Source organism: Priestia sp. JNUCC 25, from assembly GCF_053667915.1.
The window spans coordinates 57,330-113,908 of record NZ_JBSJYE010000006.1; the positions used below are offsets into that span (position 1 = coordinate 57,330).

63 protein-coding genes, 1 tRNA gene and 2 pseudogenes (1 of these 66 only partly in view) are annotated in these 56,579 nt (G+C 36.1%); 20 read left to right on the forward strand and 46 right to left on the reverse strand.

The window, feature by feature from the left end; genetic code table 11:
• A protein-coding gene (locus tag JNUCC25_RS28205; protein WP_454223540.1) for a Ger(x)C family spore germination protein crosses the window boundary here: on the reverse strand, positions 1–18 show its start. It extends 1,212 nt beyond the left edge of the window; 18 of the gene's 1,230 nt are visible here — the first part of the coding sequence; it begins with the start codon at positions 16–18; its stop codon lies beyond the left edge, outside the window.
• Complete coding sequence (locus JNUCC25_RS28210) at positions 8–1,630, reverse strand: spore germination protein (RefSeq protein ID WP_454223541.1); 1,623 nt, start codon at positions 1,628–1,630, stop codon at positions 8–10. Before JNUCC25_RS28210 ends, JNUCC25_RS28205 begins: the two co-directional genes overlap by 11 nt.
• Before the next feature lie 132 nt (positions 1,631–1,762).
• On the opposite strand from JNUCC25_RS28210, the gene JNUCC25_RS28215 reads away from it, so the two are divergent.
• Positions 1,763–1,987, forward strand: a complete 225-nt coding sequence (locus tag JNUCC25_RS28215) for a hypothetical protein (RefSeq protein ID WP_454223542.1) — start codon at positions 1,763–1,765, stop codon at positions 1,985–1,987.
• Positions 1,988–2,074: 87 nt separating this feature from the next.
• Here the strand turns inward: JNUCC25_RS28215 and JNUCC25_RS28220 are convergent, their stop codons facing one another.
• The gene (locus JNUCC25_RS28220; RefSeq protein ID WP_143256188.1) at positions 2,075–2,851 is read right to left on the reverse strand and encodes a DUF4046 domain-containing protein; all 777 of its coding nucleotides are present in this window, start codon (positions 2,849–2,851) and stop codon (positions 2,075–2,077) included.
• A gap of 652 nt (positions 2,852–3,503) precedes the next feature.
• Here JNUCC25_RS28220 and JNUCC25_RS28225 point away from each other — a divergent pair.
• Complete coding sequence (locus JNUCC25_RS28225; RefSeq protein ID WP_454223543.1) at positions 3,504–3,776, forward strand: HU family DNA-binding protein; 273 nt, start codon at positions 3,504–3,506, stop codon at positions 3,774–3,776.
• Positions 3,777–3,882: 106 nt separating this feature from the next.
• On the opposite strand, the gene JNUCC25_RS28230 is transcribed toward JNUCC25_RS28225, so the two are convergent.
• From JNUCC25_RS28230 to JNUCC25_RS28240, 3 genes are all read right to left on the reverse strand, one after another.
• Positions 3,883–4,164, reverse strand: a complete 282-nt coding sequence (locus tag JNUCC25_RS28230; RefSeq protein ID WP_115653600.1) for an AbrB/MazE/SpoVT family DNA-binding domain-containing protein — start codon at positions 4,162–4,164, stop codon at positions 3,883–3,885.
• Between the two features lie 285 nt (positions 4,165–4,449).
• On the reverse strand, positions 4,450–5,010 hold the full coding sequence (locus tag JNUCC25_RS28235) for a L,D-transpeptidase (RefSeq protein WP_454223544.1): 561 nt from the start codon (positions 5,008–5,010) through the stop codon (positions 4,450–4,452).
• A gap of 215 nt (positions 5,011–5,225) precedes the next feature.
• Entirely contained in the window at positions 5,226–5,792 is a 567-nt protein-coding gene (locus tag JNUCC25_RS28240) for a GNAT family N-acetyltransferase (protein ID WP_454223545.1), read from the reverse strand.
• 152 nt (positions 5,793–5,944) lie between these two features.
• Between JNUCC25_RS28240 and JNUCC25_RS28245 the strand changes: the two genes are divergently transcribed.
• Complete coding sequence (locus tag JNUCC25_RS28245; RefSeq protein ID WP_454223546.1) at positions 5,945–6,859, forward strand: LysR family transcriptional regulator; 915 nt, start codon at positions 5,945–5,947, stop codon at positions 6,857–6,859.
• Between the two features lie 120 nt (positions 6,860–6,979).
• Here JNUCC25_RS28245 and JNUCC25_RS28250 read toward each other — a convergent pair whose 3' ends face one another.
• From JNUCC25_RS28250 to JNUCC25_RS28375, 26 genes and pseudogenes are all read right to left on the reverse strand, one after another.
• A complete protein-coding gene (locus JNUCC25_RS28250) occupies positions 6,980–7,645 on the reverse strand; it encodes a restriction endonuclease (RefSeq protein WP_253352991.1) in 666 nt (221 codons plus the stop codon).
• Positions 7,638–8,591: a toprim domain-containing protein gene (locus JNUCC25_RS28255; protein WP_454223547.1), complete on the reverse strand. Its 954-nt coding sequence runs from the start codon at positions 8,589–8,591 to the stop codon at positions 7,638–7,640. The genes JNUCC25_RS28250 and JNUCC25_RS28255 overlap by 8 nt, the downstream gene beginning before the upstream one ends.
• A gap of 114 nt (positions 8,592–8,705) precedes the next feature.
• Entirely contained in the window at positions 8,706–9,740 is a 1,035-nt protein-coding gene (locus JNUCC25_RS28260; RefSeq protein WP_454223548.1) for a hypothetical protein, read from the reverse strand.
• A gap of 384 nt (positions 9,741–10,124) precedes the next feature.
• A pseudogene (locus JNUCC25_RS28265) lies at positions 10,125–11,150 on the reverse strand (ArdC-like ssDNA-binding domain-containing protein); the annotation flags it as partial.
• A complete protein-coding gene (locus JNUCC25_RS28270; RefSeq protein WP_454223549.1) occupies positions 11,143–11,418 on the reverse strand; it encodes a hypothetical protein in 276 nt (91 codons plus the stop codon). The gene JNUCC25_RS28270 and the pseudogene JNUCC25_RS28265, both read right to left, overlap by 8 nt.
• 50 nt (positions 11,419–11,468) lie before the next feature.
• Positions 11,469–11,903, reverse strand: coding sequence for a hypothetical protein (locus JNUCC25_RS28275; protein ID WP_454223550.1), 435 nt, complete (start codon positions 11,901–11,903; stop codon positions 11,469–11,471).
• Positions 11,903–13,102, reverse strand: a complete 1,200-nt coding sequence (mobP2, locus tag JNUCC25_RS28280) for a MobP2 family relaxase (protein ID WP_454223551.1) — start codon at positions 13,100–13,102, stop codon at positions 11,903–11,905. Before mobP2 ends, JNUCC25_RS28275 begins: the two co-directional genes overlap by 1 nt.
• Positions 13,099–13,452, reverse strand: a complete 354-nt coding sequence (locus tag JNUCC25_RS28285) for a hypothetical protein (RefSeq protein WP_442455732.1) — start codon at positions 13,450–13,452, stop codon at positions 13,099–13,101. Before JNUCC25_RS28285 ends, mobP2 begins: the two co-directional genes overlap by 4 nt.
• On the reverse strand, positions 13,449–13,706 hold the full coding sequence (locus tag JNUCC25_RS28290) for a hypothetical protein (RefSeq protein ID WP_025753531.1): 258 nt from the start codon (positions 13,704–13,706) through the stop codon (positions 13,449–13,451). The genes JNUCC25_RS28285 and JNUCC25_RS28290 overlap by 4 nt, the downstream gene beginning before the upstream one ends.
• Before the next feature lie 259 nt (positions 13,707–13,965).
• Positions 13,966–14,853: a hypothetical protein gene (locus tag JNUCC25_RS28295; RefSeq protein ID WP_454223552.1), complete on the reverse strand. Its 888-nt coding sequence runs from the start codon at positions 14,851–14,853 to the stop codon at positions 13,966–13,968.
• Positions 14,854–14,863: 10 nt separating this feature from the next.
• The gene (locus JNUCC25_RS28300) at positions 14,864–15,445 is read right to left on the reverse strand and encodes a MerR family transcriptional regulator (RefSeq protein WP_454223553.1); all 582 of its coding nucleotides are present in this window, start codon (positions 15,443–15,445) and stop codon (positions 14,864–14,866) included.
• Positions 15,446–15,459: 14 nt separating this feature from the next.
• Complete coding sequence (locus JNUCC25_RS28305) at positions 15,460–16,572, reverse strand: bifunctional lytic transglycosylase/C40 family peptidase (RefSeq protein WP_414184700.1); 1,113 nt, start codon at positions 16,570–16,572, stop codon at positions 15,460–15,462.
• A 3-nt stretch (positions 16,573–16,575) separates the two neighbouring features.
• A pseudogene (locus JNUCC25_RS28310) lies at positions 16,576–18,510 on the reverse strand (VirB4 family type IV secretion system protein).
• Between the two features lie 17 nt (positions 18,511–18,527).
• Positions 18,528–19,256, reverse strand: coding sequence for a hypothetical protein (locus JNUCC25_RS28315; protein ID WP_454223438.1), 729 nt, complete (start codon positions 19,254–19,256; stop codon positions 18,528–18,530).
• Positions 19,257–19,389: 133 nt separating this feature from the next.
• Complete coding sequence (locus JNUCC25_RS28320) at positions 19,390–20,046, reverse strand: hypothetical protein (protein ID WP_454223439.1); 657 nt, start codon at positions 20,044–20,046, stop codon at positions 19,390–19,392.
• 62 nt (positions 20,047–20,108) lie between these two features.
• On the reverse strand, positions 20,109–20,396 hold the full coding sequence (locus JNUCC25_RS28325; protein WP_454223440.1) for a DUF5592 family protein: 288 nt from the start codon (positions 20,394–20,396) through the stop codon (positions 20,109–20,111).
• 39 nt (positions 20,397–20,435) lie between these two features.
• The gene (locus JNUCC25_RS28330) at positions 20,436–23,012 is read right to left on the reverse strand and encodes a pLS20_p028 family conjugation system transmembrane protein (RefSeq protein WP_454223441.1); all 2,577 of its coding nucleotides are present in this window, start codon (positions 23,010–23,012) and stop codon (positions 20,436–20,438) included.
• 23 nt (positions 23,013–23,035) lie between these two features.
• A complete protein-coding gene (locus tag JNUCC25_RS28335) occupies positions 23,036–23,242 on the reverse strand; it encodes a hypothetical protein (protein ID WP_454223442.1) in 207 nt (68 codons plus the stop codon).
• Positions 23,239–25,845 carry a VirD4-like conjugal transfer protein, CD1115 family gene (locus JNUCC25_RS28340; protein WP_454223443.1) on the reverse strand — a complete coding sequence of 869 codons (2,607 nt, stop codon included), beginning with the start codon at positions 25,843–25,845 and terminating at the stop codon, positions 23,239–23,241. Before JNUCC25_RS28340 ends, JNUCC25_RS28335 begins: the two co-directional genes overlap by 4 nt.
• Positions 25,835–26,344, reverse strand: a complete 510-nt coding sequence (locus tag JNUCC25_RS28345) for a hypothetical protein (protein WP_454223444.1) — start codon at positions 26,342–26,344, stop codon at positions 25,835–25,837. Before JNUCC25_RS28345 ends, JNUCC25_RS28340 begins: the two co-directional genes overlap by 11 nt.
• A 15-nt stretch (positions 26,345–26,359) precedes the next feature.
• The gene (locus JNUCC25_RS28350) at positions 26,360–27,484 is read right to left on the reverse strand and encodes a hypothetical protein (RefSeq protein WP_454223445.1); all 1,125 of its coding nucleotides are present in this window, start codon (positions 27,482–27,484) and stop codon (positions 26,360–26,362) included.
• Positions 27,485–27,551: 67 nt separating this feature from the next.
• Positions 27,552–27,857: a hypothetical protein gene (locus tag JNUCC25_RS28355; protein ID WP_454223446.1), complete on the reverse strand. Its 306-nt coding sequence runs from the start codon at positions 27,855–27,857 to the stop codon at positions 27,552–27,554.
• 21 nt (positions 27,858–27,878) lie between these two features.
• Positions 27,879–28,130 carry a hypothetical protein gene (locus JNUCC25_RS28360; protein ID WP_097825489.1) on the reverse strand — a complete coding sequence of 84 codons (252 nt, stop codon included), beginning with the start codon at positions 28,128–28,130 and terminating at the stop codon, positions 27,879–27,881.
• Between the two features lie 28 nt (positions 28,131–28,158).
• The gene (locus JNUCC25_RS28365; RefSeq protein ID WP_454223447.1) at positions 28,159–28,623 is read right to left on the reverse strand and encodes a hypothetical protein; all 465 of its coding nucleotides are present in this window, start codon (positions 28,621–28,623) and stop codon (positions 28,159–28,161) included.
• A 482-nt stretch (positions 28,624–29,105) separates the two neighbouring features.
• Positions 29,106–29,354, reverse strand: coding sequence for a hypothetical protein (locus tag JNUCC25_RS28370; RefSeq protein WP_047933333.1), 249 nt, complete (start codon positions 29,352–29,354; stop codon positions 29,106–29,108).
• A 37-nt stretch (positions 29,355–29,391) separates the two neighbouring features.
• Positions 29,392–29,598 carry a helix-turn-helix transcriptional regulator gene (locus JNUCC25_RS28375; RefSeq protein WP_029325371.1) on the reverse strand — a complete coding sequence of 69 codons (207 nt, stop codon included), beginning with the start codon at positions 29,596–29,598 and terminating at the stop codon, positions 29,392–29,394.
• A gap of 149 nt (positions 29,599–29,747) precedes the next feature.
• Between JNUCC25_RS28375 and JNUCC25_RS28380 the strand changes: the two genes are divergently transcribed.
• Positions 29,748–30,182 carry a helix-turn-helix domain-containing protein gene (locus tag JNUCC25_RS28380; protein WP_454223448.1) on the forward strand — a complete coding sequence of 145 codons (435 nt, stop codon included), beginning with the start codon at positions 29,748–29,750 and terminating at the stop codon, positions 30,180–30,182.
• 155 nt (positions 30,183–30,337) lie between these two features.
• On the opposite strand, the gene JNUCC25_RS28385 is transcribed toward JNUCC25_RS28380, so the two are convergent.
• The 3 genes from JNUCC25_RS28385 to JNUCC25_RS28395 are packed head-to-tail and all read right to left on the reverse strand — an operon-like array spanning position 30,338 to position 32,980.
• Positions 30,338–30,967, reverse strand: a complete 630-nt coding sequence (locus JNUCC25_RS28385; protein WP_280157777.1) for a response regulator transcription factor — start codon at positions 30,965–30,967, stop codon at positions 30,338–30,340.
• A complete protein-coding gene (locus JNUCC25_RS28390; RefSeq protein WP_454223449.1) occupies positions 30,936–32,348 on the reverse strand; it encodes an ATP-binding protein in 1,413 nt (470 codons plus the stop codon). Before JNUCC25_RS28390 ends, JNUCC25_RS28385 begins: the two co-directional genes overlap by 32 nt.
• A complete protein-coding gene (locus tag JNUCC25_RS28395; RefSeq protein ID WP_454223450.1) occupies positions 32,345–32,980 on the reverse strand; it encodes an HAD hydrolase-like protein in 636 nt (211 codons plus the stop codon). The genes JNUCC25_RS28390 and JNUCC25_RS28395 overlap by 4 nt, the downstream gene beginning before the upstream one ends.
• Positions 32,981–34,553: 1,573 nt before the next feature.
• Here JNUCC25_RS28395 and JNUCC25_RS28400 point away from each other — a divergent pair.
• The 5 genes from JNUCC25_RS28400 to JNUCC25_RS28420 all read left to right on the forward strand — a co-directional run bounded on the left by JNUCC25_RS28400 (position 34,554) and on the right by JNUCC25_RS28420 (position 40,335).
• The gene (locus tag JNUCC25_RS28400) at positions 34,554–35,084 is read left to right on the forward strand and encodes a hypothetical protein (RefSeq protein WP_454223451.1); all 531 of its coding nucleotides are present in this window, start codon (positions 34,554–34,556) and stop codon (positions 35,082–35,084) included.
• A 1,128-nt stretch (positions 35,085–36,212) separates the two neighbouring features.
• Entirely contained in the window at positions 36,213–37,514 is a 1,302-nt protein-coding gene (locus JNUCC25_RS28405) for a replication protein (protein ID WP_454223452.1), read from the forward strand.
• Positions 37,515–37,623: 109 nt separating this feature from the next.
• Positions 37,624–38,403 (forward strand): plasmid stabilization protein, encoded by a 780-nt coding sequence (locus JNUCC25_RS28410; RefSeq protein WP_454223453.1) that lies wholly within the window; start codon positions 37,624–37,626, stop codon positions 38,401–38,403.
• A 206-nt stretch (positions 38,404–38,609) separates the two neighbouring features.
• Complete coding sequence (locus JNUCC25_RS28415; protein ID WP_454223454.1) at positions 38,610–39,503, forward strand: sigma-70 family RNA polymerase sigma factor; 894 nt, start codon at positions 38,610–38,612, stop codon at positions 39,501–39,503.
• 607 nt (positions 39,504–40,110) lie between these two features.
• Positions 40,111–40,335: a helix-turn-helix domain-containing protein gene (locus JNUCC25_RS28420; protein ID WP_387572272.1), complete on the forward strand. Its 225-nt coding sequence runs from the start codon at positions 40,111–40,113 to the stop codon at positions 40,333–40,335.
• 242 nt (positions 40,336–40,577) lie between these two features.
• Here the strand turns inward: JNUCC25_RS28420 and JNUCC25_RS28425 are convergent, their stop codons facing one another.
• The 7 genes from JNUCC25_RS28425 to JNUCC25_RS28455 all read right to left on the reverse strand — a co-directional run bounded on the left by JNUCC25_RS28425 (position 40,578) and on the right by JNUCC25_RS28455 (position 44,516).
• On the reverse strand, positions 40,578–40,898 hold the full coding sequence (locus tag JNUCC25_RS28425) for a hypothetical protein (RefSeq protein WP_143256208.1): 321 nt from the start codon (positions 40,896–40,898) through the stop codon (positions 40,578–40,580).
• A 186-nt stretch (positions 40,899–41,084) separates the two neighbouring features.
• Complete coding sequence (locus tag JNUCC25_RS28430; RefSeq protein ID WP_143256209.1) at positions 41,085–41,780, reverse strand: hypothetical protein; 696 nt, start codon at positions 41,778–41,780, stop codon at positions 41,085–41,087.
• Entirely contained in the window at positions 41,777–42,910 is a 1,134-nt protein-coding gene (locus JNUCC25_RS28435) for an FtsK/SpoIIIE domain-containing protein (RefSeq protein ID WP_454223455.1), read from the reverse strand. Before JNUCC25_RS28435 ends, JNUCC25_RS28430 begins: the two co-directional genes overlap by 4 nt.
• 12 nt (positions 42,911–42,922) lie before the next feature.
• A complete protein-coding gene (locus JNUCC25_RS28440) occupies positions 42,923–43,222 on the reverse strand; it encodes a hypothetical protein (protein ID WP_263033280.1) in 300 nt (99 codons plus the stop codon).
• Between the two features lie 433 nt (positions 43,223–43,655).
• Positions 43,656–43,835 carry a small, acid-soluble spore protein, alpha/beta type gene (locus tag JNUCC25_RS28445; RefSeq protein WP_377516823.1) on the reverse strand — a complete coding sequence of 60 codons (180 nt, stop codon included), beginning with the start codon at positions 43,833–43,835 and terminating at the stop codon, positions 43,656–43,658.
• Complete coding sequence (locus tag JNUCC25_RS28450; protein ID WP_454223456.1) at positions 43,801–43,992, reverse strand: hypothetical protein; 192 nt, start codon at positions 43,990–43,992, stop codon at positions 43,801–43,803. Before JNUCC25_RS28450 ends, JNUCC25_RS28445 begins: the two co-directional genes overlap by 35 nt.
• Before the next feature lie 179 nt (positions 43,993–44,171).
• Positions 44,172–44,516, reverse strand: coding sequence for a hypothetical protein (locus tag JNUCC25_RS28455; protein WP_098602926.1), 345 nt, complete (start codon positions 44,514–44,516; stop codon positions 44,172–44,174).
• A gap of 612 nt (positions 44,517–45,128) precedes the next feature.
• Between JNUCC25_RS28455 and JNUCC25_RS28460 the strand changes: the two genes are divergently transcribed.
• The 3 genes from JNUCC25_RS28460 to JNUCC25_RS28470 all read left to right on the forward strand — a co-directional run bounded on the left by JNUCC25_RS28460 (position 45,129) and on the right by JNUCC25_RS28470 (position 47,415).
• Positions 45,129–45,881, forward strand: a complete 753-nt coding sequence (locus JNUCC25_RS28460; protein ID WP_454223554.1) for a ComEC/Rec2 family competence protein — start codon at positions 45,129–45,131, stop codon at positions 45,879–45,881.
• A gap of 2 nt (positions 45,882–45,883) precedes the next feature.
• Positions 45,884–46,105: a DUF3006 domain-containing protein gene (locus JNUCC25_RS28465; protein ID WP_454223457.1), complete on the forward strand. Its 222-nt coding sequence runs from the start codon at positions 45,884–45,886 to the stop codon at positions 46,103–46,105.
• A gap of 230 nt (positions 46,106–46,335) precedes the next feature.
• On the forward strand, positions 46,336–47,415 hold the full coding sequence (locus tag JNUCC25_RS28470) for a lysozyme inhibitor LprI family protein (protein WP_454223458.1): 1,080 nt from the start codon (positions 46,336–46,338) through the stop codon (positions 47,413–47,415).
• Positions 47,416–47,774: 359 nt separating this feature from the next.
• Here the strand turns inward: JNUCC25_RS28470 and JNUCC25_RS28475 are convergent, their stop codons facing one another.
• Positions 47,775–49,004 carry an NAD(P)/FAD-dependent oxidoreductase gene (locus tag JNUCC25_RS28475; RefSeq protein WP_454223459.1) on the reverse strand — a complete coding sequence of 410 codons (1,230 nt, stop codon included), beginning with the start codon at positions 49,002–49,004 and terminating at the stop codon, positions 47,775–47,777.
• 506 nt (positions 49,005–49,510) lie between these two features.
• Here JNUCC25_RS28475 and JNUCC25_RS28480 point away from each other — a divergent pair.
• On the forward strand, positions 49,511–49,693 hold the full coding sequence (locus JNUCC25_RS28480) for a YolD-like family protein (protein ID WP_029324141.1): 183 nt from the start codon (positions 49,511–49,513) through the stop codon (positions 49,691–49,693).
• Positions 49,694–50,091: 398 nt separating this feature from the next.
• On the opposite strand, the gene JNUCC25_RS28485 is transcribed toward JNUCC25_RS28480, so the two are convergent.
• Positions 50,092–50,532 (reverse strand): cell wall hydrolase, encoded by a 441-nt coding sequence (locus JNUCC25_RS28485; RefSeq protein ID WP_454223460.1) that lies wholly within the window; start codon positions 50,530–50,532, stop codon positions 50,092–50,094.
• Between the two features lie 278 nt (positions 50,533–50,810).
• Here JNUCC25_RS28485 and JNUCC25_RS28490 point away from each other — a divergent pair, with 278 nt between their 5' ends.
• The 3 genes from JNUCC25_RS28490 to JNUCC25_RS28500 all read left to right on the forward strand — a co-directional run bounded on the left by JNUCC25_RS28490 (position 50,811) and on the right by JNUCC25_RS28500 (position 52,097).
• Positions 50,811–51,086, forward strand: a complete 276-nt coding sequence (locus JNUCC25_RS28490) for a GlsB/YeaQ/YmgE family stress response membrane protein (protein WP_454223461.1) — start codon at positions 50,811–50,813, stop codon at positions 51,084–51,086.
• Between the two features lie 30 nt (positions 51,087–51,116).
• Positions 51,117–51,242: a hypothetical protein gene (locus JNUCC25_RS28495; RefSeq protein WP_289921601.1), complete on the forward strand. Its 126-nt coding sequence runs from the start codon at positions 51,117–51,119 to the stop codon at positions 51,240–51,242.
• A gap of 375 nt (positions 51,243–51,617) precedes the next feature.
• Positions 51,618–52,097 carry a site-2 protease family protein gene (locus JNUCC25_RS28500; protein WP_137739113.1) on the forward strand — a complete coding sequence of 160 codons (480 nt, stop codon included), beginning with the start codon at positions 51,618–51,620 and terminating at the stop codon, positions 52,095–52,097.
• Between the two features lie 213 nt (positions 52,098–52,310).
• On the opposite strand, the gene JNUCC25_RS28505 is transcribed toward JNUCC25_RS28500, so the two are convergent.
• Positions 52,311–52,382, reverse strand: a tRNA-Gln gene (locus JNUCC25_RS28505).
• A 182-nt stretch (positions 52,383–52,564) separates the two neighbouring features.
• Between JNUCC25_RS28505 and JNUCC25_RS28510 the strand changes: the two genes are divergently transcribed.
• The 4 genes from JNUCC25_RS28510 (at position 52,565) to map (ending at position 55,792) form a co-directional block, all read left to right on the forward strand.
• Positions 52,565–53,401, forward strand: coding sequence for an STAS domain-containing protein (locus JNUCC25_RS28510; protein WP_454223462.1), 837 nt, complete (start codon positions 52,565–52,567; stop codon positions 53,399–53,401).
• A 253-nt stretch (positions 53,402–53,654) separates the two neighbouring features.
• Entirely contained in the window at positions 53,655–54,329 is a 675-nt protein-coding gene (locus JNUCC25_RS28515; protein ID WP_454223463.1) for an SOS response-associated peptidase, read from the forward strand.
• A gap of 237 nt (positions 54,330–54,566) precedes the next feature.
• Positions 54,567–54,809, forward strand: a complete 243-nt coding sequence (locus JNUCC25_RS28520) for a hypothetical protein (protein ID WP_454223464.1) — start codon at positions 54,567–54,569, stop codon at positions 54,807–54,809.
• Between the two features lie 236 nt (positions 54,810–55,045).
• Positions 55,046–55,792, forward strand: a complete 747-nt coding sequence (gene map, locus JNUCC25_RS28525) for a type I methionyl aminopeptidase (protein ID WP_454223465.1) — start codon at positions 55,046–55,048, stop codon at positions 55,790–55,792.
• 537 nt (positions 55,793–56,329) lie between these two features.
• Here map and JNUCC25_RS28530 read toward each other — a convergent pair.
• Complete coding sequence (locus tag JNUCC25_RS28530; RefSeq protein WP_454223466.1) at positions 56,330–56,557, reverse strand: hypothetical protein; 228 nt, start codon at positions 56,555–56,557, stop codon at positions 56,330–56,332.
• Between the last annotated feature and the right edge of the window lie 22 nt (positions 56,558–56,579).

Consider the following 56,579-nt stretch of genomic DNA (forward strand, 5'->3'; position numbering starts at 1 on the left):
AGCTCCTTTACGCTTCATTGTTGTCACCTTCTTCAAGTTCCCGGTTTACCATACCACGAGATGCAGGAGGGTGCGGGTATTGATTTGTTCCTTCTCGAACCGTATTAGCAGTAATTAATCGAGGTCGTTGTCTCAATGTCCACCATGGTAATCTTACAACAGTATCTCCATTATTTACTGGAATGAAGGGAGCAAATGGAGCCATGTAGGGTACCCCAAAGGAACGTAAACTGCATAGATGGACAACCATCATTAAAAGACACAAAATGATGCCGTAGAAACCAAATGTTGCGGCACCAATCATAAACAAAAAACGAATTAAGCGAGCTGAAATCGCCATATCAAAAGATGGTGTGGCAAAACTAGCGATGGCTGTGATTGATACAATGATAACCATTGCTGGTGACACAATACTTGCTTGAACGGCTGCTTGACCAATTACAAGGGCCCCGACAATGGATACGGCTGAACCAATAGCTTTAGGTAAACGTATCCCTGCTTCTCGTAAGATTTCAAAGGTTAGCTCCATAAGAAGGGCTTCCACAAATGCCGGAAAAGGAACAGCTTCCCTCTGTGCCGCAATGGCTACAATGAGCGTGGTTGGTACCATTTCCTGATGGAAGGTTGTTACCGCGACATAGGTAGCAGGCGCGATAAGCGAAATCATGAACATCAAGATACGTAAAAGGCGAATTGAGGTTGCAATGTCAAAACGCGCATAATAATCTTCAGCCGATTGGAAGAATTGCATAAAGACAGCTGGTGCAATAAGTACAAAAGGGGTCCCATCCACAAATATAGCAATTCGCCCCTCTAACAGATTCCCTGCTACAACATCAGGTCTTTCCGTATTGTAGATAGTGGGAAAAGGCGTGAATGTTTGATCCTCTATTAGTTGTTCAATATAACCTGATTCCAAAATGCTATCGATATCAATTCGCTTCAATCGCTGACGAATTTCTTTAACGACTTTATCATTGGCAATGCCATGTATGTACATAAATGTCACATCTGTCTTTGTTACGCGTCCCACTTTTAAAGACTCCATCCATAAATCAGGGGTTTTAATGATGCGGCGTACCATAGCTGTATTGGTCCCAAGAGACTCGGTAAAGGCCCCTTTTGGTCCTCGCACCACCATTTGAGTAGTAGATTCCGCGATGGAACGTTTTTCTCCCCCTTTAGTGCTAGCACTCAGTGCTTGATCTACTCCATCCACTAATATAAGAGTATCTCCTGCCATTAAAGATGCAAATAAATCATCCAAGTTAGTGATGGAAGATATGTTTCCAATTGTCATTATATCTTTAGAAAGCAGGTCTATCGCATTGTACTGATTTAATTCTTCTTTATAATCATCCTTCATCATAGATTGCAGTAAAAACTCTTGAATCGACTGATTGTCTACAATTCCTTCTACATAGACAATCGCTGTTTTTATGTCGGAGTCCCCTCCCATTTTTATCTCACGAATAACGACATCTGAACTATTTCCGGTTTTCTGCTTAATCATGTTAAGGTTGTCTGATAATGAAACTTGTATCCGTTCTATTTGATGATCAGGAGTTTGATTCTCTTCACCCTGTAATCTTTTCTTTTTTGGTTTGCGATCTTTAAAAAACGAAGGCATAGATCTAAGCACCCTTCTTTAAATTTTTATTAATTTAACCATATAGAAACTTTTTATGTAAAAATTAACAATAAATATTTATGTATCATCATAGAAGAAAGGGAAAAACCTATTAAATGGAGCGTGATTGATATGAAAATCATAGGTATTAGCCTTTTAATGATGGGATGCTTAATGGGCTTTTCTTTAGGCATTGATATTCTTCAAGGATTTGATGTTTCTCAGGCGTTGTACAACGCCGTGAGTCCTTTTCGAGTAATGGAAGTTGCCGAATTATTTGTGCTCTTTTTTCTTCTTTTTCTTTTTTTTGCTGAATCTACGTATCTTTTTATTAAGAAGAGAAATCAAAGCAAGTAACTGCATACTTATAAGTCGCTTTTTGAAAAAAAGAAATGGGAATAATAGAGATGTAGTTCAGGCTATTCGTGTCAATCGGTTCTTTTATTAATCAAGATTCACATAAGATAATTTATTGTCTATATTCATTAATTGGTTTTTTATCCATTCCTTCACATTGTTCATTCTGGAATCAAACGCCATTTGAAAGAGACCAGTTAACTGAAAATCGGTGAAATGACTTCCTTTCAATTTGAGAAAAGCCTCCTCATAAGAAGAGAAATGAAGCTGTTTGAATAAAAAATCGACCATTGCCTCTCGAACGTATTCTTCATTTTTCCAACAATTCATGGGAACATGAGCAAATTGCCAAGGTTTAAAGACTCCGGGATAAACAGCCTCTACTACTTGAAAAGGGGATTGGCCGAACAGGGAAAAGACACCTCTCAGGCTATGTTGACTAAAAAAGTGAATATTAACCTGAATAGGAATCTCTTTAAGAGGGATTTTTAGCTTTTCCTCTATTACGTACTTTACTGCTTCAATAGCTCGTTTTTTTCCTTCGTCTCCATCCCAATATTTATCAGGAACCTGTTGAAACTGCCAAGCTTTAAATCTTCCTGGATAGGCGTTATCAATGACTTCGTAATAATTCCATTCATAAAGCATAGCAGGTGGTTTAAGACGATGAGACCATAAAGTGCCTGCCGTTACCTGTAGAGGAATCTCGTGAATAGGAATCGATAATCGTTGCTCAAGTAGATAGCATGTCATATAGCGCATATATTTTTTTCCTTCATTACCTACAAAGAAATAGTTAGGAAAACGTTTTCTTTTCTTTTCTAGAACATCTTGATAAATATCAATGACTTGTTCTCTATTCACTATCGAAAGCCCCTTTTGAGAAAGTATATTTGTTTATTATTATGTATAATAATGGGATTTATATACGGATGGAGATGAATCTGATAAGATACATAATGAAAAGAAAAGCTATTGACAAAGGATCAGTAGCTTTTCTTTTCATTATGTAAATAGGGATAGGGGAATTGATAAAGGAAAAATAATATACGCGTGCATATTGGTTCTTGAAACCAAACTCCAACAAGTCCGCCATCCTTTCTAAGCTACGATTTTTTTGTGTTTAAAACGAAAATGTAATCGTTTTCTACTTTGATTTATTGTAATATAAAAAAGGCATGTTAATTGGAGATTTTTCGAAATGTCATCTTAACTCATTGAACCTCTTCCCACATCACAGCACCAGGGAATAGGTTTTTTTATGCAATTATGGATATATTATTTAAGTTCAAATTTAAAAGGGTAACATTTGTATAAATTCAAAGATAATACAAAATACATTGTCCGTAAAAGTATAACTTTACGAACTATGAATTTTAGTTATTTTACATTAAAATATACTATTTTTTAGAATATAGGAGACATACGAGAACATATGTTTGACTTCCTTGATTAGGCTGTGATATATTTCTTGTCTATACACCACTATACATAGTAGAGAATGAGGTAAGTAGATATGAAAAAAGCTGAATTAATTGATGCTGTCGCGTCGAAATCAGAATTAACAAAACAAGACACAAAGAAAGCCATTGATAGACTATTTGCAACGATTTCTGCCACACTAGCAAACGAAGAGAAAATCCAAATTGCTGGATTTGGTACATTCGAAGTACGTGAACGTGGAGAGCGTACAGGACGTAACCCACAAACGGGTGAACAAATTGTTATTCCAGCTACAAAGGCTCCAGCCTTCAAGCCAGGTAAAGAATTTAAAGAAGCTGTAAAATAAAAAAGACTTACATAAACCCTCCAGAATTTTATTCTGGAGGGTTTTAAATAGATTGAATTATAAAAGATGAACCGTAGACACTGTATGACAGGAACACACGTCTAAATTACGCTTTAATACCAAATCTAAATTCAATTTCATTCTTTAGAATTTCTGCGCCTCTTGGGCTTAACACAATTCCTTTTGCATATTCTCTGTTTTGTGAGGTCACTTCACCGGTAATCATACATTCATTTTGAGCTTTGTATTTCTGAAGAATAATGTAATTTCCATCAACAAAGATTTCTACAGGATCTTTTTCTTTGATAGTAAGAATCTTCCTTAACTCTATGGGGATAACGATACGACCCAACTCGTCTACCTTTCGCACAATACCCGTTGTTTTCATATTTTCCCTAACCTCCAAATGTAAAATAAAGAATATGAACTCTAGATATCTTCTTTTATAGGGTTTAATTTTGGCTGAAACAATTATTTATTCTTATAGAAAAACGAAGGAGCTTTGTTGTCTCTTCTTTTTTGAGAAAGTAATTTAGCACGTGAATAAATAGTTGCACAAATTACTTAATACTCTTCCCCTACATTTCACATACTTCTATGATAAGGTCTATATGGTAAGAACACAAAAAATAAGCAGCACCTCGTGTTTTTATCACGAAATGCTGCTTTTGCTTTAATTATTTTTCAGCTTATAGCCTTTGAATTTATAACCGTATACACTCGTAAGATCGACGAAGCTCTTGTAAGAATACGTAATGGCAACAGGTGTGCCTACTTGGACTTTATCATAAAGCTTTTCGATATCTGCATTATGCATTCTCACGCAACCTTGACTCACGTATTTTCCAATACTACTTTCATTGTTATTACCGTGAATGCCGTATGTATCACCATACGTACCATTTGCATTTAGTCCTAACCAACGTTTTCCTAAAGGATTGCGAGGATCGCCCCCAGGAATATGTCCTGTATAGTAAGGACGGTTTTTAATTTTGTTCACGACTTTAAAAAAGCCAACGGGTGTTTTATCCCATGTTTTACCCGTTGCTACTGGATCAACGATTTCAATATAACCATTATGAAAATATGCAAGCTTGTTGTAGTACTTGTTAATAATAATCAAATCTTGATTCGCTGGCTTACTTGCTGCTTCTGTTTTCTCCTGATTTACTCCACATAATGCGACCATTAGTAAAGTAAAAATGGTCATTGATTTCACAAAGATATTCTTCATAAAACTCTCCTCTTTTTTATATTTTTATAAGAAACAAAAAAAGCACCTTCCAAATGGAAAGATGCTTTCTCGTCACAATCATTTATAAATAAAAACCTATTTAATCGACGATTTTGATATGCAGAGAAACGTTCTCTGACGAAATTAACTTTTGTTTTGCGTATAACCGTATAACCCACTCATTCGATGCAAATTTTAACCGATAGAATCACATTTTATTTCTTCTTTTGACAATATGCATTTATAAACCCGTTAAAGACACTATGACTTAATCTAAAACCATATTTTTCGTAGAGTTTGCCAACAATTTCATTACCATTTGCTACGTATACCCATAAATCATCTACATCTTCATGACTATTAAGCCAATCCATGGTCATGTTAGACAATTTTTTACCTATACTGAAATTTCTATATTCATCGTCTACATAAAGTATTTTAAAAGTTCCAATGGTTTTCGGTACTTCATAGTTTTCCGGATAAAATCCTATGCCATCCAGTTCAGCTGCCCAACCAGGTTTTTCCTTCAAGTTTTCTTCAGTTACATTTTCGATTGTTGCAAAGGCAAAACCTACTGGTCTTTCTTCATCATACGCAACTATCATGTGTTTTCTCAAGGTATTAGCATATTCCGGCTTCAATCTATTATTGTAGTTCATACTTGCCATGATATCAGGACGTATCGTTGCGTGATCTGCTTGAAATCTCATCAACTGATTACATAATTCCTCTAAGAAATCAATGTTATCAGTTGTAATTATTTTGTAATTAATATTTATCATAGTACCTCCTTATAATAGCCTATAATATTGGATTACAACAATTAATTTATTTTTCTCTTTATATCCTCATTTTAATTAAAAATTTGCAAAGTTTAAAATAGTTATTTACAATGGCTATCATAAGTATAGCCTATAATAAAAAGGAGCTAATCATGGAAATTAGAGAAATCTTATATGTAAAAACCGTGGCAGATTTTAAGAATCTGACGAAAGCAGCTGAATATTTGCATATTACTCAACCGAGTTTGTCTCAAAGTATAAAATCCATTGAGGAAAAATTAAATACTCCATTGTTTATAAGAAGTAAAAGAGGAATGGAACTCACACAAGCCGGAATGAAATTTGTAAGAGATTCTACACTCCTTCTAAGTGAATACAATCTTTTCATTTCAAAACTAAAAAATTATTCAAAAGAAGCTTTATCGCACTCCATTGGTCTGTATAAACTTTCATACACAACATCTATCAATGATGCCATTATGAGTTTCATATCCAGTAATAGTAAAGATAATTACATAATTAAAGTGGAGAGCAACGAAAATTTAGAGATGATGTTGCTTGCCAATCAGCTGGATCTTGCTATTATAAAATATCCGCCCATTTCCAAGCGTCCATCGAAATTGTCATATGATGTGTTATTCAAAGAAAAGCTATATGTCTTGATGAGTCAATCCAATCCCCTGGCATCATATGATAAGATTTCTGTGAAAAATTTGGAAGGAAACAAGCTGATAACTAGTGATATAAATGAATATCCCTATATAATGACACATGAAGTTCTAAAGAATGCAGGAATCGATCTTGAAATCCACACATATACTAACTATTCCAATTTGTCGATGATACTGGACCTAGTTGAAAAAGATATGGGTATCGCCTTCGGTACTAAAGATATCTGTACATACTTTGATCGAAAAGGAATTAATTATGTCCCACTTATAGAAGACTACTTTTATGATATTTGTATTGTTCAGAACGAAATAGATAAGAGAAGAGGAAAAAATAATGTATTAATAGATTATTTTTATAATTTCTTAGGGCTTAATTTGGAAACTCGTAATTATTAAAAATGCAGAGAAAGCGTGAGTGCCAGTCTATCAACTTGTAAACTTATTTCCCTTCATACTTTCTATTGGGATGAACTCATAACATCGGCTCCTTTTTAGAGCAAGAAAAAACAGACCTTACTATACTGAAGGTCTGCTCTTACTTACTTCTTTATTAATTTTTTCTGTATGACGACAAGAAGGAAAAGAAGAACAACCAAAAAAGCGAGTGCCATTCCCATCTCGTACGACTAGATCTTGCCCACACTTTGGACATTTACGAGGTTCTGGTGTGATATTTTCAAAGATTTCCCGTGCCTTGAAAACGGGATTGACCTCATTAATAAACTTTTGAAGATCCGCCCGATCCAATAAGGTCACATCACATGCAGCTGCAAGCTCTTTCGCTTGTTTCGTAAAATAACTATTGGTCACAACCCACGCCTGATTCGCTTTATAATACGCTTTTGCCCCATACACTTCTTGTACAGCAGAAATACTGACCCGATTTTTAATTCCATATCGTTTAGCTTGAATGACAATTCTTTCTTTGCCTTTCATCACTAAATCAGCCCCAAAGTCACCAGACTTTTTGGTTACTTGAGGTTTATATCCTAACTGTTGGAAAAGGGCCTGCAAATAAATTTCAAACTGATAACCATCCATTTTATCAATATAGGGCATACCCGATTGGGCTAACTCTTTCATATACCTCCGTTCACGAAGGACACGGTAAGCAAATTGAGAAAGTTTCACTAAAATCATGATAAGAAAGAGGTAAAATACACCTTGAAACACTTTATCCATTCATTGAAAGCTCCTGTTCAGTTTGTTTATTCCGGAGACGTGATGCCACAGGTTGAATGCTTTTTCCATTCTTCTTTAACTCTTCGTTCCAATCTTTCGCTCCCTTTGGAATATCTGCTCTTATTAAATCAGCATTAACGATTTGGTTCATTTTGTCAATAAATTCTTTTCCACCTTGGTCATTATCGACAGCTAACACCATTTCTTTGATGCCCAAGCCTTCTTTTCGAGCCTCAATATAAGACTGAGCAACAGTTTTAGGCTTTAAACCATTCATACTAATAAGGCGTGTATTCTGCAATTGATTTTCCTGTATACTCCAATAAGAAAGAAGATCAATTGGGCTTTCAAAGAAATGAATCTTGTTTGGGCGACCAACATCAACTGAAAAGCCTGTATGTGGGTTATCGTTCGGTAAGACTTGTTTAAAAGAACCTCGTTTATTTTTTATCGAAGCTGTTCCTTGTCGATCTGCCCCAATCACTTTTCCTTTACCTCCATGCTCACGCCATTTAAACACGACATTGTTCCGTTTGTCCTGGGCGATTAAATCTTTTTGAAGAAGCCAATTAACTAACCTAGAATCTATTTTACGTTCTTTTATGAGATAATCTTTTATTTTACTTTGATCCTTTACTTCTAATTCTTTTGGATAGCGAAAAGGTTCTTTTGATGGTGAAACCGACGGTTGCTCATGTGACTGTGAAAGCTCTTTATAATCGCCTTTATTAATATCTAATACAGCTTGTGGAAACGACATCCCATAATACATTTGAGCAAAACTGATCGCTCCATACCCTGTTTCATTCCGGCTATTCCAAGCGTACATATTTCCTTTGATGAGTAAGCTATCATGTTCCGTATGACGATAATACTTTCCTTCTTTTACAAAGGTTTCGCCTTTGGCTTCCAGATACGACAACAAATCAACTTCTCGCGCTTTCATAACCTCCTCCTCCTTGACGTGTTTTCGTTCTCCCACCTAAATCCCTCCTTCACTCCACGATATGAAAAAGGAGAGCTTTTCAGCCCTCCCATTCTGTCTAAACTTTTGCTTTTTTTAACGTTCCATTTCTTGTGGCTCTTTCTGTTTTCTTGAAGAATTTGCTCCATTATTCCGTGCAAAAAACTTCGTAAATCCATTCTGTGATTTCTCTTCTTTTTTCTGCTTGTCATGATCCTTTTTCTCCGTGTCTAAAGCCTTTTCAAGCTTCGTTAATTTCTCACGTTGAGAATCAGTCAAATTGAGTTCTTCTAATTCCTGCAGCACCTCTTTTTTTAATTTGTACACCTTATCAAAGGAATGCTTTTGTTCAAACTCCTTCATTTTGGCCAAACGCTGCTCTTTCTCTTGAGGTGTTTCTTGCTTGAGCTGCTTTTCGACAGGAGTCTTTTCTGATTCAGCTTCCTTTTTCACTCCTTTAGAAGAATCTTTTTCATCTGATATGCCTAATTGGGCTAACAAGCTTTGTTTAAATAGCTGCTTATACTGTGTTTCTTCACTAGGCTGCTGCATAACTTCTAGAACTTCTTGTTTGTAATCGTCTTGATATTTCTCCTTTTCTTGTGCTTGTTTTCGTGCTTGAAACTGATGAGAAAGTTCATTTTCCATTCCTTTCAATTGGTCAAGGGTGAACTGTTTTTCCTTTAAAGAACTTGATTTCAACATCACATAATCGTTTTCTGCATTTACACGGGCTAACATACTATCAATATCTTGAGGCTTTTCTTTTTCATGAGCTTGTAAAAATGTAAGGTAGCTTGTTTTGAGCTGCGTTTCTCGATCTTTCTCTAAAACAGGATTCACATCATGACTTCTCAAAAAATCAATTGTTGTTTCACTTTTATAGGCTTGTTTTTGCCCTTTTTCATCCGTAGAAACAAGTAAAACCTGCGGTTTTTCCTCTCCTAGAGCTGATTGTGTTAAGTAAACAGCACCAGAAGGGATGTCATGCAGCTGTTTCTCACTGATGTTTGCCCAATCTGCCTCAATTTTTTCATTTTGTGGGTGCTTCATAAACTTCTTTAATTCTCGTTTATCGGAAACAAGCGTTTTAAATTGGTCATTTGAAAGAGACGTAATTTTTTTCATCATAAATTCCTCCATTAAAGTAGTATTTGGACAATAAAAAAGAGAGCTTTTTATGCTCCCTTACCTTTCGAGTTCCTGTTCTTCTTTTTTCTTTTTGACGGTGCCTGTACGTTTTTGGAATTGCATTTGACTGCCCACTTCCATACGGTCTTGAAAAGTAAGAGATTGTTCCTGAACTTGACCATTCATGACCCCCTTCTCGTTTTTAGTCATGGTTGAATCAATCTGATGTTCAAGTTTCACGACTTCCTCCTTTGTCATCCATCCATTTTTGATCGCTTGGGTTTTGGTTGAATAATATTTCTCTTCAGCCGTGACACGATCTAAAATACTATCTACATTTTGTGCCGATTCCTGTTGCTGCTTTTGTTTATAATCTTCATATCCTTCTTTCATTTTCTCTTGTACATTTTCAGAAGAAAGAGGATCTGATTGCTGCTGTTTTTCATCGTTTTTTTCTGGTGACTGATTTCTTTCCCGTTCTTTTACTAAGGTATCTTCGATTGTTTCAATAAAGCCAACGGACGTTTCATGTACTTCTTTTAAAAGCTTGGTTTTATCTTCAAAGCTCTTTCCTTTCGTCCAGTGTGACAAGTACCCTAGAGAATATTCACTCGTATCAATGCCAAAATAAGACGAAACCGTATAGGCTGTCATCTCCGCCTGAAATTCTCTTTCCGCATCCGTATAGTTTGCTCGTGATTCAGTCGTATGCAACTTGGCATGAGTCATTTCGTGAAGAAGCGTCTTTACATTTTGACGTTCAGAGTTACGAGGATTTAACGCAACCTCCTTCGTTAATGGATAACACACGCCTTTTGCGCTGCCTAGTTCTTCTTTAGGAGCAATGATGGAAATACCATTCTTTTCAGCAATGGCTTCCATTCCTTTATAAAGTGCCTTGTAATCCTCCACGTTGCCTTCTAACCAACGATTTGGGAATATCTTAGGTAAATCACTTGCTTTCGCATTCGTCTGGCTAATATCAAACGTATGGCCGACTGAAAAATACAGTCGGCCTTGAGTTACTTCTTTTTTCCCTTCTTTAATTAGCTTCTTTTCTTGAGGAGTGGCTTTATTAATCGACTTCCATTTCCCTTTTTCATCCTTGAACTTGGGGACTGTTTTGTTTGGCACAAGAATCTTAATGCCCTTCTCTCCCTTATTGACAGAGAAGCCTTTGTCTTTCCAAAACTTAAATGATCCAACAGCTTGAGCACCCCTAAACTGTTTTTGAATGAGAGCCGTGTTCGACATCGAGTATTGATAAAACTTACCCATAAAAGATAAATAGTCTTTTAGTTCTTCGACAGAATGAAAATGCTGCTCGACCTTCTTTTCCATCCCATTTGTTAACTCTTCAACCTCTTTACGCTTATCTTCGACGGATTTTTTCGCATAGGTTTTACTCATCTTTCCCCTCCTCTTCTTGATAGGAGATCCCCTTAAGCTCTTCTAATTCCTGTTCATGCCAAGGTTCCTCTAAATCCACAAAAAGCTTCTGTGTTTTAATATTCATGGGCACCAACATGTTCTCTTGATGCACCACATATTGATGAAACTCTTTCGCTTCTTCTGGACTTAAATTCACCTCTACCTCTTTGTCTTGATACTGCACAATCGCATGATCCTCTCCTACAGCTTTAATCGAAGCTAACACTAAATCTTTGTTAAAAAACATGAATGATTCCTCCTTTAATTTTTAAAATCTATATTTATATAAAACCATCATTAAGATGGTTGTTTCCCTTTGGACTCTTCCCAATCAATCCGTTTTTGACGTTGATTCGCAATACGCTTCTCAACAGCTTCCTTCGCAACCTTTGTGCTATCTAACTCTTGTAAATCGGTTGTCATTAATCCATCAAAACCGTGATGGAAGAAAAGACCGTTCATATATTCAATTAAAATTTGTGTGTTTTTATCGGCACTGTTTGCTCCAAGACGGATCTTCGTTAATTCATCTTTTAAAGCCTGATGTAAGTTGTTACTAACCACTTCCGAAATATATTGTAATGACCATTCCTTTTCCGTGGTTTCCTGATATTTTTGGCAAATATCCATAATGGCTTCCCCAGGAAAACGAAAATGATGTTCTTCCATATAAGCTTGAATATATTCATCTGTTTTCGTATCTAATGAAATGGTACGTCGATGTTTCTCCATCATTCATAACCCCTTTCAGCGTCTCGATTATGTTCAATATCTTTTTGCAATTGCTCATAATGTTTTTGGTTCTTCCAACTTTCATATTCTGATTTAAACGCTCGTTCCATCTTTTTTAATGCAAAATGCATGGAGACATGTTGATTAAAACTTTCAGGACGCTTTGATTGTTTCCTGCTTTCTACCATTCTTTTAATCTGTTGCTGCTGCTTATCATAATCTTTCATTTCTTTTAAAAAAGCATTCCCCATTCGCTTATAGAGATCGTCTATTTTTGTTTGTTTATAATTCTTATATCGTTTCTCATCAACCTTTCCTTCTCCGTACGCTTTCTTTAATTCCTCTACTTCTTTATCTAACTTTTTAAGTAATTGTTGATATTCATGGCTATGATACTTTTCAATGTATTTTTGACTTAGTACATCAATAAATGGCTTCATTGGCTTTAATGTTCGATAGCTATATTGCCACTGCCTTTTATCTTCTGGAAGATGATTATAAATTTGAAGAAACAGTGGTTGAATGTCACGATTCTTCCACCTTAACGAAGAATCTTGTTTCTTTTTCCCGACCATATCATTTCGAATTAAGTCATTTATTTTCTGATGCTGCTCACCTCGATTTAAAATTTGATTCACGACTGTTGACTTCATCGCATCCAAAGTTTTAGGCTTTCTTTTACCTCGTTCACGAGTAGGTTGTGGTTCCACTGTCGCAATATGAATATGAATGTTCCCTGTATTATAGTGGATGGCAGCTGACCAAACAGCCGACTTATTTAACCTTTCCCTTTTAAGCATTTCCTTCATGGACTGACGGGTAATGTCCATTAACTTTTTCTCATCCACTGTATGAGTATCAGCATCATATAAACCATTTTCTTGGAGCCACGGATTATGAAATGTGATGACATCTTGCCACATGATACTGTTATTTTTTTGTGCTGTTTCAAACAATTTTTTTAATTGTTTTTTTTCTTCTTCATTCAATCGATTTGACTGTTCGGTAAACAACGAAGATGTCTTATCAGGGTTATCCATATAATCTTGATAAAGGGTAAACAGTTTTTCATTTGCTCCCTGTTCTTTTTTTGCTTCCTCACGATCTACATAATCTACATAATCTTGAAAAGCTTTCTTATCAGACGTGATAAATTTTGTTTTGAGCACGACTCCTGGTATAACAGAGGACGACTTCATTTTTTGTACCCCTCTACAATGGCAGCCATCAACTTACCATTTTTTGCGATTCTATAATCCTCAACTTCTTTAAAATTTTTCATGGTTGACCTTTGGATACTTTTTTCTGTACAACACAATGCATTTATAATATGACGACGTTCTCTTTCCAAAAGACTATCTATATTTTGAGTAACACACTTCACCATTCTTTGTATTGAGTCATCATCACGTTTCTGAGCCTCTTTATGCTCTTTACATATTTGAGAAATGGCATCAGCCGGAAAGCGCAAGTGATTTTCTTCCATGTAACTTTGAATATACTGATCTGTTTCAGTATCAAATGAAATTTTACGTCTTTGCTTCATCATTCTTCATCCTCTCCCATCATTTCTTGAATGAATCCATTAACTGTTTCAATTGCAACTGCACATTTTTCCATCATCTTTATATTTTTATAGATGATATTTTCGAGTTCTGCTTCACGATCTTTTTGTTCTTGAAAAACAGCCAGTGTTTCAACCTGTCCTTTTAAGAATTCTTGACGAGAAATCTTTTTTTCTTTTGCAATCTCATCTATTTTTTTTACGGCAGTTGGATCAATATCTCGTAAAAGAATATCCATAACATTCGTTCCTTTCCTGTAAATTGTGGTTCCCCACTACAAAAGAGAGAAGAGCATAAGGGGTTTTTGCTATCACACGGGGTGATAGGCTAGGCAGAGCCTAGCAAAACCGTGATATCACGAAAACCTCTAAAGTGTGAACCTGCTGTTGACCTAAACTCTTCTATGTGAACCTACTGTGAACATAAAAAACTAATGATGTGAACCTACTGTGAACCTCAAAAAAACACATGTTGACCTACTGTTGACATGTGTTTTTTCACTTCATGGCTAAATCTTGTTGCTTTTCATTCAATTTTTGGAGCTTTTCTTGCAAGCTTTTTTGTTCATCTTCATAAAGCTGAATGCTTTCATCACTCGATTGAATGGCATCCTTTTTCATCGCAATTTTTGATTCCGTATCAGCTTTTTCCTCATTCACTTGGTACTTCATATCACGTTGTAACTCGTTCACTTCTTGTTGAGTTTGATGTTTATGTTTGGCTTCTACCGTGATTGCTTTTTCATAGTTTTTCATTTTCTTTTTGACAAACTGTTTCTCTAAATCATTAACCAAAAGCGCATATTCTTGTTTGTTTTTGATTCCTTTTCCTTCTTCACTTTTCGTTTTTCGTTGGTCAGAATAGAGCGTTGTAATTAATGCATGAGCATCTATTTCCTCTGTTGAATCTGTTTCTGAATCACTCGTTACATCATCTACGTTTACCGTTTCTTTTTCTTCATTTTCTTGATACAGATCAAAGGCAAGTGCTTCCCAATTTGGAGATAGATCGCTGATTCTTACCACATAATAGCCATCATCTTCATACAATAACTGAACAGGTAATTTGATGTTTGGATTCGCTTTTTCTTGTGCCACAAAGCTTACTTCTTCTTCATCTGTTTGATCCATTTTGATGACCATATCCAGTGAGCCATTAGCCGGATGATACACACGATTCTCAATGGTTACGGTTCCTGTTATGTTAGAAGAAACTGCCTCATAGGTTTTGGTATGATACAAAGGATCTTCTGTTTTTAAATAGAATTTTGATGTCAGTAAGGATAAAAAACCGATAAAGAAAAAGATCAACATTGCTGTATACTTCCATGACCGATTGCGATTTAAATTAAATCGATAATCTTCAAATTGCTTCTTAAATGCCATCTGCTCCACCTCATTTCATGATTTCCGTTTTCAATTCTTCGATACTATAAACCACCCATTTATTCTCTTCTTTCCGTAGAGAAACTTTAATAATGTCATGCGTTTGATCGTCGACATTCTCATCTTTTATGACAAGGTGATTCGTAAATTCAGCAATGACTTCGACCTCTTCTTGCCCTCCATCATATTGTTGTACATAAAGCTGTACATCGTTTGGAATTGAAGTGTAACTGTCTCCATATACGAACTTTTCAGAAGGATAAAATTGCTCATAAAGCTCTTTGTCCATGATGGATTTTGCAGTCTTTTTACGATCCTCAAATCCATCTTTTTCACGATGATAAGACACATCGATGAATTGATTAACCGTATTCAAGTAATCTCTTTTTTGTTGTTCTTGGGCAGAAGGGCGAACTTCACTTAGTTGTTTTTTTAACTCTTTATTTTCTTCTTGCAAGCTCTCATTCGTGACTTGAATTTGTTTCGAAGCTGTTGTGTTGGAGATATTGTGGTTAAGGTAGATATTGAAAATGGTCACGCCTGCCACCACAACGGCAAGCGCTCCAAATAGTAGTGCTGCTTTATTTTTCATCGCCTTTTCTCCTTTTAAAATCGTTTTACTCTTCCATTGAATCGTTCACCAAAATACGTTCCTTTTGCCATACTTGCGATGGCTACACCTGTTTTTCCTTGGCAGCCTAAAAACTGATTATTTCCAACATATATTCCGACATGGCCGTCTATTTTATAGGTATCAAAAAACACTACATCTCCAGGCTTCATGTCTTTTGGATTGATTGCTTGCCCCTGTGTTTTGAGTGTATCGGTTGTTACGCCCGACATTGGACCAACATTCATTCCTACTTGCTCGAATGCCCATCTAACAAAACTTGAACAATCAAAACGTCCTGCGTTAATATCAGATTGAGAGCGCCCACCACCAAATACATAACGTGTTTTACCAATCAACGTTTTGCCTGCGTCAATTACTTTCACACCTGATTTACCGCCACTTCCACCACTCGCAGGAGCAGCCGGTTTTCCGTCAGCTGTAATCGTTCCCGTGTAATATTTCAAGACCGCATCAACATATTTCGCGTCGCCATAACAGGCGGAATAAGGAACCATTTCAGGACGTACACAGTGATAATTTCCTGTATGTTTTACCTTTTGATATTGCAATTGTGAAAAAGAGATCGCTAGCTCTGGTGTATATTTGCCTCCATTTTTCATGACATAATTGATAAATCCACCGCCAAAATTGTATGACTGAAGGCAAAGTTTCAGATCATAATGAGCCTTTTCTAGTACACTTTTAAAATGTAAAACTCCTTTATCGACCGATAATTCAGGACTAGAAATACATCCAACTGATCCACAAAACGACTCAGAGGATTGCATCGGATCGTTTCCTCTTCCTCCACTTTCTTGCATCATGAGTGCCATCATAATCGGCACATAGGAAGCATCTAATCCATGTTTTTGTGCATACTTTTCAAGCAAGGGTTGATACTTCATGACCTCTGGTGACACATTAGCCGTTCCTACGCCTATGCCTCCACCTTCAATCTCTGTTACCTCACTTTGTTGACTATCTTTTTCAAATTCACCTGTAATGGCTACAATCGTACTCATGACTAAGAGACCCGATAATCCTAACAGGATCAACGTGCCTCCAATCAAATATTTTTTGGGAATGAGCTGTAAGACGATATGCAAGACTTATGCACCTCCACCGTACAGCACTTTTTCTTCCTCATCGATTTCAATATGAAACAGAATGTTTTTTACGGACTTAATACAAAGGAGGACATCTCCTATTGGCAGCTTTGGAATCTCAGCCAATTCACTGTCCGTAATCCCTGTTTTAAAGACTCGTTGAATCGTATCTAAGTTGTTGTCATCTTGCTGCATGATGAATTTATATTGCGTTAAATCAAAAAGCTTTTTAATTTTTTCAATCGCTGTTTGTTCCGATCCATCTGGCACAAAGTCACTAATTAAATGACTTGCATAGATCAAACCTGCAAAGTATTTACGTGCTTCTCGACTAAATTCGGTTAAGAAATCTAAGGCATGTTCATTGCCCCTTTTCGTGTTGACGATGTGATGAGCCTCGTCGATCCACAATTAAGTAACGAATGGCATCTTCAAGGCTAACGTCCCTTTTGTATAGGCAGCTAGTTGAGGTTCACCATTCTGCAGCATGCCATCCCATAATAAACTCATAACGTTGAAAAGCTGTGCTTGTGCAATTTCATCTTTTAATTTGGATAAATGACGGATCGAGAAGAATACCACTTGTTCATCGTTGAAATCTTCAATGGTAGAAATGCCATCAAACAAATGAGCGTATGTTTCAACCAAGTTTTCAATGTTCAGCTCGATTAGCTCAAGTCTACGCTTCCGGTACTCTCCTAAGTTCGGATGGTGCTCTCTTGTTTCCTCATCGGTATATAACTCTTTTCGAATGAGGTGTAGAAACTCACTAAATGTTGGATAGGCTTCTGGTGAAAGCCCTGTAATGTGATTACTTGCGCCTTTTTCATCGTTCCATAACTGCTTTTGAATATAGAGTTTACGAAGTAGCTTTTCATACTCTTTTAATTCATCATCTTTTGCTTCTGGTGCAATAAAACGATAAAAAACAGTTAGTTTGGATAAATGCTGCGTAAAGCTATTAATCTCATGTTCATGTGTTTTAAATACCTGTAAGGGATTAATTTGCCCTTCTGATCCATCTAGCGCAATCTGTTTCCCTCCTAATTCTCTGACGAGACTTTCAAACTCTCCAACGATATCAAAGCCTCGAATCTTGTAGCCTTTAATCGCATTATCCGTGGTGACTTTCTTTAAAAACGTGGATTTACCTGCGCCCATTAGTCCCATTAACACCGCATTATAACTTTTTCGTTGTTGGTCTTTGTGAAACAAATCAAAAATGACACTGCCACCTGTACGAGTTGTCCCTTGATACGTGCCGTATGGATCATCTAAGTGAGTAAAATGAAAAGGAAACCCTCCGGCTAGTGCTAATGCGGGGATTTCCTTTCCTTTTCGCTTATTAGGGTATTTCTTCTGTATGTCAAAATGCGTCACTAATGATTCCCACTCATACTCTTGTTCATTTAAGAAAATGGATCCTCTGAAGTTATGCGTTTCAAGATGATGAATGACTTCTTTTAATCGCTTTTCTAAGTCAGGAATCGTTTTTTCTGCAATATAAATGCGAAGGTGTATTCGTTTGATCACTTCGCCATTTGTGACTTGACGGTATAGCTCTTTCATATCTAAATACTGTTCTTGGGCATCCATACGATCAATGTTTTCTTTGGCATTCACATGCCGTGCATTTTGTTCTGACATATTTTTATTGATCGCTTCTACGACTTGTTTTCGCTCATCGCTTACCACATCTAAGGTTGTAATGGCATTTGGCATATTCATGATCGGTTCCAGCCAAAAATCATTCACGTTCGTTGGGTACTCATAAATATGAATACAAGTCGAATACCCATCCCCGTTTCGAACAAGGTTTTCTTTAAAGCTCACGCCTCCTTGTGGTTGAATCTGTGCCACAAAATAGGGATTGTATCCTTTTTTCTGCTTGATTTCTTGAGGTGTTTTCCCTTTTTTACGAAAAGGTAAAGTTATCATGGTTTTATCATCCTTTCTTATTGTTTATTACCAAGCTTGGCGTTTTGATTGTAGAGTTTGTAAAGAAGATTAATTTGTTTTTCATCCGAAACAGGTAACAGAGGGATAGCCAGTTGAATATCTCGCATAAATTGGTCTTTTCGCTCTTTTACAGCGAGTTCAGTTGGTCCATATAGGAAAAGAAAGTATTCTCGATTGGTTCGCCCCCATTCTAAATATTGAAGCTCTTTTAACTTTTTTCGTAAGAATCGAAGCGATAACGCATTATTGGCCTCTTGAATCTTCTTTTCAAGATACTGTTGTTGCTTTTGTGTTGAAACGGGCAAGTTTAATGAGATGATTTTAAACGGATCTTTGTCGCCCTGGTATGTTTTAGCCAGTGTATAAATATTGCGTCCTGCTTCTTGGTCATGCATGGCATTGATATCTGTACTTTGAAGCTGCCAGATTCCAAAAAAGCCTCCATCATCTTTTAACTGAAATAACCCACTATCTGTTTGATCGATAATGGGAATAATATCAGCCACACTTTTTTTCACCTCCGGTAATTTCTCTTTCTTTTTTTCCTTTTCAGCCTTTGGAAGTTGTAACAGAGAAAAAGGATTCTTTTTCTTTGCACGAGCGATCTGTTTATCCATCTCTTTTTCGTCAAAAAGAAGCGATGTCTTTGCTATCTTCTCTTTAGGAACAGCTGGGATGAAGGTAGAACTCTCTTTTTCTAGTATTCTTTCATCAAATAATGCCATCTTTCTTATCCTCCTTGTGGCCTTTAAATAAGCTTCACTCAAAACATTAGTAACACCTATAGATAATCAAAGAGAAAGGGCATGTTTCGAAAAAAACAAACGAAAACATGCCCTAATTGAATAAAGTAAGGATTTAAATAAAATATGGATTATTCAAATCATTATTGTTAATCACTACATCCGCGCTAAATTGTGGTTGATGTTCATCTAAATAGATTTTTGACGCTGCATGATATCTTTTAATAAACATTTCCTCGGCCTTTTCATAGCTTCCAAAGGCTTGCTCTTCTCGTTTGGCTCCCCTTTTTCTAGCTAATTCAAAGTCAGCACTAACGAATATTTTAAAATCATATAGGTTGCATAATTGCTTTTTAAATAGAAAAGTTCCATCTACAATTAAAATCATATCCTTAGTTGCTAGTTGAATATTGGATTTAACATATTGATCTGTCGCTAAGTCTAAAGAAGCTGCTTGATACTGACAGTTACCCTCAGGTCCTAAAGGAATTAAAAGCTTATGCTTAAATGATTCATAATCATGGGCATCTTGGTAATAGCCAAGAGCTGACTCTTTTCCCTGACGGTAACGAATAGATCTCGGGTTATGAAAATGATCTATACTTGTTCTAATCACATTCTTTCCCCTATTTTGAAGTTCCTCAGTGAGTTCATTAGCAAGTGTTGTCTTTCCTGAGGATGTAATTCCACTAACCCCTACTCGTATGGGGTGTCTTGTCTTTAAGCTCAATACTTTATTAGCTAATTCAGAAATAAGTTTTTTTCTTAACATGTGATCTCCTTTCCAAACACTGATGCCTTTATTTTTCTATCTATAATATGAATAACCTCTTATTATTCATCTCGGTCAATAGCACAATATGTGCTCTTTTTCCTTACCAATGTAAGTAACAGCGCCTCATACATTCGTTTTTTAGGGTTCGTACTTGGTCTAACGATCATCAACACTCCAAATATACTCATGAAGATATAAAAGGGAATTTGGAGCGTAGGATGAATGAAAAACCGTAACATCATCGTGACCATCAGTAAGCCAATAATGAACAACAAATCGAAGAGATAAAGTGATTTATTAATCTTTAATTCCGTCGAGATTTCTTTCGGAATGTTATAGTTTGCCATGATTCTTCTCCTCCCTATAAAAAAGAGAAGTAACGCTTGTTACTTCTCTTCTGGTTTATTTCGTTTCTTTGATCCAAGATTTCGTAAATCTCGCCCTGTATTTCGTCCAATTTGATAAGAACGTTTTGTTTTGTGGATTGTTTGCGAATTATCAATACGTTCTTTTACCTTTCCTACCCCTCCCTTAAAGTTATCTTTTACCACTTGTGCAATATTGCGTGTTTCTATCCGGTTCTGATCTGGCATTGGAATATCGTCTGTTGAAGCAGGAACTGTGTCTTTTTCAATCTGTTGTTTTCCTTGGCGAGGTTCCTGTGTAGCTGCCACTTGGGCTTGGGCTTGATCCATCCCTGTCGGTATGGAAACAGACGGTTCTCTTGTTGGTGTAGGATAACTTCCACTTTCTACAGAAGATCCACCTTCACTTGTACTTCCGCCGTAACCGAAAGTTTGAATTTCTTCATGAACAGGTGTATTCACATTTCCTATAGAGGAGCTGCCTCCATTTGCACCTCCACTATGACCAGAAGCCTGCATTTCACCATGTAGAGGAGTACTTGCCTTTCCTACAGAAGAGCTGCCTCCGTTTGTACTTCCACTATGACCAGAAGCCTGCATTTCACCATGTAGAGGAGTACTTGCCTTCCCTACAGAGGAGCTGCCTCCATTTGTACTTCCACTATGACCGGAAGCCTGCATTTCATCATGTAGAGGAGTACTTGCCTTTCCTACAGAAGAGCTGCCTCCGTTTGTACTTCCACTATGACCGGAAGCCTGCATTTCATCATGTAGAGAAGCACTTCCACTTTCTACAGAAGATCCAGTACCTTCACTTGCACTTTCACCATAACCAGAGGCTTGCATTTCATCATGTAGAGAAGCATTCCCACTTTCTACAGAAGATCCGGTACCTTCATTTGCACTTTCACTATAACCAGAAGCCCCCATTTCATCATGTAGAGAAGCACCTCCACTTTCTACAGAAGATCCAGTACCTTCATTTGCACTTTCACTATAACCAGAAGCCTCCATTTCATCATGTAGAGAAGCACTTCCTCCTTCTACAGAGGAAGTTGATCCTTGGCTATTAGTAGAAACACCTGCTGCTTGCATCTCATCCTGTAAAGAACTGCCTTGACCTTGACCTGCCCCTTTTCCTTCCGAAGAATTCCCTTCAGTATTTTTGCCCCCTTCTTGTTTCTCAGTAGAGGATAATCCCTGTTGTTGAGCCTTTTGCTCATTTCCTGCGTTTTGACCTTTAGAGGCAGCGTTTCCTTTCTCACCTGCCATTCCTGCCTTTTTCATTTCTTCATGCAGAGCTGGTTGTTTTTCTTTATTTCCTTGTGTAGCTAACCCTTTACCAAAACCTCCAACTCCTGCTGCTGTCTGAAGAGCACCACTACCAAGACCTTTTCCTACACCACCAATCCCTTTGGCAAGGTTGGCTCCTCCTTTTGCTGTTCTTCCTATCATATTTATGCCACTTTCAAGTCCTTTTGCCATCGCAAAACCTCCTGCCAGAGCGCCCCAACCACTTTTGAGTCCCGCATCGATGCCAAAGAGACGTTCACACATGATCGGGCCATCTACAACGGCAATACTAAAGGCGATTAATGCGATAAGATACGGAATACCTTCTAGCTTATCGCTAATAAAGACCGTTCCCATTAAATAAACCTTCATGGATATAAAAATCATAATTGTCACTAGAAATGTATTCAGGATATTTTTTAAAACAGCTTTTAACTTCTGCCCATCTGCTACATCGGCAGGCGCAACTAATTGGGCCAGAATCGCATTGAACCCTAGCTCGTAACATAGTTTTGCTAACTTAATAGACGTAAATAATAATGTCATTCCTATCACAAAAAGAGAAATGGCAATCGTCCAAAAATTCCATGACCATCGATAATAAAGTTCCGGAAAGAAATCAAACCATCCATTATCTAATTCAACTAACCCCTCTTTTCCATCTGGTGCAATTGCTGTTTTGCTTTCTAATATCTTCTTACTATCATTACTTAAATCTTTTCCTTTACTAACCTGAAAATCTTTATCAATTTTTTGTGTAATATCAATCATCATAATATTCTTTTGAGGGACTTTGTTCGGTTCTTTTAATTCTGGACTCTTCCATTTTGTGAGATCAAATTGCGCTACATCTGTTATATTACTTTTAATAATTTTTTCACTTACCGTTCCTTTTTCATTTAAATCTACGGCTTCAATGGCTTGATCGGTGAACTTATCAGCTTTTAACATACTCGTGTTTAATAAAAGCAAGACTGCCATTGAGATAAAAATGTTAATCATGATCTGTTCACGATTGACTTTCTTCTGAATAATCAACATGTAGCCGATATACAGAAAGGAAAAGGCCAGTAACACATATAAAAAGGGTTGAAGCTTCGTAATAAAGTCTTGAATGTCAGGTGAATTAAAAAACGATTTAACGCCTAATACACTGTCTGTAATCCCTTCTAGTCCATCCACTAGAAATGAAAGAACTTGAATACATCCCCACCCCAATTTCCGTAATAAATAAGTGAGGATATTTCCAACATCTAAGTACTCTGAGAACTCATGTAGCTTTTTAAGAATTTCTTCATCCTTCATCTGCTCATCTCCTTACGAGGGTATTACATGCCTTGAAATAACGTATCAACCGTTATTTCTAATCGTTCATCCAGAGGAGAAACACGAATTTGTACAGGTGCTTCTCCTTCCTGCCCTTTTTCCAAGTGGATAGTGCCATCTAGTAAGCCAATTAGCACTTGATGTCCTTCCTTCACAATCGGTTCATAGTCCTCTAAAATACGCTCTAATTCCTTTGAAATACTTGTCATTCTTTCTCCCCCTTTTGATAGTAAGCTTCTTGTTCTTCCATCTCATGTTGCAACTTCTTAATGATGGTAGTTATTTTTGTTTGAAGAAGTTGATGGACATTTTTACTTAGTTGGTCACTAACTCCTAGCATATTTAATTCCTCTTCAAACTCACTCATGGACTGTTGCTCAATCTCTTCCACCGTTTTATTCATTGCTTTTGGTAAATGTACTTTTAAAGCAGTAGAAACGTTCTTATCTCCACCGAAGAACTCCTTGACTGTCTTAGTTTTATAGTTCTCATATGTTAGAGGAGTAAACGGATCGTCGGCTAGTTCCTCTTCTTTTTCAACCGATGGAGGTTGTGATTGAAAAGGAAAGAAATTATGGATCACCAAGGATCTTGGATTGACTTGTTCATGTAAAGACGAAATATCAATATCTAGAATCGAACGATCCGTGTCAAAGTCCTCTCCGAGGTATTCCCAACGGTATTTCAACGCTGTTTTTCCAGTATTATAAATCGGATGTGCTTTAATTCTCTGACGTTCTTTATCTTGACGTTTTACCACACGCACAACCACACTTTCTCCTTCTTTAAGTTCCATTAACTCATTGGGTGTTAATAATGGTTTTCCATCCACTCCCTCTGTTTTGCTTTTATCCGTTGATAACCCTTTCCCACTTCGAGAGATAGAATTGATGGTGCCATCCCCTAATTTTTGTGAAATGGTCTTCGATGTTTCATAGTTATTGCTTAAAATATAAATCGTATTCCCACAGTTTCCTTCAATCGTTTCAGCATCATCTCCATATTTATTTTTTAGTTGTGCATAGGCTTGAATCACTAAGTTAAAACGTATATTTCGTCCTAAACAAACCGTGATAATGTTGGACATTCCCTCGATTGCTGGCATGTTGCCAAATTCGTCTAACAACACCACTACTTCTCGATGACACTTGTTTCCTCGTGCCAATGAAGCATTTTTAGAAAGCACATAATATAACTGCCGAACAAAAATGGAGGCTATTACATGGTTACTTGAATCATAATCCGGTGTGACCATAAAAATGGCGATTGGTTTTGTAAAATACGTCACTTCTTTCACATGAATAGTGGGATGTTGCTTCTCCACCGTAAACGTCGTAGCTCCTGTTTCTTTTGTGATCCTATTAATCGATATAACGGTTTCAAGCCTCGATGAAGTAACAATTTTATCACTCAGCTTTTCAGTTAACATAATTTCATCATTCTGCTTTACTTCGCTTGTAAAGTTGACCTCAAATAACCCTTTGGCATCCGTTTTAATCGTTTCTGTTTGACCATCTGGAAAGATGATTTCTAAGCGAGTAAGAGGTGCTGCTTTTCCCTTGATCGTTTTTCCAAAGCCCACACGCTTCAAATCGACGCTGTTTTCAGAGGTCATCTTGGCGATTTCATCAAACGTAAAAATGGATAATCCATTCATCGTTTGGGTGAAGATTCCTCCTCTTGTCGTACCTTTTGAGAAGTTTGAAGTCGCATACTGCATTTTGGCGACACTCTCTGTTGGCAGCCCGTCAAAGTACAAGTCTAACGCATTTTGAGTATCTCCTTTTTTATTAATCACAACCTCTTTCGATCCTAACTCCGACAACATATTCGCCACCGTGTACATCGTGATTTTATTTTCTTCCTTTTCCTTAATACACTTATCTGTTACAGCTAGAATCATGGCATTACATAAACTCATGGCACATTGTTGCCAGAACGGATCTTTGGCATTTGGATTGTAATAAAGCGTATACGATAAAGTGTTACATAACGCTTGAGCTGTTGAATAGTCACCATCCTTATACGTTTCTTTGATCATTTCTAACAGGTTATAACTCATCGATTCTAATGGATTGAGTAAGTTTAAAACTTCAACATGATAGCCTCTTTCCTCTAACGTATTTTTAGAAGCTGCGAGCAGCTCCCCCTTAGGATCGTTGCAGACTAGGGAAGGTTGTTTTTCAGCTCGTGAGTAGATATCAATCGTTGGAAAAACAAAGGTTTCCCCTTTCCCTGATCGTGTAATCCCAATAATCAAATTGTTAACGGGTGTGTCATCAATTAGCATGTAATTTTTCTTCGTAAAGAATCGATGTGTGTGGAGAAGCTTCTGTATTCCCTTTAGAGCTTTGTACTCTTTCCACGTTTGAATCAGGTCATAGGTTTGAATACGGGAAACAGGAACACCACCTCCCCCTTGATAGGTTGTCGTTTTTTCAGGTACTTTTCGATATTGCTTTTTTAATTCACGCCTTGTTGTAAAACGTCCCGACCCTTTTTGATTGTGGTTTAAATCTTTGAAGTTAGATCGAATATTGTAAGCGAATTTTGCCGTTAATAAGGCAGCCACTAGACACATCGTTGCATATAAAGGCGCGTACTGTTGAAGATGAATCTCTGTCAAAAAGGATGTTTCTAGATGAAATGGCTGCGGCTCAAACACATCGCTAAACGTTGTTTGAATCAGGCTTCGCATCATATTAAAAAGAAAGTTCAAGATGAGAAGAATAGATACAAAAAAACAAGCACTTACAGGAATAAGTACTTGTTTTTCAGCGATCACATATTTGATTGACTTATTAGGTTGCATCTCTCATTCCCTCCTGGTCAATCTCTTCAGAAGTAGGAATAACATAATAGGCACTCGATGAAAGAGAGAAGAAGGTCTGATCTCTTGCCTCATATTGATGTTGAAGGTAACGAAAAGCCGTGTTAATGTCCCATTGTACCTCTTTCATATCCTCTTCTGTCACCATATAGGCTTCATTACAAACTAAGTCGTCTTTTTCTTGTTGAGTAAGCTTGGAGATATCTAGGGGTGGCATCGTTGGTTTTGTGCATAATCGAAACTTGAATGCATATTTCAAAAAATCATCTGTAAGTGTGATTGAATCAGCATTTTTAAAGATAATGACAATCTGATGCTCTAAAAGAATGACATTATGAACGCTGTTCGCAATACGTTGAGCATGGAGTTGAGTCGTGTAAAACGTGCCTAATTCGATTTCTAAAAATAAATCTTCTTCATAATACTCAACACCTACCACAAAGGTTTGCTTCTCCTTTTTCATTTTCGCTCGTATATACATCCTATCCATCCTTTCTTATAAATTCTTTAAAGCTTCTTCTTGTTTCTTTTGTTGATCCGTTAACGACTTGATTTTATTTTCATCCTTTTTGTCTTTCTTGTTCTCTTCCTCCACTTGTTTTTTCGTTTCTTCTATCTCCTTTTTCATTTTTTCATAGGTTTCTATTTTTTGATTCAAGTCTTGGCTTTGAATATGTGCTGCTGCTTCTTTGGCCTCCTTTACTTTATCTAGCTTCAGATATCCATAACCCTTCATTTCATATCGTTTATCGGTCATTTCTACTCCTGATTGGCTCATCATATCTTCCCAACGTTGTTCGTGATAGGCAAGATCAAAAGCTCCATTTGGCGAAGGAAACGCTTGTTGAAACTCTTTTAACTCGTTAACATCCCCCTTCTCTGAAATCATGCTTTCCACTACTTCTGGATGGTTCCCCTGAAGATGAACAGCTTCCTCATACTTTTTTTGATCAACGAGAAGGCTCATATAAACGTTTTTCTGTTCTTTCGTAAGGCTTTGTTCACCAATAGAAGAAAGCCGTTTTAAAGCCCCTTGTGAATCCCCTAAGAGCGCCCTTTCATATGTTCCTGTTATTTTTTGTTCCAGTTTGACTTGTTTTTGTAAATCGTGAATTGTTTCAGCTCGATCTTGAGAAGTAGCCACTGTTGAAAAACATGTTGCTGAAAGGATAAGAAGAGATAAAATCCCTCCACTATAGATCAACCTTCGATTACGAGTAGAAAGGACAGGTGTTTGATTCGTTTGCACATCATTTTCTTTTTCTTTAGAGGAAGAAAAAGAACCATCTGTTGTTTTCAGATGGTCCGGTACTTCCTTTTCCAGTTGTTCAAGAAAACTTCTCTTTCGAGCTTCCTGTATATCGTCCATTTTTAAAGAGCTTAACTTTTGCTTAATATGAGCGACTACATGGCGAGCGTGACCCTCCCCAATGGACAATGTTCCGGCATATACTTCTTGATCTTCTTCATCGAGGATAAAAAAATCTGCATGAGCCTTTTTTCTAGTACGTTGATACTGTGTTTCTAATGTTTCTGTGATCTCGCATGCTTCTGGAATTGATAACTTTTGAAATGACTTTAACTCTTTTGTCTCACTTTTTATAAACATGACAGACAGCATGTTTCTCCATTCCTTTCTTCTAAAAATAAGCATAGAAAAAAGCTATACAATCAACTGTATAGCTTTCTTAGCTTCCGAATCGGATATTTGTATTTACACCTTCAGCTAGTGCATAAGCACCCATGACAACTACTAAACCAACTGCGCCTCCAACAAACCATGCAATACATTTATGACGACCTCGTTCTCCACCTAAGATTAAGTGATAACCACCTACACAAAAGGCAAGAGCTGCCGCAACCATTGCAATACGCTGCATCCATTTGATAATAGACTTTCCACTTTCTATGAGGCCATTCATACCGTCAGCCGCCCCAAGGGTTAAATGCGAAGTTAACTGCGTCACATCAACGCTATTTAATAAATTTAACATGTGTTTCACTCCTCTTTTTCGTTAATTTTGAGTTACTGGAATGCTTTGTGGTCTTACAGGAACTTGTTCAGCTACTTTTGGTTCGCTTTTCTCTTCCTCCTCTTCTTCTTGACCTGTAAAGGCACTTAATGCTTGAAGAATTAAATCTTGATTTTCCTCAATAAACTGTTGGTGCTGTTGATGTAACCAGTCGTTGTATTTGTTTCCATTCACTTTCAACAACTTTTCCACGAGGTCTTTCGATTTCTTTAATTCTTTTTGGGAGATCGTCAAGATACCACCACCTTTCAAAGCTTACCTCTTATTTTTCGAAATACAGTTCTTTTGAGGTTTCAATAAAATGAGATAGTTCTGTTTCTAGTTGAGATGAATCATATTCATCTAGTTTATTTTGCTGTTTTAATTTACCATTCTTATAAGCAGCTAAGGTATCCGTTTTTTGAGTTACACCGTAATCACTCTGACTTTTTGTACCATCAAATTGTGGATCATAACTGTTAAGTTCTTTTCCATCTACTTCGTTTTTTTCTAGGGCATTTTTAACTTCGTTCATGTATACACTTCGGTTATTCTTGTCAAAGGAATACATCACGAATCCTGTGCCATCTTCTTTCATAAATTTTTTCATTTCTAGAGGGTGTAATTCTTCTAGTTCACCATTTCCTTTCACTTCACTTGAATTGTAGGAAGAGACAAACGCTGTGCCTATTCCTAGAGACACAACGATTCCTGCAACCGCAGAAATTAACCATTTTTTGTTTTTCATAACCATTCTCCTTTGTTCTTAATATTCAGACATAACAAGCGATTCTGAAACCTACCGAGAGTAATATTTTACCATATGTTTAGCGATCATCTCTGTCTTTTCAAGGCTATGAAAGGAAATATATACCCGTTTCTGGCTGGAAGGGCAAACCCTATATTGGCATGCATAGTTTTCACTAAGCCCAATAATGCACAACGTTTTCGGCATGTACGAAGAACCTCGTGTATCTACCGATTAGAGTGTTGTCGCTTCTTCGGAGTTACCCTCACGCCATCACTCTTCACAGATCATGGATACACCGTCACTGTTTTGGTGCTAGATCACCGATGAGTTTTAGGACGCACTCATCGAACCTTTTCGTTATCGTATACCTTAACCCCCTTGTGATCCGTTTAGGGGAGGCACGCAATATAAGATTGTCAAGGTACCACTTCTCGTGCTCTCGGCACGTTTCAAAATCGCTTGTATGCTGCATCTAAGAACTAGCAGGTCTTTTGTAAAACTTCCTTCAATTCCTCATCTTTTTTTCTTCGCTTGGCGACGATGGTATGTGCCTGATCCATCACTGAGCGTACTTCATAATAAATATCAGCTACACGTTTGACATCGCCTGTGCCTTTTTCTACTGCTATCCCTCCTTTTAACGTATACAACTTTCCATCAAAGGTTTTAGCACTTTTCGCCCGTGCATCTGATATATCATAGAATGCTAGTCGCTTTTGTGCTTCCATGTTCATCGCCCCTTTAAGCTGTTAAGTATTTAAAAACTTAGTTCATATCCTTCTGACCTGGTAAGAAAATATCTTCTAATCTAAGATCCAATGCCTCTGCGATTTTCTTCATATTTTCAAACGTTGGATATTGACGAGTCCCATTTTCGATTTGAGAAATAGTGGGTTGCGGGACTCCTGATAACTGAGCTAAATAAGTTTGGCTCCATTTCTTTTCTAACCTCTTTTCTCGTATGGTCTTTATTTCCAGCACCTCCTTGAACACAGTATATTCTATATAGAATAGTTTAGTCAACAATTTTTATTCGATATAGAATATTTTTTACCAAAAACACTCTTTATTTATTTCTGATATAATAAAATTAAAAAATTTTGCAATTGGTGGATGAATTTATGGATCAATTTAACCTCGAACTTGGAAATAACATTAAAAGCTTTAGAAAGTCTATATTTATGTCGACTACTACATTAGCCGAGCTTTCTAGTACTTCACAAGGTACGATAAGCAAGATCGAAAACGGTCATTCAACTTCCGATATTAAAACGTTAATAAGGATTTGTAAGGCATTAGGAGTTACCCTATATGACGTGCTGCCAGATGATATTTCGAAAGAATTTAAAACAGATAACCCAAGTAAAGCACAATTATTTAACATCCTAAATGACTTGTCACCATCAGAAATCAAAGTCATTTTGACCTTACTTACAACAGACATAATACCTGTATTAACTAACCTATCTCCCGTAATAAAAGCATTTGAACAACTGGGGGAAAAGGAAAGAAAGCTTTTCACAGACCTTCTAGAATCCATGAAAAGTAACTCCTAAATATAGGATATATAAGTTCTGAAAACTTGCATACTGTGATTTTTCATCACCCTATTTTGGAAATGGGGTGATATTTTTTCACCCTTTTTTAGACAAGGGGTGACGAAATATCACCCATTTTGCAAACGAAAAAAGTGACTTGTTAATTTAACAAGTCACTTTAGGCCGCCGGTTTTTACTTTATTTATAAGATCTTTTGTATTAGATACCGATAATTTTTTGAAGATGTTTTTAAAATGTGTTTTCAGTGTATTGTCGGATTTATGTGTCTCTAGCGTAATTTTCTTACGTGAGTATCCTTTTTCAATATATTCAAAAACTTCTCTTTCTGCATTTGTTAAATCTTTAAGCTGCTCCTCAGATTTTAAACGACGAAATTCTTTTAATACAGCTTCGACTGGACTAGATTCATTGTTGTAATTAGAACGAATGATTTCTGGTATGCGATGTACATCCTTCTTCAATATATAATCTGATGCTCCTGCCATAAATGCCTTTTGAATAATGTCTTCCTCTGACATAGACGTTAGCATTATTACCTTTGATTTTTTTTCACGTTTCAATTCTAGAGCTGTATATATGCCATCAAGATTAACCCCTGACAAATTAATATCTACAAGGAAAATGTCTATATTGTTTAAACCATGTGAAAGAGTGATCCCTTCCTCCTGCGTTTGAGCACACCCTACTAGAATCATGTCTTCTTCCTTACCAATTAGGTTTTCCATTATGTTAAGCCAATCTGGATCGTCTTCAATTAGTACTACTCGAATTGGATTTTTCATAAACATCACCCTTTTTTAAATGTATTGGAAAGGTTAATTTGATTGTAGTTCCTTCATCAACCTTACTTTCAACTTTCAAGTCTCCACCAGTGTTAAACATTACTTCAAAACAATGATTTAATCCCAATCCATAATTTAAATCACCTTTTTTCTTAGTACTAAAAAAAGGATCAGTAACATGTTTCAAATTCTCTGATGGAATACCCATTCCATTATCAGAAAAAGTAACGATTATATTTTTACTGTTCTTAGGTGAAATAGTTACCTTTATTACTCCTCCATCGTCAACTGCTTCAATTGAGTTTTTTAATATATTTATGAACACTTCGTAGGTCTGCGTACGATCACAATATACGGTGTTTTTCTCTGATGAATAAAGTTTTTTGACCTTTATATTCTTCTTGTATAAATCCAATTTCAAATCTTCCAGGCTTTCATCTACTAACTTATTCAAGTCATTTTGGCTTTTTATAATCTCTATCTCCTGTGTTTTGCTATGCATACGCTCAATGATCTCTGTCAAATGTTTAGAACTACGATTTATAATTTCAATTGAATTTTGAGAAGATGGATTAAGTTCATCTACGTTTATAGTTTGTAAGCTTGAATTAATTTTATAAATTTGATTCTTTATAGCATGGTTTAATAATGCTGTTCCTTTGTTGATTGCTTCTCTAGTCTTTTTATGAGCCTCTCTCTCGTAACGCAGCTTAATTCCATTAAGAGATCCAGCACCCTTTTTCAGAGCTTTCCATAGAAAAATAAAGAATGCTAATACGAGAAAAACAATCATATAGCGCCAATATTGATGATGATTGTCTATTGCTCTTACAATATAATTTAAAATTAAAGCTGATAACATGACAGGAAATGAAATAGAAATTGTGGTAATGCGTTGCTGTTTCTTGTTGGGATCACTCTCTGTATACCAAGCGTATATATGGACTAAACAGGCAGCAATAATATAAGGAACTGCCCAATATAACATAGAATGAAAATCCGGTATTATATCAGGGTAATACACGGTTGTTTTGAGCATAAAAATAATCGGGATAGGTAAAAGATACTTACAGGTTTGGATAACTCTTTTAGTGAACTTATCACTATAAGTAATGGCCCACATTAGTAAGGCATAAGGAAAAAAGTAAATAGAAATAAAGCCAGTTATAATTCTTAGGTAATATAAAAGCGAATCTAATAAAGCAAAATCCATATTGAATTTATCTAATGTAGGAAGAAAAGTCTCTATGGTAGCTCTAGAGAGTCCTGCAAATGCTGCACAAACTAGTACAAGAACCCCCCATCTTATAGATGGTGATTTAGGATCGTAACGATAGCTAATAATCGCAAATATTGTACTAATTAAAAAGAGAGCAATCATTTAGTATCATTCCGAACTATATCCATGATCTCTAATGGACTTCTAACCAAGAAATCAGGATTACTTTTAGATAAAAGTTCCTCTAAATCATACCCCCAAGTAACAGATATTATTGGAATCTCACTTTTTCTTGCAGCCACAATATCACGATGCTCATCGGCAATAAGGATAATTTCATCTTTTGCTACGTTATGTTTTTTCATGTAACTGTTCATTGTTGTATGTCTTCCAAAAAAGCGATTTGACTGAATAATTTCATCAAAGTATTCCATGTTATTTAATTTCAAAAACTTTTGGATATTTTCTTTAGAGTTAGCTGAAATCATAACAAGCTTAATTCCTAATTCTTTTAGGTTTTTAAGTACCTGTTTCATTTCTTGATTTACTTCTAATGTTGGAATTAATTTTTTGTATCGTTTAACAACATCCATAGTAAGCATAGGAACCTTTAACATGGGCACCTTATACTCTTTGAAACGTTCTTTTACAGTCAATGCTCTAATTCGGTCACTTTCACTTTGAGGGATTTTTTTGTAGTCATACTTATCGGCAAACTCATTAAAGAGATCGAACACAACTTGACCAGAATCTACAATAGTGCCATCAAAATCACAAATTATTGTTTTAAACATCTCTACACTTCCAATTCATTTAACTAATTAACTTTTTATAGAACACTCGTTTCCTTAATCCTATCAAAGTTCTAACCTCTTTCAAATAGAACATAATTACTTTATTTTACATTTAACCCAATTAAATATTTCCTGTATAAATTCTATTTATTGTAATTAAAATACATAATATTCTTGTTAACTACATTTTCCTTTCAATAAAAAGATACATTTTCCCTATATTTACATCCTATTTTTCTTAGAATATTCCCATAGATATTTTCATTAATAATAAAAACATCCCAATTGTAGCTATACAACCTGCTCTCTCTAATAGAATCTGTATCAATGTAATGAAAAAACAGTTTACTAGGTTGTGTTGCCCATCGACACGTTCTTTGTTACCCGGATGTGATGCGGGGCGACATTAAAATTGAGGATTACCAAGTTGTGTTGCCTGTTGACGTGCTCTTTGTTACCCGGATGTGATGCGGGGCGACATTAAAATTGAGGATTACCAAGTTGTGTTGCCTGTCGACGTGCTCTTTGTTACCCGGATGTGATGCGGGGCGACATTAAAATTGAGGATTACCAAGTTGTGTTGCCTGTCGACATGCTCTTTGTTACCCGGACATGATGCAGGGCGACATTAAAATTGAGGATTACCAAGTTGTGTTGCCTGTCGACATGCTCTTTGTTACCCGGATGTGATGCAGGGCGACATTAAAATTGAGGATTACCAAGTTGTGTTGCCTGTCGACATGCTCTTTGTTACCCGGACATGATGCAGGGCGACATTAAAATTGAGGATTACCAAGTTGTGTTGCCTGTCGACATGCTCTTTGTTACCCGGACATGATGCAGGGCGACATTAAAATTGAGGATTACCAAGTTGTGTTGCCTGTCGACATGCTTTTTGTTACCCGGATGTGATGCAGGGCGACATTAAAATTGAGGATTACCAAGTTGTGTTGCCTATCGACATGCTCTTTGCTACCCGGACATGATGCAGGGCGACATTAGAATTAAGGATTACCAAGTTGTGTTGCCTATCGACATGCTCTTTGCTACCCGGACATGATGCAGGGCGACATTAGAATTAAGGATTACCAAGTTGTGTTGCCTATCGACATGCTCTTTGCTACCCGGACATGATGCAGGGCGACATTAGAATTAAGGATTACCAAGTTGTGTTGCCTATCGACATGCTCTTTGCTACCCGGACATGATGCAGGGCGACATTAGAATTAAGGATTACCAAGTTGTGTTGCCTATCGACATGCTTTTTATTACCAGGTAGAATACAAATTGATGTAGAATTAGAATAGGGAAAAACCATGTTATTCTAATCAATATAAGTTTCTCAATTAATGTTACATAGACATACTTTGAAACCCTATTACTATTATCAATAAAAGGTATTTGGTAAAGTACCTTTTATAAAAATGATGTAGCCTTAAAACATTATTACTACTAAAAATCTCTAATTCCCAGTAACTTATTAGTTAGCAAACTATTTTTTCTAAAGGAAATTGGTCTACAAAGGACTTCACTTTACCATATAGAATTCTACATATAAAAGGAGGGTGTCGCTATGGAAAACGACACAACAAGATCTGAAAAAGCATATTGGACAAACGAAGTTGCTAAAAGATTAGACATAGCAGTTACAACAGTACGCAAGTACGCTACTTTGATGGAAAAACATAATTATAAATTTATACGTAATGAGCATGATCAAAGGGCCTTTTTGGAACGTGACATAATTGTTTTAGAAAATATTCAATCCCTAAGTAAATCACCTGGTGTTACATTAGAAGAAGCTGTAAAAACTGTCCTCGAGGATATCCCTAAGACGCCCGTGTCGCCACCCGACATAAAGGAGAATGACCAGTTACAAGCTATAATTAAACAATATGGTAATGAATTTACTACACTAAAAAATGAGAATGCTGAGCTAAAAAATATGATGTTAGAATTACAGGATATGATGAAGGAGCAAAAAGAATATATTGCTGTTTCACTTGAAAAACGTGATAAACAAATTACTGAGTTTTATAAAAAGACTATTGAAGAAAAACAAGAGAGAAAAAAAAGTTGGTTCCAGCGTCTCTTTAATAATTAATTACTATTAACCTGACCTTGAGCTAAAGTAATAGTTCAATCAAAACTGTATCGCCCACCGACATAGTATTTTTCTCTAAGTAAGATATAATTTAGGAATAAAATAGTAGTTAGCTATTCATATGTCGCCCCGCGATACAAAATCATACTACAAGTACAACATAAGTTGAACTTAAAACAATAACTAGCTATTCATATGTCGCCCCGCGATACAAAATCATACTACAAGTACGACATAAGTCGAACTTAAAATAAAAATGAGCATTAATATATCGCCCTGCGATATACGCTCCTCTCCGCAAGTTGAACTGTAGTTCAACTTGCTTTTTTTTGTACAAGCAAGTTTAAAGATTATTTGTCTTGCTAAATGATTTTTAAACCCTAATTATTTAATGTTTAGAGATACTTAAATCTCTAAAATCCATGTTGTATGCCTAGTAGAATACTTTTTAATGTAATATGAAATAAAAATTTAACTTTAATACCAAGAAAAGGGGTTATAAATGTTACAGTCATGAACTTATTTTTTTATAAAAAAATGGATGTAGAAGGGGGTTATAAAAGCTGAGAGGAATAAACAATGTTATTTCTAATAGATAAAGGCTTATATATCTTTCTTTTTTAGGCAGGGTGAGAAAAAATCACCCTACCCAAACTAATCTTTTCGAATTAACATAGAGAGAGTAATGGATCTATTACCCTTGAACAAACCAGGTCTTAAACATTTCATTTTCTAATTAAGTACTTTACTCTGTAATAGATTCATTTCTACGTAGATATGTAGTTAAAAATAATTGTTTTAAGAGATATTATAATTTTTATTGAATTTTGAGACGAGTTAACGCTATAATAAAACTAACAAAAAGGACCGGAATAGAAAAAAGACTTCAACTGTTTAAGAAGTGTTGACCGCACTCTTAAACCGTTCCCCCTAATGACGGTAGGGAAAACACTTGTCGAAGTCTCTTGTTAATAGTTTCATTTTTTCTATAAGATAAAACTTATGTTTTTATTTTATATGAAATAGCTATCTATTTCAAGAGCTTAGTTCATTAAAATCAAGGCATTGTTTTCCTTTTTCCAGGGAAACAGTGTCTTTTTTGTGTTCCTTAAAGGAGACGATGAACAAATGACAAAGATCTTGACCTGTTATTTAAAAGATGTAGATACCTTCAATGGACGGTTCAAATGGTTATGGACCCACAAGTCCACACTTCGTAAAAAGAAAGAAGATTTTTTAGAAAGTCTTCGTGCCCACTTTAAACAACAACAATCTGCTATACATAAAGAATTTCCTAAAAAGAGAATGGAAATGCTCGATCATGTCATCTATAACCTAGTGGCTACGGGCATTCAAGCGATCCGTTCTGAAACACTGATGAAGAAATTTAATGTGTCCAAAAGTACCGTTTCTCGTTTTGTACGCTCGTTAAAAGCGACACCGTTTATCATTGTCGCTCGTTACATTAAAGAGGATGCAACAGGTACTCATCCGGACAGTTATGTATTTATCCTTAAAAGCCATAAAAACTTTCATCACATTTGCGACGAAATCTTTTTTGCCCATGATACAACAGGAATACAAACGCTTCAACAAGAAGAAATGACCACTCCTGTGACACTTCCTGTGACGTCTCCAGAAAGTGCTGAAAACGTTGATACACCAAGCTTAGAGGCCGATAAATCATCTGATGCCTTTATTAACCTTGATTTACCTGTAAATCATATAAATAATCATTTAATATCTGTTTCACAGTCATTCAGCTATATCAAAGGTGTGCCTAAGAAAGTCAATCAAGTCTATGCAGGTAAATATGGGCATCAACTACAAGACTTTTATGCTCGTATCCAAAATGCTGCGAAAGCAGTCAAGCGAGATACAGAGATTATGATTGAAAAAGAGCACATACATGAAATTGCGTATACATCCATTGTGGGATTAGACAAATATGTCCATGAAGCTAATCAACAAGGTAATCCTTTATCCCTACGGGATATGTGTCGATTAATCTATCAAATTGCGAAAAATCAATTCTATGAATGGGTAAACCCTAAAGAACAGGATTATTCGTCAGTATACGCAAACCAACAAGAAGTTATACATAACGAAAGCAAAGAAACAAAATTAGCTACACCAAAACATATTGTCCGTAAAGAGATGGTTCCTGATTGGTTAAACGCTGAACAGCAGCAAGACCAACCTACGCAAGAAGCAGAAGTTACAGTGGACCAACAGCTTGAAATGATCCAGCTAAAGCAAGATTTAGGACAAGATCTCACACCAGAAGAAGAGGACTTGTTGCAAGAGCATAGCTCTACGTATAGTTTGTTGCAGATAGCTCAGGTAAAACAAGACTTAGGACAAGCTTTAACAGCAGAGGAACAAGAATGTTTGCATCAACAGAACCAGTTGAAAGGCACAGCTTCCTAATCAAAAAAAGTAGAAATTCCTTAGAAGCTGATGTTTTAATACACTTTGTTTATTTAGAACTGTGTTCTAAATAAACAATAACTAAGAATCTACGCAGGAGGAGACTATTATGCCACATAAAATTACGTTAACCGGATCAGCCACAGGACCCTTACGTGAATACGATCGCTACGTTGCCTTTGATATGCGTGAAAAAGGGTCACCATCTGCGCCTAAAGGATTAAAGAAGAGTACGTTTATTTCGTATACGGTGTTTGTTGCGAAGAAAGCCTTTAATAAAACAGGGCTTACGAAGAAAAGCATCATGCAGGAAAAGATTTTAATTCAAGGGGAACCAACGCTTGATATTCCGATTGATGAATGTCCTGGTGAAGTAGGGGTGATTTGTTTTCAAATTACCGTTCTCCCGAATAAAAACGATAAAGAAAAGAATCAGTCAGATGCGAAAAACGAACCTAAGCATGAGGCTTCTGCAGCAGCACAGAACAAGGAGCCTAAAAAACAGGAAGAAGAGCAAACACCTGTTTCTCAACCTGTAGCAAAGGAAGAGAAGAAAGAAATAAAACCTATTCAGCCAGAAGTACAACAAGCGCCTACAGAAGAGAAAAAGACGGAGGAAAAAAAGAAAATACTGTCCAACCAACCCAAGGGGACTCAAGATCTATTAAACTTTGATGATATTGTCGTTCCTGAAGAGTTCTTAAAGACACGCCCAAACCCTGAAAAAACGCAAAAGGTGATTGATTTTGTGAAGCGTACGGGGCGTTTAGATGAGCCGTTGACGATCGAAAAAGGGTCAAAGATCTTAAAAGATGGATACCGTCGTTATGTGGTGGCCAAAACAGTCAAAATGAATCAAGTTCCTGTTGTATATGAGTATCAAAAGTAAGAACTCAAAGAAAAAGTAACGATTGTTTATCGTTTCACTGACAAATTAGACAAAAACAGACTAAATAAAGTGATAACCTGTGTCCAATGGATAAAAAGGTAAATGAAACAGGATTTAATCCCTGTTGAGGAAAGATGAACATCTCCACTACTATTCTCTATACGTAGCTTTCTATACATCTAAGTCGCGAATTGGAGGGAGATAGAGTGACTAAAAATCAAAAACTGTGGACGGAGGAAGAAGATTTATTTCTAAAAGAACAATATGGGCGGATGACACTCCAAAAAATTGGTGAATGTTTAAATCGTAGTAAAGAATCGGTTAATAAACGAATCTCACGACTACAACTTCGCAACAACCAGAATGGCATACGCAAAAAATGGTCCCCTGACCAAGATACGTTCTTAAAAGTAAACATTAATAAAATGAACAATCGAGAGATTGGAAAACATTTAGGCAAGAGCCCTTCTTCTGTGGCGAATCGAATTAGGCTATTAAAATTAGTACGAAAAACGTCATTACGTAGATGGACAAAGAAAGAAGATGAATACTTGGTAAAATGGTATGGAGTCAAGTCACTTGACCAAATATCTAGACGCTTACAGCGAAGTACACAAGCACTAGAGTCTAGGTTATATCGTTTAGGTATACGTGGCGTAAGAGCTCATCTGGGAAATGTTACAGTATATGAACTATCAGAGTGCCTGCAAGTTGATGTTCATACCATTTATAACTGGATTCAGAAAAGAGAATTGCCCTATAACATCTTGAGAGCAAACACACGAACATTTTTAGGAATTGACGTAGCAGCCTTTTGGAAATGGGCACAACAGAATAAGGAACTGATTAATTTTTCTAAGGTAGCTCTAAATACTCTGATTCCAGAACCCGAGTGGGTAAAGGAACAAAGAAAATATGATTATTTTAATCGACCTAAATATGAAAATAAAAAGTGGACTGAAGAGGAAGATGCCCGTCTATGGTACATGTTTTATCAAGAAGGTCGTACTCAACAAGAAATTGGCCAACTGATTGGTAGATCAGCCCATGGCATTCAACGGAGATTACACCGACTACGGAAAAAGAAGTTACCTCAATAACTCCTACTTTTTATGATTGTTCTTACTGGTCCCACATACTAGCCCTTTCCATTGCCCATTCATTTTGTGAAACAGCCTTTTTTATAAGAAAGGTAGCTCGATAGAAGCATAGAAATTTAGGTTATGCTTAAAAATGTTATATTTTACACTTTACTATTATTTAGTGCTTTATTCCGTAAAGGAGAGGACTCTATAAGGGGAGATGGGGTTCTCTTTTCTCCTTCACTGAGTAAATTGTGTTTTCTGGCTTGGTAATCTAGGAATTGCTATTGTTAGAGACGTTTTTACGTTCTCTGAGGAAGTCTGTTTTTTATTTTCCATTATACTCAAAATCTATTCATATCTATAACAAAGACCGCCCATTATGTATCAGTGTATAAGGCGGTCTTAACTGTATTCATGCTATATGATTATGACAAAAATATCGACATTATTCTAAAAGGTCCTAAAAAATACGTATTAAATTTATTCGTTGTGCTTATGTAGTATTTTGATGTCTTAATAGATGATATGGTATTGGCTTGTCCACTATGACTTATTTTTAACGTTTTATTTTTAGTGAAATTTGGACATAACTAGAGTAATAACAAGTAAAGGGGTATCTATAATGTTAGGGTTAGGAAAAAGGCGAACTAGACTTGGTAAATGGATTGATAAGAGAAACATTAATCAAGAATGGCTTGTAAGAAAGTCGGGATTAGGTAGAAGTACGATTGGTGATTTAGTAAACAACTCCGAAAGGTTGCCTACACAAAGAACCATGAAAAAGATATTACAAGCATTAAGAAGGATTGATCCTAATATTAAGAGCGAAGATTTTTGGGATATATAAATATGCTTATTACAGTTCTTTTTTATTCCTTTAGAAAGTTTGCTTCTCCAAGTATATAAAAACAGGCTTTAGTAATAGTTTAAAAGCCTGTTTTTAATTCGCCGTTAAAACGGTCCTATTCATCAAATTGCTCCTTTTTACATTCTAGCGTGCTCGAACCATGTCATTAACACATTGAATAGTGATTTCTAGCGATTTATCAGCATTTAAACAAAAAAGCGACCTTATTGGCCGCCGTGATCCTACTCGCTATTTTCGAATAAATTAAAAGAAAGTTGCTCAGATCTTTTCCTATGGTAATAAGCATTTTTAACTCTTTTTACGTGCTCCCTATTTTTAACGTAATAATCTCGGTCGCGAACAGAAACGCAGCCTTTGCAGTATGGTCCAAGTTGACCAAATCCATCACTTTTATGATGATAGTTCTTTGCATGTTTTAATTCGCCGCATTCACGGCAAGTCTTAGCGACAACTTGTCCGTCAGCGTCTGTAAAGTATACGAATCCTCTCGGCTTTTTTCTTTCCTCATATTCCTGCGCCAGTAGTTCTTCCCGTAGACTCATATTCGCTCACCTCCTCGATTGCCTTGGTATTGCTACTTATTCTCTTTCATTATACAAATTAATTCCATCTGATACCAGTACGCAAATCCATTGCCTTCTCCGCGGATGAAAGGTGTATAAACAGGCTACCTCAAAATAATGAAAGGTAGCCTGTTTTTGTGTGATTACAAACACTTTTCTAGCACTCTATGTTAAGTTGATTTTTATTCCTCCAGAAGAGGATGTGGTTCTTGACCTTACTTCTTTTGTTTGTTTGGAAGAACCCTTATATTTCTCCATAAGTTCGTGAATGCTTGCTACTTGTATGATACGGATATGATCCGAAGATACTATATAACGAATAGGTGTAATCAAAATAACGGAAGGGAATATGGCTGATCGATCCTCTGGTTGCCATTGCAACGTTTTCCACTCATCTGAAAAGAAAAACTCCTCATAAAGATTAATTTTCGCTTGTATTTTCTGTTCTGAATACTGGGTTCGTTGAATTTCAACCCAAAAAGGAGATCCTTTAAAGATACAAAAGAGATCAGGTTCAACGCCTCCTTTTCGTCCAGTCGGCTTATCTTCCACAATGACATTCTTAGGCATATCATACGTACGCATTTGCTTATAGACATCTAAGATAGAAAGGAAATGTAGTATTTTTTGAGAGTTCTTTTTGATCTTTGCATCTACAGGTAAATAGACGGTCGGAGAATACTGTTGTGTGCGTTCAATGAGACCTAACCGATATAAACGTACCATCACGCTATTGCACGCATTTATGGATGATTTAAGCTGTTTAAAGAATAGGTCTACTAATGAGTCTCGATCCACAGCCCGAAACTGATTGATAAACGCAATGATGTCTTTATCACGCTGAGATAGTCGAAAGCTCATCGCTGTTCCTCCTTCTCTAACAATCCAAAGATAGACTGTGACACAACCTCCAGTTGAGGTTCAGGATCTTTTACCTTTGTTTTATAAGGAGACAGCAGTTCCTTACAAGCCTCTTCATCTAAAAAATACGCTTGAAACTCTTTAACCTCATCAATCTTAATTTTCATGCGCCCCCTGGCTGCGGCATCAATTTCTTCTGCCCCGAGTACTCCAGCTACTTTCGCATTCGTGGCATCGGCTTGCCTTCCAGAAATCCGCACCCTTAAATTAGCTTTTAACGCAGAGTTTAATAAATCAGCATCCGGACGCTGCATGGCAATAATCGTATGAACACCTAGTGCACGACCTTGGCTGGCAAACTGTTGAATCATCTCTACAAGCTCCGTTTCTCTCTTCACGATGGACATTTCATCAATTACCACAACGATACGAGGCAGCTTAAAAGGTAGCCTGCTGATATGTGTGACGCCATGCTCTAAAAGTAAATCACCTCGTCGATACATTTCAGCTCGTAACAATGCAAAAGGTTTCCTCATGTCTTTCGCTTCAAAGCAAAGCGCATCCACATGGTCAATCCCATGAAATAGGCCCAAATCAGCTCGTTTAAGGTCTACTAATACCAAGCGCAAGTCTTCAGGGGAGGTATGCTTCACCCATGTGGTGAGAATCACACGCATTAAGCTACTTTTTCCTGCCCCAATTTCGCCAGAAATCAGTAACGTTTCTAAATCCGCAAAATCCCATGAAACAGGGTTTCCATAGATATCTTGACCAATGCAGACTGGAAGCTCCATTTTCTCAACATGATGATGAATGACCTCATAACGATAATTGAGCATCTTAGGCAAGCTTTTGTGGTGAACCGTAATACTAAAGTTCTTTAAGCTGCCATTCACTTCAATATTGCTGCCTAATACTTGCCGTAATGCCCACCTTTTTTTCGTTAAAAGCTCAGGATCGATCCCATTCAGTAAGGAAAAGGCGTACCGCGTATAGGTGTGATGATGATCGATTTGATGAATTTTCGGAAACAGATAGGAGGTACGGTCTCCACGTTTCACCGTCCGGTAAATCTCTGCAATACGAAACGCTTTAATTAATTGGCCACGTAATTTGAGCTTCTCAAACATCAACATTCCTCCTCAAAACATAAATGTCGCGAAAAAGTAAATCAAAGCACTATAGAAAGTGACAGGTAAGATAAAGCGCATGACCTTTGCAAACTGATCACCCAGATCAATCACACCCCATCGCTCTAATATCCGTTCGATGAGGGCAATTCCTAAGACAATGCCTCCTATGGTCAAAATAGTGGGGTCAAGCATGGCTAGTGGACTAAAAGGAACAAAGGAATAAGCCTTGAAGGGACGAGGTCTCGCAAGAGATGATTGGAGGGTTAAAGGAAAGGTCTTTCGAAAAGAAAACCTTTGTGTTTTTCTCATGTTGATACCTACTTTCGTTCTTTTTATTTTTTTGCCTTTGATTTATGAATAATTTCAGCTCAACGCATCCGGTCGCCCCCTTCGCCTCTTCGGCTCAGCTCCCTTACAGGTTCCATGAAGGGCTTCACTAGGCGTATACAGCTTGTATTAACGCACTAACGTTACTGAACTAGATACTGATTAGGTAATGAAGTCGTAATTCTTTAGATACTATGTAGCTACTGCAGGAAGCTTGCCTGTCCACTCAAAAAATAAAAAAGAACCCTTACTGCAGTAGGTAAGGGGTAGATGGTTATGTAAGAGGTGCTGGGTTTTTATGTGTTAATGGTTGTCTCAAAGTTCTATTTTTTCATAACATGATGTAGAAAATTATTCATAGAAAAAGGGAGAATGGATTTCCATTCTCCCTTCAGCCATCAATTATAAAGTTGTATTAGAAACGTCCTCCGCCAAGTTGTTGCTCAGCCATTTGTACAAGACGCTTTGTGATTTCGCCACCTACTGATCCGTTTGCACGTGAAGTCGTATCAGCCCCAAGGTTTACACCAAATTCGCTCGCGATTTCGTATTTTAATTGGTCAATTGCTTGTTGAGCACCGTTTACTAATATCAAGTCCTTTTTCAATCATGCCTAAGGCTACTTTTTTTAACGTTTCTTCTTTTCCTTTTTTTTCTCCAAGCGTTTCTGCTCTTTTTAAAGCAGATTTTTCATCCAAAAGAGCTTTTTGTCTTGCTTCACAAGCAAGTAATACTTCTGGATCTTGACTCACAAGCTCCCATTCATCTATTGCTTTCTTTAATACTTGATCTTCTTACAACGCAATCTCCTCCAATGCTTGAGTGATTTCTTCTTCCTATACCACACGCCCTAATTCGATACGCTCATATTGAAGATCTTGTTCTTCCTGTTAGGTACAAGATCTTCTTAATAACCCATTATTGAATATAATTAGATAAATAATAAGAGAGCTTTCTTTTGGTTTAAGTGCTGCAAGACATTAATAAGGTGATCCACGTCATCTTGAGAAATAGGTAAAAGCTGTACTAGAGTATTTTTAATATCTGTTAATATACATAAGTCATGTAATTCATGATCAGTGAAGATAGTTTGAAGGGGGTTCAATCTGAATAGTAATGGGAGATTGTCATATAGGTCAGTTCCACACTTAACAAAAAAAAGTTGTCGCCATAATGGTCCATATTGTGTAATCATCTCGTGTTCGATGATACTTACTATTGTTATTTCAATTTCAAATAGCAACATATAAGACTTAAATATGAGCTCTTTTTCCATGTGCATTCCTCCTTTTATAGGACTTCTAAAATAAGTTAATTTATAGTTGTCCTGCGGTTCACTGTGCCTACCTAGGTGTACATCAAATACATAAATGCGTTTCTTGCTACTTTTCCATCACCACTACTCCTCTCTCTCTATTTGACCATCGTTGATTCCTTATCATCTATTAGTGCAATCATTTGAGAAAGGCAAACAACTCTTTGTTCTGAGTTTCGGTCTCAATATAAAAAAAAGCTAAGAATGACTGTTTGAAACTAATGTTTCTGTATCTTAGAGATAAAAAGATAAGGTCATTTTAAAATGTCAATCTACTATAATTCCTAAAATAGTACATTTCACTACTATTTACCTCCATTTTACTACCGATCCCCATATATAACATGACTTTTTGCACCTTTATAAGTAAAAATATTCAATTTATTTTATATTAACGGGTGGTTTCGTGTAGTAAAATTAATTTTGCTATAAAAGAAGGCTACATATGAAAATATATTTATAAAAGGGGATAAAACAATGAAAAGTCGTGTTATGAAGATTGTTTCTTCGCTAGCTATAGGAATAGGAATTGCTGCAGCTCCAGCTTCCTCATACGCTGCAACGCCTAAAACCATGAAAGTACATTACATTGATGTTGGTCAAGGAGATAGTATCTATATTAAAGCTCCCAATGGTGAGGACATTGTTATTGATGGGGGAAACAAAGGTAAAGGAAATGCAGTTGTAAGTTATTTAAAGAAACAAAAAGTCGATGATATAGAAGTGTTAATTTCTACTCATCCTGATGCTGATCACATTGGTGGGTTAGATGAAGTCATTAATGCATTCAAAGTAGAAAATGTTTATGCACCAAAAGTAAGTAATAACACGCAAGCTTACAAAGACTTTTTAAATGCTGTGAAAAAGAAAAAATTAACGATTAAAACGGCACAAGCAGGCGTAAAGTTACCTGTTAAAGATGTAAATGCTCAAATTGTAGGGCCTACCAAAACCTATGCCAACAGTGATTTAAATGACTGGAGTGCTGTTGTACACATGGCTTATAAGAAGAATACATTTTTATTTACAGGTGATGCTGAAACAAAAGCAGAAGCAGACATGATTAAGGCGAAGAAAACACTACGTGCAGATGTACTGAAAGTAGGCCATCATGGAGCCAAAACGTCTACAAGTAAAAACTTCTTAGACGCTGTAAAGCCTAAGTATGCAGTCATTAGCGTGGGTAAAAATAGTTATGGACACCCTACTTCTCAGGTTGTGAACTTACTAAAAAATTCAAAAGCAAGTATTCTGCGAACAGACCAAAGTGGTACGATTATTATAACAGGCGATGGAACATCTTATTCTGTTAAAAAATCGAGGTAATTATGAAAAAGATAAAAGGTATTATTGATCGGTTTGAAGAGGGATTTGCCGTTGTTGAAATTGAAGGCATAACAAAAGATTATCCAAAAGATATCTTTCCTGAGGATACACAAGTTGGAGATGTTGTTTACATTACAGGAAATAAAGTGACGGTTGATAGGCAAGAAACTAAGAAAAGAGAAAAAGAAATTGAAGAACTGATGAATGAGCTATGGGAAGATTAAAAACTAATTCCTATTTATAAAGTATTCTTGCTCTAGCATAAGGAATAAGATGACAGTCTCTTACTTTGAGACTGTTTTTTACGAATTAATTATTAATAAACTGTTTTGAAAAAATTATAATATTTCACTGCTAAATAATATCCTTACTAAGGAATAAAACGTTGTTATACTATCTTTTAATATTGGTAAAATACACATGAAATTAACAACTTTTAGAGGGGGGAACAGCTATGTATAAAAAAGGTGTTTTTTTATTAATTACGGCAACTTCTTTACTGGTTTCTGGCTGTCAACAAGAAGAAAAGGTTATTTCAAAATCAGGGGAAACTGGGGAGGTTAGTAGCCAGGAGACCAGTGATAATAGTGCTAATAAAGCGAATCAAGATAGTAATAGTGCTACAGAAAATAATACTGGGGAACCTTTAACTATAAAAGGTAGCGATCATGCGAGTGCTGTTCACAAAAATAGTAATCAGCAAAACTCAACTAATTCAAATACAGTCTCCGATGATGCTTTTGTTACTAAGGATACAGCAGCTTTAGTAATGGCTGATTACATAAATGGACTAACAACTGCAATTAATACGGGCCAGTTCAGTAACGTTGCACACGTTTTAAAAGGTTCGTTATACAATGACCAACAATCATTGGTAAGCAACTTATATAAGAAGGGTATTAAAGAGAACTGGGTAGATTATTCTGTAGTGAATTTTACGAAAGCAGGTAACTCTTCTGATGGGCCTCTTTATAACATACAAACTGTAGAGACTGTATCTGTTATACAACCAGATGGATCTCAAAAAACCAATAAATATAATTGGATGTACACAGCAGTGCTTATCAATAATCAATTATACTTAACTGATATAGCTAAAAATGGACCGGTTACTACTGTATCAAAGACTGGCCCAACTACAAGCACTCCGTCAACAAATAGTTCAGCTACAACAATAACTAATAACAAAAAAGCTTATTATTTAGATTTACTAGAACAGACTAGAGCTAGTGAAGTACAACCAGTTAACGATCAGGTTGATGGTGACAGAAGACAAGCTTCAGGGGAAAATTATCAAATGTGGGACAAGATGTTGAATGATATCTATGGTGAGTTAAAAAATCAATTACCTGCATCAGAAATGAACAACTTGAAAATCAAACAACGCCAATGGATTAAAGATAGAGATGCTGCTTCTCAAAAAGAGCTGAAAGAAGCTGGAGGAGGAACTTTAGCTTATGCTGAAGAAGCTCGTATTTTACACGAAATGACGAGAGAACGTTGCTACGAGCTAGTTACTTATTATATGAAATAATGAGAAAGTACTATATTTACATGGTGGAACTTTATGTATTGGCTATCTTCATTGTTATGTGTGTATATGCCATCCTATAAATCACACATATACACATTTGCTCTTGCTATTTCTTGCCGTTATTTTTCTTCCATTTCTATCTGACTATTATTAGCTAACATCATTCCTTGCAGATTCATAAACTTCTCTAATAGTGATGGGAATGATTTAATGTATTCAACGTAACAAGGAGCCACTTGTATGAAATAAGTGGCTTTTTATATTGAGTATGTTTTAGATAAAATGTACTAATCGTAACAGAATAAAATCTTTGTTTTCGATATATCCCTTCCTGCTCTCGGTTTACCTTCCCCTCATTGCTAGATTGATTGCATAATTCTTGTGAGTTCTTTTTCTAAAGCATCGGGCTCGTTTGAGTAATTATAAATCCCTAAAAACTTCTCTATAGCCTCTGGATGAGAACTGATTAGCTTATTGACAGCATTCTGTTGTTCAGAGATGCGTTCATTCTGCGAAATTTGACATCCCATGTGAAACCGAACCATAAACTCGTCTTCTATTGCCTTTTGATATTCTTCAGATATTTGATTTGATTGATTGGATTGTCCCTTATATTTTGAGAGAATATTGGATAATATACGTGCTCCACATATAGCATCATGGATACCTTGTGCCATGCCAGGATCTTTAAAACAAACTGCATCTCCAACCAACGCCCACCCTTTTCCCATTCCTTTATACCAGTAATTATCATATCTCAGAATGCCTTTAATCGGTTCTACTAATTCCGCATTTTTTAAACGCGTCCCTATTGTTGTATTCGGAAAGTTATCTGTTAAGAAATTGCGTAGAGTACTTTCTGGATTTAATTTCAATCGTCCTATCAATTCCTTATTTTCTAATGGGAAAATGCCGGCAATAACAGATAAATTATCATTCGTTGGAAAGAGAATGGCTGTGTTATCTTTTATCTTGTATACTTCAAATTTAGGGACATTGTCATGGCGAAATTCAGAGAAGTACCCGAAATAGATGCCGACTTTTGCCGAAATACTTATTTTGAGTTCACTTTTTACCAGCTTGCGAATAATTGAGGATCGGCCGTCTGCCCCGACTACCAGGCCAGCTAAAAATTCTTGTTTCTCGTTATTGCCATCTAGACCTTCCACCCCTACTACTGTATCGTCAGCATGAATAATATTCATCACACGAAACCTTTCTAGAACGGTTACATTCATTTGTGATTTGGCTTGTTCAAGTAGGATCTGATCGAGATAAGTTCTTCTAATGCAGTAACAACTTTCTTCTCCGTCAATCTTAGGGATGAGTCCTTCTATCGCGGTATCCTCAAATTGAAATTTAATATCTTGTACCGGTGGAGCGTTTGTTTTCAATAATTTGTCCATGACACCGATCTCTCGAAGAAGAGCAACAGTATTATTGAAAAAAGTATGGGTTGATAAAGTATCCTTTGGAAAGGTCGCTTGGTCTACTAACAACACATGGAAACCTGCCTTCCCAAGATAAATAGCAAGGGTAGAGCCGGCAACTCTAGCACCGGTAATGATGACATCATACGTCTTATTCATCGTATCGCTCCGTTTCCAAGTACAATTATTAATTTGCGTATCCATTAGAAGGATTCTAAAACTAATGTTCTTACATGTTAAAGCAATGAGGTAAATTGATAAGGGTATGCTACATACATAAAGTATGGAAGTTAAAACGAATTAAGTACAGGGAATTTTTACCTGTTAAACAATTAAAAAGAATTAGTGCTAAAAATCGGAATGATATTTTAAGCATTAAATAGAAGCTCATTTACAAGAAGGTATAATAGATGGATTGAAACATAGATATAGATTCTAGACATACATTCCTTTTCCTCTTTTATTCTTTGAGCTTTCTTCCTGTTGAAAGTTCACAAAGTTTACACAATGAAATGTAAGCGTTTCCTAATAGTTTGTTGTATACTATATAATATAAAACAATATAACCTTTAACTTGTATGATTTTCTCACAAATTCTGCATGATAATTACTTATTTGAATAACACATTCCTACATTAGTTATTAGGAAGAAAGGGGAACGGAGCATGATATTGAAAGCGTTGAGAAAGAAAGGTGTCATTACCATTAACTATTATCAAAACGGTTTATTACAAACATGTAAGGGACGTGTAAATGATCTTAATCTTCATGATCAAACTCTTTCTCTAGAGGATGAACAACACAATATATTCTCTATTCGTCTATCGGGCATTACTGAAATTCATTAAGTCTATCATCATGTAGTTACATTATTTAATATGCTTATTACAGGGAATATTAATGATAAAGCTATAAAAAAGAGGAAGAGAACCCTCTTCCTCTTTTTTATGATTTATTTACCTTATTAGTACTATTTCTTGTTTCATTTGATTAACTGCTTATGCGAAACAAGGGAACACCTACTAACCAGGAAGTTCCCTTTTTATTTCGCTAGGTAGAATACATCAAAACCAAGATTAAAGAAATAGGCTACAGTGGGGGCAAAGTTTTTTCCAACGGACCACTGTCACATGATCTATAGGGGTTGCATTGAATAAATAGCGCTAGTCACCAGTACTTACGACTAAAATGTTGGATTCGCAGCTCCCCCATACTACTCCAGAATTAATCATAACTCTTTGATAATCTAACCTCTATAAACATTAGCACATGTATCAGGTTTTGGTTCATAATAGCAATGATTTTTAAATTGACCAGATGCAGGTTGACCGTACCATGTTGGAGGGCACGGAGCGTGTGGATTAAAACACCAAAGAGCAAATTTCGCTGGGTGTTGTCTCCAATAATCCAAATTCTGCTTTGCTAATCTTTTTTCAACACCTCTCGCTCTTTGATAAAACACATTGCCTTTTTGAACAGCTTCAAACGAATAATTCCCCCCCTGTACTTGATAAATGACTTGTGAAACGATTCTTAAATTTTTAAAGTCTATACAATTTGCTGCAAGGCGATTAACAATTACATTTCCGACATATAACATACCTAGTCTTCCTTCCCCCTCAGCTTCTGCTCGCATCATCCTTGCCATTAAGTTAATGTCTGCACTTCGGTAACTTACTCTTGCCATATAATCACCCCAAAAATATAGTATAAAAAAAAGCCTATATTGATGTCATTGTTTATAAGATAGCAATTTATACGCTGGGGGTTAGTCTAGTCACTTATATTTTTAAAAAACTGAACGAGACATTAGAAGATGTCCAAAAGAACAAAAATAGTTTGCAAGCAAAGCAATATAATCTTAGTACATAAGACGAAAATTTTGTTGTGGAAAAAAATAACAGGATTAATAGGTTTTAACCCGGGGTAAAGTCAACTAACTATTTCAAAAGGAGAGAATAATGTATGAGTATTCTATGGATGCTAATTGTAGGTGGAATTATCGGTTGGCTTGCCGGTTTACTTACAGGGCGTGACGTTCCTGGAGGCATTATTGGTAATATTATTGCTGGTTTTATTGGTTCTTGGTTAGGTGGTCTGATCTTGGGAAGTTGGGGACCAGTCGTTGGTGGTTTTGCCATCATTCCAGCCATTATTGGAGCAATCATTCTGGTGTTAATTGTAAGCTTTGTTCTAAGAAAAATGGGTCAAAACAAAAATCATGGTAATCATGTAAAATAAAGTGAAAAACATAAATTGGAGGGGCTAAAGATGAGAGAGGAAAGTAAGTCTGTGTTAGATGATTTTGTTGAAGATAATCAATTCGAATTAGAATCTTACCTTACTTATTTATTCGACCAAATTAATCATGAGAGCGAAATTCCGTCAGAAGCTTAATGAGAAGCCAAATGTTTTGTTATAAAGTAAAAGATAAAAAAATAATAAAGCAAAGTATAGCATAAGCGACCTTAGTAACTTGGTTTACGATACATAGGGTCGTTTATTGCTATGGAGAATGTTTAAAAATAAAATGAAGATTTTCTTCATAGTAAAGCTCCAAGATTATTGATACCCTTTACTACTGCTTTAGTAATAACCGATTGGTCCTATACGTTGATTAAATTCCTTTCGAAGTGTCAAACTAAGGGGTGTACATATGATTAAAAAAGGCACATTACCTATTGGAGAAATCTGTTCACTGTCAATAAGAATTTATCTACCTTAATAAACTAACCATTTATTAAATTCTTTCATAATAAAGGAGATGGAAGTGTGTTTGGCTTCAATGATATGCCTAAGTTCTTGTTTTCTTTCTTACTTGTACTACCACTTGTATCTCTTGTTCATCAATTAGGTCATTCTATCATGGCAATTTTTTTCGGAGGGAGAGTGGATTTTACCATTGGAAAAGGAAAAACGATTTTTAAATGGAAGAAAATTAAAATAAAATCCGTTTATTTTTTGGATTCTTTTTGTGTATATGAAAAACTAAAGTACGACAATCGATTTACCCATGCTTGTGTCTATGCTGGAGGTGCCATTGCTAATTTGGCTTCTATTTTCTTTATAAATGGTTTAGTTATGGCTGACGTCCTTTCAGCAAGTCTCTTTTCTTACCAGTTTGTCTATTTTTCTGTTTATTATATTGTCTTCTCGCTATTGCCTATTAAATTTTCAGAGACAACTTCAAGCGATGGACGTGCTATTTACGATGCATTGAGATATGGAAAAATAACATGTAATCCTGATTAATAAAGCTGGAATAATTATGTTAAGTAATGGGTTTGCGAAGCTACATGGGATTCCCTTTCCCGTAATAAATTAGATGGCAAAATAAAATTACTTTAAATAATATGGTTAATTCAGCAATTAGTAATGATGTTGATAAATAATTGATAACAAAAAACCTTCTACTCCTGTCAAGTAGAAGGTCACATGAATTACATACAGCTAAAATATGGATGACTGGGTTAGCTGTATTCGAACCAACGCATAACGGAGTCAAAGTTCGTTATCTTACCACTTGAGTATAACCCAATAGAATTGGTTGCGGGGGCAGTCGTGAGTTCGTGGGATGCATGAGGAAATGTGAAAAAAGAGAGTCATTTTACGATTCATAACACTGCTAAGGAAAGATGAGTATTTTGAAAAGTAGGTAGGTTTTTTGGGCTCATTAAAAGGGAAAGTTAAAGTTATCTATCATTAAAGGGGAACACATTATGGATAAAATGACTCAGAAATTACATGATTTTTTATTACAACAGGTCAACGAAATGGCTCAAGAGTGGCTAGATTCTCGAGAGATAGAAGAATATTCTGTTTACTCAGCTGATGCTTCTTCAGAGGTAACTGAATACCTTCGAGAACAAAATCACTACTTTACCCGTACGATAGTGCAGGTACTGAAGGAAGGGTCTTTTAAACATCTTAGTGATTGGGCCCAAGAGATTGCGACCAAACGAGCTCGCTCAGGTAATCCTCTGTATCAGAGCATCCGCCATTTTAAAACGTTCCGTTTTATTTTTCTTAACAGGATTGAAGTATTTGTAGATCTCCATCAATCTACTATTACACAAAGAGATATTCTTTTATGGAACAAAATTTTAAATGAAGCATTTGATCGGATGATTGAACTCTTTACTAGGTATTATGGAGAAGTGGCAGAGGCCCAAGCATATTCTCAAAAAATGTTAATCTCGGAACTTAGTACACCAGTTATCAGTATTTCAGATACAGTTGGTGTTCTTCCTATAATCGGTCAGATTGATGATTATAAGAGTAATGACTTTGCGGAAAAAATTATGTTGCAGGCAAAAGACCTTGAATTGTCTTGCCTAATCATTGATTTATCAGGTGTACCTTCCATTGATACAATGATGACGAATGAATTGTTTCAAGTGGTAAACATGTTAGAATTGCTAGGAATCGATACAACGATCACAGGTATCCGCCCAGAAATCGCTTTAACAGCCGTCCAATTGGGGATAGACTTCAGTAAAATAAGAACCTATGGAAAACTAAAGGACGCAGTAAGTAATCTTTTGTATGAAAGCTAAAGGAATTATAGTAGCAGGAAGACTACCAATGAAGGGTAGTCTTCTTGTCGTAGGTAAGGCTACGATCGAATGCGATGGAAAACAGTATCGTTCTTTAAGAGCAAAAAAAGCACCTAATTGAAAGGAAGGTGCTTTTTGGGGGAAACAATAATATAAATTAATACGAATCAGTGGCAGCAGCATTGTAAATCGTACACTTTAAGTTCTAAAAAGAGTTAGAAAAACATTAAATAAGAAAAAAGAAGGTGAGAATATGTGTGGAAGATTTTCTTTAGCAACAGATATATATATGCTTCAAGAGCAGTTTAACTTTGAATTTAACGATGAAGTAACAATTAATCCAAGGTTTAATGTGGCTCCTTCCCAACAAATTCTAACAATAGGATCTAACGGTGGAAAAAGAATTGGAATAACGATGAAATGGGGACTAGTGCCTTCTTGGTCTAAGGATAGTAAAATTGGATATAAAATGATAAATGCACGTGCTGAAGGTATTGATCAAAAGCCAAGTTTTAAGACACCTTTTAAACGCAAGAGATGTTTAATTGTATGCGATGGATTTTATGAATGGAAAAAAGAAGGAACAAACAAGCAGCCTTTTCGATTTGTTATGGAAGATGGTCGGCCATTCGCATTTGCTGGACTTTGGGATGAATGGGATAAAAATGGTGAGCCTCTTTATTCGTGTACAATTATAACCACAACCCCAAATAAAATTACACAAGAAGTTCATAATAGAATGCCTGTAATTCTTGAAGAAGACGCATATGATTTATGGATGGACTCCGAAATGAATGATACAGAGTATCTTAAATCACTGCTTATTCCTTTTCCATCGAAAAAGATGAAATCCTATCCTGTATCTACAATTGTTAATTCACCGAAAAACGATGTTGCGGAATGTCTATCTCCGGTTAACAGTTTATAAAATAACACAGTTCAATGTTCAATGTTGCAGATGTATAATTTCTGTCCTTCTAAGGGTTGGATTATTATATAAAGCCATACAGATCATTGGTAACAAGAGTATAAATTGTATATCTTAAGTTTTAAGAATACACCTTTGCATTAAATATAATCTCTCAGCCTGTGCTAGTTGCAAACCTGGTGCCAATTCATTTGCAGATTCACTAACATAAAACTTGAATTTTTAAGGAGAGAGAAAATGGGAACATTATTTAATCAAACAACCCGAAAAGATTATTTTGATAATCATGCTGTTAAATTTCTTGATACAGTAAAAACTCTTGCAAGAGATTACGGCCTTACAGTTGAGGAGACCTGTCGTATTTTAGAACTATCTATGAAAATTGATGATTATGATCGCAAAGATGAACAATTAACAGGATTGGGGCGATTGATAAAGGATTTAATTGATGAAATTTCTATGTTAAGAGACAAGTTATAACATGATAAATTAGAAAAAATACCTAGAGAGTAAAATGTTTTTCTAATCACCTATGCTTAGATACTCTTCTTCATCCCGCATCCTCGCCACTCACGCAAGAATACGCTATCCTTTACAGAACTTTTAAAGTAAGATGAGTTGCAGTTGTCGCATGTACCACTGACCTTATTAAATGGAGGATCGGAAACATTACCTTTGGTAAAATAAGAATATCAAGAAAATTGGAGGGTTCCTATATGACAGTTGGAGGTAAGGAAGATATTGAAGGGCTTAAGGAAATCGGCAAGATCGTCGCTTTAACAATAAGTGAAATGAAAAACCAGATACGTGCTGGAATGACGACCAAAGAATTGGATGAAATCGGGGGAAGGTTTTTAAGAAGATATGGCGCAACTTCTGCACCAAAGATAACTTATAATTTCCCTGGGAACACATGTATTAGTATTAACCATGAAGTTGCCCACGGTGTACCGGGGAATCGGAAGATTAAAGAAGGTGACCTAATAAATATTGATGTCTCCGCGGAGTTAAATGGTTACTTTGCCGATTCAGGTCATTCCTTTCAGATACCTTTATATACCCCTTCTATAACGCGTCTCTGTCAATACACACACGCTACCATGATGAGAGTTATTTCTTCACTTAAACATGGGGTGAGGTTGAATGAAGTTGGAAGAATTATTCAAAATGAATCCCGAAAAGGTGGTTACAAGGTAATTACAAATCTGTGCAGTCATGGAATTGGAAGATCCTTGCATGAGACACCTGAAAATATCTTACCTATTTATGACAAGCATGATAAACGAGTGTTGAAAGAAGGTATGGTTATTACCGTTGAGCCTTTTTTATCAACTGGAGCAGAGTATACAGTTGGAAGTCGGGACGGGTGGACTTTATGTGTTCCCGATAATAGTTTTTGTGCCCAACATGAGCACACAATAATTGTTACAAGGGATCAACCGATAATTACAACGGTAGCTTAGATATTGTTTTCATATGTTAAGCCCATAGATGTTGAAGGCAGTTCATCAAACGGGCGCGTTTATTGAGGGAAAATTAAAAGGTAGATACATATTAGTCATGTGCAATATGTATCTACCTTTATTTTCTATGGCTTTTTTCGATTTAGGTCTTGATAAAAACTTATCCGGAAATTCGGCATAGTCGTAAACTTTATCAAGATTAATTTCTTGCTCCTTTGTTTCTTCCAGGTTAATCACTCTTTTCTATTTGGCTTTTATTAGAGGCAGTAAGAATTATCTATAGGTAAACTTTATCGTCAGTATTAATGGCGGAGAAAATAAGATTTTCAGACGAGATAGACCTACTACGTCACCCTCAAACTTCTCAAAGCTGAGATGAAATTAGCAGTGTATAAAGCGTGGGACCTCCTCGATCCGAAGGTAAGTGTTTATGCGTATATTCTAAAGTTTTTAGCGAAAGGCTAAGCCCCTAACCCAGGGACTTCGAATATAGCATCATCGATTTAACATATAACAAATAGCTCTTAATATAAATTTTTACATCTGAGCGAGTTCTTCAGATAATTTTTTTGATTTAGCTTTTAATTGTTCTTTTTGGCCTTCCAGGTCCGTAACTACAGTTAAAGCTTCTGAATTCTCGGGGTTTTCCTTAAGTTGTTTTAGCATAGCTATAAGTGAATCTGAAATTTTTATTAAATTTTTGTTCACTTCATCTTGCTTTTTTAAATTAATAATTTCATATTCCTTCTCTTCAATATTATTCATCATCCTACATCCTTTCTTTCAA

What these genes read in the sequence shown, in the direction of transcription:
- JNUCC25_RS28515 (WP_454223463.1), top strand. Translation starts at nt 53,655, where the DNA reads ATGTGTGGAAGATTTTCTTTAGCAACAGATATATATATGCTTCAAGAG.
- JNUCC25_RS28440 (WP_263033280.1), bottom strand. Translation starts at nt 43,222, where the DNA reads ATGAGAAAAACACAAAGGTTTTCTTTTCGAAAGACCTTTCCTTTAACC.
- JNUCC25_RS28400 (WP_454223451.1), top strand. Translation starts at nt 34,554, where the DNA reads ATGGAAAACGACACAACAAGATCTGAAAAAGCATATTGGACAAACGAA.
- JNUCC25_RS28335 (WP_454223442.1), bottom strand. Translation starts at nt 23,242, where the DNA reads ATGACAAGTATTTCAAAGGAATTAGAGCGTATTTTAGAGGACTATGAA.
- JNUCC25_RS28475 (WP_454223459.1), bottom strand. Translation starts at nt 49,004, where the DNA reads ATGAATAAGACGTATGATGTCATCATTACCGGTGCTAGAGTTGCCGGC.
- JNUCC25_RS28510 (WP_454223462.1), top strand. Translation starts at nt 52,565, where the DNA reads ATGGATAAAATGACTCAGAAATTACATGATTTTTTATTACAACAGGTC.
- JNUCC25_RS28405 (WP_454223452.1), top strand. Translation starts at nt 36,213, where the DNA reads ATGACAAAGATCTTGACCTGTTATTTAAAAGATGTAGATACCTTCAAT.
- JNUCC25_RS28430 (WP_143256209.1), bottom strand. Translation starts at nt 41,780, where the DNA reads ATGAGCTTTCGACTATCTCAGCGTGATAAAGACATCATTGCGTTTATC.
- JNUCC25_RS28390 (WP_454223449.1), bottom strand. Translation starts at nt 32,348, where the DNA reads ATGATTGCTCTCTTTTTAATTAGTACAATATTTGCGATTATTAGCTAT.
- JNUCC25_RS28355 (WP_454223446.1), bottom strand. Translation starts at nt 27,857, where the DNA reads ATGTTAAATTTATTAAATAGCGTTGATGTGACGCAGTTAACTTCGCAT.
- JNUCC25_RS28455 (WP_098602926.1), bottom strand. Translation starts at nt 44,516, where the DNA reads ATGGAAAAAGAGCTCATATTTAAGTCTTATATGTTGCTATTTGAAATT.
- JNUCC25_RS28425 (WP_143256208.1), bottom strand. Translation starts at nt 40,898, where the DNA reads ATGAGTCTACGGGAAGAACTACTGGCGCAGGAATATGAGGAAAGAAAA.
- JNUCC25_RS28325 (WP_454223440.1), bottom strand. Translation starts at nt 20,396, where the DNA reads ATGGCAAACTATAACATTCCGAAAGAAATCTCGACGGAATTAAAGATT.
- JNUCC25_RS28270 (WP_454223549.1), bottom strand. Translation starts at nt 11,418, where the DNA reads ATGTTTTTTAACAAAGATTTAGTGTTAGCTTCGATTAAAGCTGTAGGA.
- JNUCC25_RS28230 (WP_115653600.1), bottom strand. Translation starts at nt 4,164, where the DNA reads ATGAAAACAACGGGTATTGTGCGAAAGGTAGACGAGTTGGGTCGTATC.
- JNUCC25_RS28235 (WP_454223544.1), bottom strand. Translation starts at nt 5,010, where the DNA reads ATGAAGAATATCTTTGTGAAATCAATGACCATTTTTACTTTACTAATG.
- JNUCC25_RS28435 (WP_454223455.1), bottom strand. Translation starts at nt 42,910, where the DNA reads ATGTTTGAGAAGCTCAAATTACGTGGCCAATTAATTAAAGCGTTTCGT.
- JNUCC25_RS28275 (WP_454223550.1), bottom strand. Translation starts at nt 11,903, where the DNA reads ATGGAGAAACATCGACGTACCATTTCATTAGATACGAAAACAGATGAA.
- JNUCC25_RS28320 (WP_454223439.1), bottom strand. Translation starts at nt 20,046, where the DNA reads ATGTTAAGAAAAAAACTTATTTCTGAATTAGCTAATAAAGTATTGAGC.
- JNUCC25_RS28470 (WP_454223458.1), top strand. Translation starts at nt 46,336, where the DNA reads ATGTATAAAAAAGGTGTTTTTTTATTAATTACGGCAACTTCTTTACTG.
- JNUCC25_RS28285 (WP_442455732.1), bottom strand. Translation starts at nt 13,452, where the DNA reads ATGATGAAGCAAAGACGTAAAATTTCATTTGATACTGAAACAGATCAG.
- JNUCC25_RS28345 (WP_454223444.1), bottom strand. Translation starts at nt 26,344, where the DNA reads ATGTATATACGAGCGAAAATGAAAAAGGAGAAGCAAACCTTTGTGGTA.
- JNUCC25_RS28530 (WP_454223466.1), bottom strand. Translation starts at nt 56,557, where the DNA reads ATGAATAATATTGAAGAGAAGGAATATGAAATTATTAATTTAAAAAAG.
- JNUCC25_RS28250 (WP_253352991.1), bottom strand. Translation starts at nt 7,645, where the DNA reads ATGGATAAAGTGTTTCAAGGTGTATTTTACCTCTTTCTTATCATGATT.
- JNUCC25_RS28315 (WP_454223438.1), bottom strand. Translation starts at nt 19,256, where the DNA reads ATGGCATTATTTGATGAAAGAATACTAGAAAAAGAGAGTTCTACCTTC.
- JNUCC25_RS28225 (WP_454223543.1), top strand. Translation starts at nt 3,504, where the DNA reads ATGAAAAAAGCTGAATTAATTGATGCTGTCGCGTCGAAATCAGAATTA.
- map (WP_454223465.1), top strand. Translation starts at nt 55,046, where the DNA reads ATGACAGTTGGAGGTAAGGAAGATATTGAAGGGCTTAAGGAAATCGGC.
- JNUCC25_RS28460 (WP_454223554.1), top strand. Translation starts at nt 45,129, where the DNA reads ATGAAAGTACATTACATTGATGTTGGTCAAGGAGATAGTATCTATATT.
- JNUCC25_RS28330 (WP_454223441.1), bottom strand. Translation starts at nt 23,012, where the DNA reads ATGAAGGATGAAGAAATTCTTAAAAAGCTACATGAGTTCTCAGAGTAC.
- JNUCC25_RS28210 (WP_454223541.1), bottom strand. Translation starts at nt 1,630, where the DNA reads ATGCCTTCGTTTTTTAAAGATCGCAAACCAAAAAAGAAAAGATTACAG.
- JNUCC25_RS28255 (WP_454223547.1), bottom strand. Translation starts at nt 8,591, where the DNA reads ATGAAAGCGCGAGAAGTTGATTTGTTGTCGTATCTGGAAGCCAAAGGC.
- JNUCC25_RS28215 (WP_454223542.1), top strand. Translation starts at nt 1,763, where the DNA reads ATGAAAATCATAGGTATTAGCCTTTTAATGATGGGATGCTTAATGGGC.
- JNUCC25_RS28465 (WP_454223457.1), top strand. Translation starts at nt 45,884, where the DNA reads ATGAAAAAGATAAAAGGTATTATTGATCGGTTTGAAGAGGGATTTGCC.
- JNUCC25_RS28410 (WP_454223453.1), top strand. Translation starts at nt 37,624, where the DNA reads ATGCCACATAAAATTACGTTAACCGGATCAGCCACAGGACCCTTACGT.
- JNUCC25_RS28245 (WP_454223546.1), top strand. Translation starts at nt 5,945, where the DNA reads ATGGAAATTAGAGAAATCTTATATGTAAAAACCGTGGCAGATTTTAAG.
- JNUCC25_RS28380 (WP_454223448.1), top strand. Translation starts at nt 29,748, where the DNA reads ATGGATCAATTTAACCTCGAACTTGGAAATAACATTAAAAGCTTTAGA.
- JNUCC25_RS28495 (WP_289921601.1), top strand. Translation starts at nt 51,117, where the DNA reads ATGAGAGAGGAAAGTAAGTCTGTGTTAGATGATTTTGTTGAAGATAAT.
- JNUCC25_RS28290 (WP_025753531.1), bottom strand. Translation starts at nt 13,706, where the DNA reads ATGGATATTCTTTTACGAGATATTGATCCAACTGCCGTAAAAAAAATA.
- JNUCC25_RS28300 (WP_454223553.1), bottom strand. Translation starts at nt 15,445, where the DNA reads ATGAAAAATAAAGCAGCACTACTATTTGGAGCGCTTGCCGTTGTGGTG.
- JNUCC25_RS28260 (WP_454223548.1), bottom strand. Translation starts at nt 9,740, where the DNA reads ATGATGAAAAAAATTACGTCTCTTTCAAATGACCAATTTAAAACGCTT.
- JNUCC25_RS28490 (WP_454223461.1), top strand. Translation starts at nt 50,811, where the DNA reads ATGAGTATTCTATGGATGCTAATTGTAGGTGGAATTATCGGTTGGCTT.
- JNUCC25_RS28365 (WP_454223447.1), bottom strand. Translation starts at nt 28,623, where the DNA reads ATGAAAAACAAAAAATGGTTAATTTCTGCGGTTGCAGGAATCGTTGTG.
- JNUCC25_RS28350 (WP_454223445.1), bottom strand. Translation starts at nt 27,484, where the DNA reads ATGCTGTCTGTCATGTTTATAAAAAGTGAGACAAAAGAGTTAAAGTCA.
- JNUCC25_RS28480 (WP_029324141.1), top strand. Translation starts at nt 49,511, where the DNA reads ATGATATTGAAAGCGTTGAGAAAGAAAGGTGTCATTACCATTAACTAT.
- JNUCC25_RS28395 (WP_454223450.1), bottom strand. Translation starts at nt 32,980, where the DNA reads ATGTTTAAAACAATAATTTGTGATTTTGATGGCACTATTGTAGATTCT.
- mobP2 (WP_454223551.1), bottom strand. Translation starts at nt 13,102, where the DNA reads ATGAAGTCGTCCTCTGTTATACCAGGAGTCGTGCTCAAAACAAAATTT.
- JNUCC25_RS28370 (WP_047933333.1), bottom strand. Translation starts at nt 29,354, where the DNA reads ATGGAAGCACAAAAGCGACTAGCATTCTATGATATATCAGATGCACGG.
- JNUCC25_RS28420 (WP_387572272.1), top strand. Translation starts at nt 40,111, where the DNA reads ATGTTAGGGTTAGGAAAAAGGCGAACTAGACTTGGTAAATGGATTGAT.
- JNUCC25_RS28340 (WP_454223443.1), bottom strand. Translation starts at nt 25,845, where the DNA reads ATGCAACCTAATAAGTCAATCAAATATGTGATCGCTGAAAAACAAGTA.
- JNUCC25_RS28385 (WP_280157777.1), bottom strand. Translation starts at nt 30,967, where the DNA reads ATGAAAAATCCAATTCGAGTAGTACTAATTGAAGACGATCCAGATTGG.
- JNUCC25_RS28295 (WP_454223552.1), bottom strand. Translation starts at nt 14,853, where the DNA reads ATGGCATTTAAGAAGCAATTTGAAGATTATCGATTTAATTTAAATCGC.
- JNUCC25_RS28485 (WP_454223460.1), bottom strand. Translation starts at nt 50,532, where the DNA reads ATGGCAAGAGTAAGTTACCGAAGTGCAGACATTAACTTAATGGCAAGG.
- JNUCC25_RS28240 (WP_454223545.1), bottom strand. Translation starts at nt 5,792, where the DNA reads ATGATAAATATTAATTACAAAATAATTACAACTGATAACATTGATTTC.
- JNUCC25_RS28520 (WP_454223464.1), top strand. Translation starts at nt 54,567, where the DNA reads ATGGGAACATTATTTAATCAAACAACCCGAAAAGATTATTTTGATAAT.